This window comes from Rhizobium sp. ERR 942 (assembly GCF_007828395.1).
Taxonomy (GTDB): Bacteria; Pseudomonadota; Alphaproteobacteria; order Rhizobiales; family Rhizobiaceae; genus Rhizobium; species Rhizobium dioscoreae.
Genome location: NZ_VIUA01000008.1, coordinates 113,470 through 171,140, shown reverse-complemented (window position 1 = coordinate 171,140; position 57,671 = coordinate 113,470). Strand labels below are relative to the sequence as shown.

Below are 57,671 nucleotides of genomic sequence, written 5' to 3'. Positions count from 1 at the left end.
GGCCTCAACCTGATCTAGGTTCGAGGCCAAGGATGAGGGGAACGACAATCTTCCCTCTTCGCTTCGATTGATGACCGAGCTTATCAGGCCTTAACGTCGACTGTGCCCATCATGCCGAGATCTTCATGTTCGAGGATGTGACAATGATACATGCGCCGTCCCGGCAAATCCTGTCGTAGCAGGATGCGTACCGTCTCACCGGCGGCAACGTTCACAGTGTCTTTCCAGGCGTGGTAGGACGGCTTGGTGACCGCGCCATCTCTTTCGCGTTCGACAAGCTGGAACTGCGCCCCATGCACATGAAACGGATGGTCCATGTCCGCCTGATTGACGATTTCCCACAATTCGACCTGTCCAACCTTCGAGACTTCGTCAATGCGCTTCATATCGAAACTGGCGCCGTTGATAAGGAACTTCATCTCCATGCCTTCCATGGATTCCGTCAATACAAAGCGACGCGTGACTGCCGGCTCTGCGAGGCGGTCAATGGTGCGCAGCTTCGCGGGAAGCGGCGGCGCGACAGGCGCGGCTTCCTCCGAGACATTTGCCGTCAGCAAGGTCATGCCGGCCTCTTCGGGCTTGCCCGGCCCCATCCACCCACGCTCGTAGTCGAGCGTGACAAGCTTCGCCGCTCCAGGTCTGTCGAAGGAGATGATGAGCTCGACGCGCTCGGCGGGAGCGAGCAACAAATCGTCTATGCCGACGGGAGCGTCGATAAGGCCGCCATCCGTTCCAACGAGCACCATGGCGGCATTCTCGAACGTCAGCCGCAGGAACCGCGCATTTGTCACGTTGAAGAGGCGCAGGCGACGCTTTTCCCCTTTCGCGACGGCCAGGACCGGATTCCTCTGGCCATTGACTAGGATATGATCGCCCACCCGCCCATTCATCAGATCGATCATGTTGCTCGCCGGCATGCTTCCATCTTCGCCGATCCGGAGATCGGTGAACATCAGGATCGTATCGCCATATTCGGCGGGGATCGGGTCATCCTTGGGTTTGACCAGGAAGACGCCCGCGAGTCCGCGATAGACCTGCGCGGCGGTAAGGCCATGCGGATGGGGATGGAACCAATAGGATGCGGCGCTGCCTTGCGGCAGATCGAAAGCATAGAGGCGCTCGCTGCCCGAGGCGATGGATTCCATGGGATTGCCATCCTGATCCGCCGGCACCGGCATCCCATGCCAATGAACCGTCGTCGGCTCATCGGGAATGCCGTTCCTGAAACTGATCTCGACCCTGTCGCCCTCATGCGCCTCGATCACCGGATTTCCGCCGTTATAGAGGAGCGCGGACGTGTCGAGCCCCTCGGCGAAACGAACCGACCCCGGTTCGGCGGCAAGCCTTGCCTTGAACAGACCCGCTTTGCCAGCCTCGTTCATCAAGCGCGGCAACTCACGCAAGGGCCGCCCTTCCGGCAAGACAGGTTTGCCGCCGCTCATCGGCATGTCATGAGCGCCGTTTGCCCCGATATGTCGCATGTCATGCATCATCTGGGCCGCGGCCGGCCCGGAAATCGCCAGGCCCGTCAGCCCTGTTAGAAAACGACGTCGGTGCATCGATTGCTTCCTCTTACACACGGCAATGTCCCCATTAGGCCGCTCACCGCAGCCTCGCGCTCCTTGGTCCCTGAACCTAAGGCGCCTTCAACCGGCTCTGCGTCGATGGTGATCGTGGAGAGCTTTTCATGACCTTGGTTGCCCAGTTCGCGACCGCCTGCCAGCCCGCTTGTTCGACCGCGTATCCGGGTAGCGGTTGAATGGCGGTCGTCTCGACCTTGACCGTGGGCCCATCGAGAATTCTCATGGGTTTTGATCTCATGGTGCTCAAGGTGGAGGTTCCAACCGTGGTAAGGTCAAGTGCCCCCTGGCGAAAAATATGCTATTGACCTTCCCATGGTTGGAAGGGCCACCTGCCATCGGCGACAATCAGGCGGTGCCTGTCATTGGAGAAGCTTCATGAATATCGGACAAGCGGCAAAGGCATCCGGCGTTTCGGCCAAGATGATCCGCTACTACGAAGAAACCGGCCTCATTCCGGCCGCCGGCAGGACGGCATCGGGCTATCGCGACTATTCGGATAACGACGTGCACATGCTGCGCTTCATCCGCCGGGCACGCGATCTCGGCTTCGCCGTCGCTGAAATCAGCGAGCTTCTGGAACTCTGGCGAGACGAAACCCGGCAGAGCGCCGAGGTCAAGCGCCTGGCTCAGGGTCACATCGAAGCGCTGAAGAAAAAGATCGCCGACCTGCAGGATATGGAGCACACACTCACCATGCTCGTTAATTCCTGCCAGGGCGACCATCGTCCGCATTGCCCGATCCTGCAGCGGCTCGAGACCGATCAGGAGGACGAAAATCCGTCGATCCAGCCTCGAACCGGCGCGATACCCCGGCCCTTGCAGTGATCCCTGCCCGCCGACGTCTCGGTGGCGGGTTGCCGGCACAGGACATGGCCGGGATTAAATCCCCACCAAGGCCGCTCGGGCCTCCCCTTCAAGGAATTGCCTGAGGCGCGGCACGACGAAATCGAGGAAGACGCGCACGCGCTGCGGCATGCGCGCGCCGCCGAGAAAGACCGCATGGATCTGCTCCTCATCCGGCTCGACGACATCGGCGAGTACCTCGATGAGACGGCCGGCCGCGATGTCGGCGCGGACGTGATAGTCCCCCATGCGGGCAAGCCCCACACCCGCCAGCGTCATGCGCCGCACGGTTTCGCCATTGTTGGCGAGCAGCGAACTCGTCATGGCGCGATCGACGATGCGGCCGCTTTCCCTTACCGGCCAGACGGGCGCGAGACGGCGGAAATTGAACCCCAGACAATTGTGCCGCGACAGATCATCGACGGTCAGCGGTATTCCATGGCGATCGAGATAGCTGGGCGCGGCGACGATCTTGCGGCGGGCAATGCCGATGCGGCGCGCGATCATGCCTGAAGCCGGCAGGGCCCCGACCCGAAAAGCGACGTCGGTGCGGTCGAGATAAAGATCGACGATTTCATCGGACAGCGAGAGATCGACGACGACATTGGGATAACTCTGCCAGAATTCCGGCAAGAGCGGTTCAAGTCCGAGCACGCCCAAGGCAACGGAAATGTTGACCCGTACGGTGCCGCCCGTCGTCGTCGCGCCCTGCGCCAGTTCCTGCTCGACCTCGTCGAGATCATGCAGCAGAGCCTGGCTGCGCTCATAGTAGATCCGCCCCTCCAGGGTCAGCGATAGCCGTCGTGTCGAACGTTCGACAAGCCGCACGCCGAGCCTGGATTCGATGCGCGAGATCAGTTTGCTGACGGTGGACGGCGTCATGCGCAGCAGGCGCGCCGCTTCGGAAAAACTGCCTGCTTCCACCACGCGAAGAAATACCTGCATCTCCCCGACGCGATTGTCCATGGAGCACCTATTTTTGATTTGGTTTCACAAATAATGTGAAAAGCTGCCCAATTATCAAGCGCGGATGCTCTCTCTATTTCATAGGCCGAAGAAATCGCGCCTTCAAATCCGGCGCGGCATCCATTCAAGGCGGCCAAGGCCGTCGAGATTTTCAAAAAGGAGTTTTCGATGCTCACCATTACCGCCCACGGCGCTACAATTCCCGCGCTCGGCTTCGGCGTCTTCCGCATGTCGGACGCGGAAGTGGAGCGTGTCATCCCGGCCGCGCTCGAAGCCGGCTTCCGTCATTTCGATACGGCGCAGATCTATCAGAACGAGGCAGCGCTCGGCAGGGCCTTGCAAACGGCTGGCACAAGACGGGACGACCTCTTCCTGACCACCAAGGTCTGGGTCGACAATTACAGCAAGGAGAAGTTCGCCGCTTCGGTTGACGAGAGCCTCGACAAGCTGAAGACCGACCGTGTCGATCTCCTGCTGCTGCACTGGCCGGGCGACAAGGTGCCGGTCGCCGACCAGATCGAAATGCTGAACGCCGTCAAGGCCGCCGGCAAGACCCGCTTCGTCGGCGTCAGCAACCAGAATATCGCGCAGATGCGGGAATCGGCCAGACTTTCCAGCACGCCGATCGTGACCAATCAGGTCGAGATCCATCCCTATCTGCCTCAACAGGCCCTTATCGCGGCGGCGAAAGCGAACGATGTCGCGATCACCGCCTATTACGGCATGGCCGACGGCGCTGTGCCGAAGGAGCCAGTATTGCAGCGGATCGGCGCCAGATACGGCAAGAGCGCCGCGCAGGTCGGGCTCCGCTGGCTGATCCAGCAGGGCCACATCGCGCTGTCCAAGACCGCCAATCCCGAGCGCGTCAAGGAGAACATCGCGATCTTCGACTTCAATCTCGACGAGGCGGATATGATCGCCATCGCCGCTCTCGCCCGCCCGGATGGCCGCATTGTCAGCCCACCCGGCCTCGCGCCCCAATGGGACGCCTAAGGAGTTTCAACATGGACGCCAAGATTTCGACGGCCGAAAAGGCCCAAACACCCTCCCACGCCCGATGGGCTCTTCTCGCGCTTGCGATCGGCGCCTTCGGTATCGGCACGACCGAGTTTTCGCCGATGGGACTTCTCCCGGTCATCGCCAAGGGGGTCGATGTCTCGATCCCGACGGCAGGCCTCCTCATCAGTGCCTATGCGATCGGCGTCATGGTAGGCGCCCCCTTCATGACGCTCGCCTTCAGCCGCTTCGGCAAGCGCACGGCGTTGATGCTGCTGATGAGCATCTTCACGATCGGCAATCTCATGTCGGCGATGGCGCCGGGCTACTTCACGTTGCTGCTTGCCCGGCTCGTCACCAGCCTCAACCACGGCGCCTTCTTTGGCCTGGGTGCCGTCGTGGCGGCAAGCGTGGTGCCGAAGGAAAAACAGGCAAGCGCGGTCGCCGCCATGTTCATGGGGTTGACGATCGCCAATATCGGCGGCGTGCCGGCCGCGACTTGGGTCGGTCAGGCGATCGGCTGGCGCATGGCCTTCGCTGGAACCGCCTTGATCGGTGTCGCCGCTATCGCCGCGCTTTGCATCGCTCTTCCGAAAGGCGAGCGCGGTGCCATGCCTGATATCAGGCGGGAACTGGCCGTGCTCACCCATCCTACGGTTCTCATCGCCATGGCGACCACCGTCATGGGCGCGGGCGCGATGTTCTCGCTATACACCTATGTCGCTCCCACGCTTAACGAACTCACCGGCGCTTCCAATAGCTTCGTGACCCTCGGACTGGTGCTGATCGGCATCGGCTTCACGATCGGCAACTGGCTTGGCGGTCGGCTGGCCGACTGGTCGCTCGACGGCGCGACCAAGATCTTCCTGGCCTTGCTCGCGGCGATCATGTTCGCGCTGCCATTGGCAATGATCACCCACGCAGGAGCCGCCATCGGCCTGCTTCTCTGGGGTGGCGCGGCGTTCGCGATCGTTCCGCCCGTGCAGATGCGCGTCATGGAAGCGGCGGCGGAAGCGCCAGGCCTTGCCTCCTCCATCAATGTCGGAGCCTTCAATCTTGGTAACGCCCTTGGAGCCGCAACGGGTGCCGCCGTCATCAGCCTTGGTTTTGGCTATGCGGCGGTCTCGATCGCCGGAGGTCTGCTGGCCGCCGCCGGCCTGGCGCTGGTTTTGATCGGCACACGCAAGCCGTCGTCGCTGCCGGCAAATTGTGGCGCGTGATCAATCCACTGGTCCCCATATCGGGCGTCGAAATTTCTCGATGCCCTGCCTGCTAAAATCAAGCCGTCCACGGTCTTTTGCCGCGGACGGCCTAACTCAATTGAAACAGCCTTGCTCAGGGCAGTTTGATTTCGAGCGTGATCATGTAGTTGCTATAGTTCGGAGGAGCCGGCGGCGGATTGGGGTTGGTGGCCGAGAAGATCGAATAGTCGCTTATGCGCGGAGGCGTGGATGGCGGCTTCACGTCCGGCCTCCAGGAGGCCTTGATCGTTATCTTATCCGTGGCGCGATAGGAAAGATTGAGCTCGCGGTTCCTGCTTGTGCCATCCTGGGAATGCTTGCCCTCCAAGGACCATTTGTCCCATGATGCTTTCAGGCTCTCCGCTGTCTGGGTGCCTCTGCGTTCATAGCTGCCACTCAGGGACGAATTGTTACCCTTGGTCGACAGCTCGTAGAGTTGATCCTGAACCTTGCCGTTGAAATCGGTCGTGATCGTGGCGCTGCCTTCGGTCTTACCATCCGACGACCGTGCCTTGACGTCGAAGATGATCGTCTTGTTGCCGACATAGACGCCAACGTTCGGATTGAGCCCATTCGTCTTGAAGCCGATGTCGCTCTTCGCCTTTGAATCGAGAACGATGGGACGCTCGGGCGACTGGAAATATTTTCCAAGCAAATCCTGCTGGGGTCTGGTCGGCGCGACAGGCTTGCCCATGGGGTCGAAGGCACCCATGACCGTGCAGCGCTGCCCGCTCACCCAGCTGTTGACGGCAAAGATCAGATGTCCGTCATCGCCAATCGCCGCTACGCCCTGATGCAGACTGTTCCTCAGGTTATAGCGACCGCAGCAGGACAGGGCGCTGTCGCTTGCCGCTTCGAAGGACCGGCCGGAAAAAACGACGCCGGACGGCAGTCCCGATGCCGCACTGCTGCCTAGAATCGGGCAACTGGAGAGCGGTATCAGCCTGTAGCTGTTCAAATCCGTTTGCGACGTCTGGCCCGCCGGCCTGGTGAGCGGTGCTAATCCCATATCTGATCTGCCGTTTCCTGATCTGTTGACGAAGGATGAAAAATGAGAGCGATGCGATTTATGCGTGTCCCGCCGGCTGAGTTAGGTCGGCGAATTTTTTTGTCCAGTCGCGGGTTTTGTTTCTGATCGGTCGCGCGCACTTGCCGAATTAGCCCACGCTTCTAATTTGTCTGATGAATTGAGAGCCTTCGTATTGCCAGCGCAGGTTGCTTTCGGATAGACCCTTTCCATCTCTCGTGTTCAGATTTCCTGGAGCGCCGAAATGCGTCTTGAACCGCAGCAGCGAATTTATGTCTGCTTCTTCCTGTTCGCGGTCTCGATGGGCGCGATGCTTTCGCGCCTTCCCGATCTGCAGGATGCCTTGCGCATCGACAAATCCGAGCTCGGCCTGACACTGATCGGTGCGGCGATCGGCGCGCTCATATCACTCACCTTCGTCTCCCCGATCGTCGCACGCCTCGGCGCGCGCAAGACGGCATTCATCACCGTGCTCGGAACCTCCGCATCCCTCGCGCTCGTGCCGTGGATGGGCTGGGCTCCGCTGGTCTTCGCTGTCCTCTTCTGCGAGGGATTGCTGGCAGGTGCGCTGGAGATCAACCTCAACGTCGAGATCGATCGCATCGAGGCCCAGCTCGGCCGCGGCGTCATGAGTCGGGCGCACGGGTTCTGGAGCCTCGGTTTCTTTGTGACGGCACTCGTGTCGTCGGTGATCCGGCAGGAGGGCGTGCCGATGCACGTGCATCTCGGCCTGACATTTATCTTCGTCCTCATCGTCGGCTCGATTATCATTGCCGGCATGCGCAACGCGCCGGCCCGCCCGACCGAGGATCATGTCGAGACCCATCACATCGCGTTGCCGACGCTCGGCCTTTTGCCGCTCTGCGTCATCGGCATCGCGGCATTCCTGGTCGAGGGTGCCGGCATCGACTGGTCGGCGATCTACATGCGCGACGTCTTTCACGTCGAACCCTTCGTCGGCGGCCTCGGCCTGACGCTGTTCACCTTCTTCATGGCACTGACGCGATTGTTCGCCGACGGGTTCGTCGATCGCTACGGCTCCCGCTGCGTCGCGCTTTCCCTGATGCTCCTGGCGATAACCGGGCTTTGCGCCGTCTGGCTGGCACCTCACCCCAACGTCGCGCTTCTGGGATTTGCCTTCATGGGCGCCGGCTGCAGCGCGGTCTATCCGCTTGTGGTCTCGGCCGCCGCCCAGCGCACTGACCGCCCGGCCCATGTCAACGTCGCGGCCCTCGGGCAGATGTCCTTTGTCGTCTTCTTCCTGGCGCCGCCCTTGCTTGGATTCATTGCCGAACACGCGGGCATTCGCACGGCGTATCTGGTATGCATCCCGGTTATCCTGGCCGGCCTGATGGGTGTGGGTTCGCTTTCTGGACGCCGAAGCGCCTTTGCGTAAGGACTCAGCGATCTAGCGAGAATCGGCTGGATCAAATCAGCCAGCATCCGTTATCGGCTGGCGAGGGGGAAGGCTATGCGCTTCCCCCTCTTCCGCGGCCAAGCGTGGGGCATCGCTTGCCTGCGGGTGCCTTCACCACGTCAGACGCCTTGTCCGCTTAACGGAGTGAACGGAATGCCGCCCTGACTTCGTTGGTGAAGATCGCCGGCTGCTCCCAGGCCGCGAAGTGCCCGCCATTGTCAGCTTCGTTGAAGTAGATCAGGTTGCCATAGCAGCGCTCGGTCCAGGTCTTTGGTGCCTGGTAGATTTCGCCCGGGAAGACACTGACCGCGACCGGCAGGGTCGGAATCTGGATGGCATTGAAATTGTTGGAATGGTCTTCCCAATAGATCTGGGCCGCGGAGGTTCCGGTTTCCGTGAACCAGTAGAGGGAGATGTCATCCAGCATCTCGTCGCGGGTCAGGACCTTTTCCGGCTGCTTGTTGCTATAAGTCCAGGTGGCGAACTTGTCGTAGATCCAGGCCGCCAGGCCCACCGGCGAGTCGACGAGCGAATAACCGATGGTCTGCGGACGGGTGACCATCATGTTGGCATAGCCCGAGCTATCGCGGTAGAACTCCGCCAACTTGTCGAAGCAGGCACGCTCCTTATCCGTCAGATCGGCCGGAGCGGGATCGCCAGCAGCCAGAATAAGGGCAATCTCCTTGGGGACGATCCCAGGCATATTGAGATGGATACCGAGCAATCCCGGTACGTTCTGGAGCGCCATGCGCTGGGAGATGACGGAGCCGCAGTCGCCGCCCTGCGAGACGAAGCGCTCGTAGCCAAGACGATGCATCAGCGTGCCCCAAGCGCGGCCGATATGGTCCGAGCCCCACCCCCTCGCCGTCGGCTTACCGGAGAAGCCGAAACCGGGGATCGATGGCACAACGAGATGAAAGGCGTCTTCGGCGCTGCCACCATGCGCTGTCGGATTCGTCAAGGGATCGATCACCTTGAGCATTTCCAGGATCGAGCCAGGCCAGCCATGGGTCATGATCAGCGGCATCGCGTTTTCGTGCCGGGAGCGCACGTGAATGAAGTGGATATCCAGCCCGTCGATTTCGGTCACGAACATCGGCAGGGAATTGAGCTTCTGTTCCACCTTTCGCCAATCATAACCGTCGGCCCAATATCCGACGAGATCGCGCAGACGCTCGAGCTGCACGCCCTGGGAGTCGTCAGCGACATTTTCCTTGAGCGGCCAGCGGGCCGTCGCAAGCCTTTGCTTCAACTCGGCGATCGCGCTGTCGGGAACATGGACCTTGAACGGCTTCACACCATCAGGCAAGGCGTCCGATGCGGCAAAGGACATGGCAGGCTTCAGGAGCGACGCTGCTCCAGCGACGGCAGCGGCGGTCACAAAGGCACGTCTGTTCATTGAGAAGGATAAAGGCGACATCAGGATCTCCAAAAGTTTGGGAGGTTTGTTGAATGCCGCGAAGTTTTGCTTTCGGCGTGTATCCCGGTTGTGTCCTCAACCTAGCCAAATTGTATCCTTCCGTGTCCGGATCGACCGAGGCTACAATGGAATACAGAACTGCGCGCGTTGACTTTGCCACCGACAAAATGCAGGCCGGAATTCCGGAACCTGCCCAATTAGCCGGCGAAGAAGAATTTTGGAGACCTCTCCCGAGGCGGCACCATGGAGATTGCGCGGGTTTGTGAAAGTTGTCTTCCGTGAAGATGGAAGCGGTTCGATGGCTGCTTGCTCGGAGCAACGCTCGCCCATCGGCCAAATAGAGGCGGCTATCCCGGCGGGAGGAGAACCATGATAGCCGGCCGGCCGCCTATGATGAGATCAGGCCGGCAAATTCCACTTAATCGCGTTAGCGCACCTTACGGCGCATAGCGCGTGAAGACGTAATCGTGATCCCTGACGTTACCGACATGGCAGCTGAGACAAGTTTCATGTTGGGCGAGATCGACCGGCTTGCCATCGACGAAGCGCCCGAAGCCCCAACCGTGGCTGTCGGGATATTTCTTGGAATCCTTCACCATGACCTGAACCGTCGTCGGCGCTCCCGGCACCGTTGCCGGCGCGAACTCCTTCGATTGCTTGCGCTTGTAGGCCAGCTTGACGAGGATCGAGCCATCCGGGAAAGGCAGCGTGCCCTTCTTGTAGGCTTCAATGGCGATATCATTGCCCAGCACGGCGCGAAGTTCATCGAGCGGCGGAGCTTCCTGCGCGGGCGCGATGAATTTCCAGTCCCGATAGCCTTCCGGTATGGTCACGCCGTAAATCGGCGAGGCATTTTCCGGCGGCGTCGCGGAACCCGCCGATTGCGAAGCGGCGACGCCGACGGCAAGGCCTGAGATGGCAAATGCACCGAGGAACGCAAATTTCATTCTGGCCTCCTGCCTGATGGATGATCTCGCGGGAAGATCGTCTGGAATTGTATCCGCGAGATTTCAGGAAACGGCGCGATTGTATCGCAATGTAGCCGGCGAGGCCCATTCGTGTGAGCCGCTCATCGGAAATCGGGTGGCGGCAGCTCCGGTTCGGGCGCTAGGCTCCAGGTTATCGCGGCATTCGCAGGCCTCGAACGCCCTCGAAAGCCCGCCCAGACCGAGGATATGAACATGAACGTATCGATCTCTACTTTTGCTCCGGGTTCCTTGGAAAGCCCCATCGTGGCCCGGGTCGACGCCTATGATTGGCCGTCGCTGGCGGGAGAACTTGACGGCTTCGGCTGCGCCGTCCTTCCGAAGCTTCTCGCACCCGATGAATGCAACGCAATCTCCCGCCTTTATCCCGAGGAGCGTCATTTCCGCAGCCACGTCATCATGGCGCGCCACAGTTTCGGAAGAGGCGAATATCGCTATTTCAACTATCCGCTGCCAGGGCTTCTCGGTGGATTGCGCACCGCGCTCTATCCTCGTCTCGCCGATATCGCAAACCGGTGGAATGAACGCATGGGGGTTGAGGAACGCTATCCCGATGAGCATGCCGCCTTCCTGAGGCAATGCCACGAGGCCGGTCAGCGGCGTCCGACGCCGCTGCTGCTGCAATACGCGCCGGGAGACTTCAACTGCCTGCATCAGGACCTCTACGGCGAACTCGCTTTCCCAATCCAGGTGGCCATTCTGCTGTCCGAGCCGGGGCGGGATTTCACCGGTGGTGAGTTTGTCCTGACCGAACAGCGGCCGCGCATGCAAAGCCGCGTGGACGTCGTGCCGCTTCGACAAGGTGATGCCGTCGCCTTCGCAGTCCATAATCGGCCCGTGCGGGGAACCAAGGGGAACTACCGTGTCAATCTCAGGCACGGGGTAAGCCGGGTCCGCTCAGGAATGCGCCACACTGTCGGCATCATCTTTCACGACGCCCGCTAAGGGCGTCGCTAACCGACGAAGCCGGCGTAATTTTCTCCGGTAATTCTATGCATGATGGCTGAATATGCCTGGTGATTCTGATCGCCCGCCAGGACGCGCCCCAGCGACGGTTGCGCGAATGCCGCCATCGGCAGGAGGGCGAGCGGCGTCGAGACGGGTGTGAGATGCGAGCCCTGCCCGGCGCGCAATGTCGTCAGCAAGCCGAACATCTCGCCGGTGATACTGGGTCTCGACAATATCGCCATGCGATACTGCCCCGACGAATTCGTCACCAAATAGATATGCCCCGACAGGTGCGGCACCGACACCGAGCCCTGCTGTGAAAACGAGGCGTCGCTGCGCTCGCGTTCGCGGAAACTCAGGCAGGTCCGGTCTTCATCCCAGGCGATCTCGGTGCAATAGGCAAAAATCGCCTTCGCATCCCCGAAGGATGGACGGAGCGTCAGGTAGGTGCCTTCCAGCCAGGAAACCGAGGCGCGGGAATAGGCACCAAGTTCCTCGGGGGCATGGCCGGGCCTTTCCTTTACGATGGGGGCTTGCGTTCCAGCGGGTTCCCGCAGCACGACGCCCATCGCCTGCTCCAGCCGAATGAGAGTCGCCAGCGTGAAGGGCCGGTGGCCCGAAAGAGCCTTCTCCAAGGTCGAAAGGCTAATGCGCGCATCATTGGCGAGACGCTGCCTGGAAATGCGCCGTCGGGCGATCTCCTCGCGAACCCGCGCCGCCACGGCGCTGTTCTGGCTGTCGGACAAATAGGGGTCGCCCTGGACCATTCACTCGTTTCCTGATTGCGTAATTTTCTTCACAATTCCACACATGGCCGTAACCGGCAAGACCGTTTGCGGCAAGATGCGGACGAAAGAGGGCAAAGCTTACGCTGGCGAGAAAATAGCCTTTGTTCACAATGGCTTCAGTCATTCCACCAGCGATTAAGGAGCCTGTCATGTCAGCCTCGCCACACGTCTCGCGCTACCAGAAGCGGCAGAATTTCCTCATCGGATTCGGCCTGCTGCTCTGGTTCAGCAATGCCATCCTGCTGCCGGTACTCGCCGTCGTTTTCGCGCTCCTGCATCCCCTGGAATCGCGCGCGCAACCCGCAGCCTTCGTCACGCCAAACGAAATGGGCGCGGGCAGCCTTCTTCTTCAGACCAAGGAAGAGGGAAGATATATCGAGGCACCCCGGCTCGCGACCGATGTCGATCTCGACGTCAACGGACCGACGGCACGCGCGGTGCTCACGCAAGCATTCGAGAACACGACCGACAAATGGGTCGAAGCCCTCTACGTATTTCCACTTCCGGAAGACAGCGCCGTCTATTCCCTGAAGATGATCGTCGGCAACCGGGTCGTTGTCGCCGATATCAAGGAGAAGCAGGCCGCGCGTGCCATATACGAGAAAGCGCGCAAGGAAGGAAAGAAGGCGTCCCTGGTTGAACAGCAGCGCCCGAATGTCTTCACCAATGCGGTCGCGAATATTGGCCCGCATGAAAAGATCGTCGTACAGATCGAATATCAGCAGTCGGTCCGCCTGGCGGACGGTCGCTTCTCCCTGCGGGTGCCGCTCGTCGTCGCACCGCGCTACAGCCCGCAAGACGCATCGCCCATCACGCAGCAGGCAGATCTAAAGGCCGGCTGGGGTCAGTCCAAACAGCGCCCATCGCGTGAGGTCAGCGACAAATCCATCTCGACACCCCTGATGGCTCCTGGCGGCGATCGCACCAACCCCGTCACCCTCAAGGTCAATCTCAACGCCGGTTTCCCGCTCGATGACGTCCAAAGCCTCTATCACGCGGTCAAGATCGACAAGGTCAGCGACACCGAGCGCCGGATCGTCCTTGATGGCGATGCGGCCGCCGATCGCGACTTCGTGCTCGAATGGAGCGCCGTCGCGAGCAATATGCCAAGCGTCGGCCTCTTCCGCGAACGTGTCGGCCAGGATGACTATGTGCTTGCCTATGTAATGCCGCCGGCGGTGGCGACGCCGCGAAAGGCCGGCCGCGAAGTGGTCTTCGTCATCGACAATTCCGGCTCGATGGGCGGCACCTCGATCGAACAGGCACGAGCAAGCCTCGATTATGCCCTGTCCCGGCTCGAGCCGAATGATCGCTTCAACGTCATTCGCTTTGACAATACGATGACCAAATTCTTCTCCGATTCGGTGATGGCGACGGCCGAGAATATCGCCTCGGCCCGTCGCTTCGTCACCGGCCTGGAAGCCGCCGGCGGAACGGAAATGCTGCCGCCGCTTCAAGCAGCGCTCGACGACAGCCACCAGGCCAGCGGATTGCGCCAGGTCGTGTTCCTGACGGACGGCGAGGTCAGCAACGAGCAGCAGCTTCTCGATGCGATCGCAAAATCGCGGGGACGCTCTCGTATTTTCATGGTCGGCATCGGCTCGGCGCCGAACACCTACCTGATGAACCGCGCCGCCGAACTAGGCCAGGGCAGCTTCACCCACATCGGTTCGGTCGCCGAGGTGAACGAGCACATGCGCGCCCTCTTCGACAAGCTGGAGAACCCGGCTGTCACCGACGTCGCGGCCACCTTTTCGCAAAAGAACGTCAACCTGTCGCCCAATCTCCTGCCCGACATCTACCATGGCGAACCGCTGGTTCTGGCGGCCCGGATGGGAAAGGCAGCCGGAACCCTGACCGTCAGCGGCGAGATCAGCGACCGCGCGTGGACGATCTCCCTGCCGCTCGACCAGGCAAGCAATGCCAAGGGCATCTCGAAGATCTGGGCTCGCCGCCAGATCGATGACGCCGAGGTCAATCTCACGCTCGGCAAGATCACGCAGGCCGATGCCGACAAGCGTATCCTGCGATTGGCACTCGACCATCATCTGGTCACGCGCCTCACAAGTCTCGTCGCTGTCGATACGAAGCGTCTGCGCCCGGCAAACGCGCCGCTGACACAGGCCGACATTCCATTGCAGCTTCCCGCGGGCTGGGATTACGACAAGCTCCTCGGCATCGGTGCGGCGCGGGATGCGAAAGCCGACAACAAACATCAGCAGACAGCTGATAAGTCGCAGGGTGTGGATGACGATGCGGAGCTTGAACCCATCTCCGCGCCGGCTCCGGCCAGCGTTCCGCTGCCGCAGACCGCGACGCCCGGAATGCTTCTCATTCTCCAGGGATTGCTTGCCCTTCTGTGCGGAGCTTCGCTGCTGGTCCTCGCATCGCGAAGGAGCCGGGCATGATCGCGGCCACTCGCATCCAGACCATCGGGAGCGCGCCAGCGCGCTCCCTCCTAACTTTCGCGGCCGGCATTCTCATCGCCGCCGGTCTCTTCCTCGCCGCACAGGGAGGATGGATCTACGCCAAGGCGGCCTTGGCGCAGCTTCTCTTGGAGCGCGCATTCGCCGAGAGCGTGATATCAGGCGCAGCGGTCAAGCCCTGGAGCTGGGCCGACACCTGGCCGGTGGCGCGTATCGAAGTTCCACGCCTTGGCGTTTTAGCCATCGCGCTCAAGGGTGCGAGCGGACAGGCGCTTGCCTTCGGCCCCGGTCATCTCGACAATACCCCGCAAGCGGGCCAAGAGGGTACGGCCGTCTATGCGGCGCACCGCGATACCCATTTCACTTTCCTGAAAGATATCGGTGTGAACGACCATATCCGCATCACACGCAGCGATGGTCGGACCTTCACTTTCCGCGTGACCCGCATGGCCGTTGCCCGCTGGGATGAAGCAGAGATCGACCCCGACGCGCGCGGCGTCCATCTCGTGCTGGCGACCTGCTTTCCCTTCGACGCCGTGACCTCGGGACCGCTGCGCTATCTGGTCTATGCCGATCTCGAAGGAACGACGGGTAAATAAACGACGGCCAGGATATCGAAATCAACCCTGGCCGCCGGTGCGGGTAGACGCTTCCGAGTAACGCGCATCCATTGGGGCGAGACCGTTGGCGTTGGGTTGCGTCAGGATACCATAGAGCTCCGGACGCCGGCCTCTTATCCAGCGCTGGCCAGTGCACTTGTCGAGCAAGGCCAGATCGATTTCAGCGCTCACCCTCGCATCGGCGGCCGCCCAGGTTTCGGCTAGGATCCGACCATAGGGATCGAGGATCATGGCGTTGCCGGTGCGCACTTCGTCTTCATCCTGTCCGACGCCATTGCTGAAGACGAGGAACATTCCATTGTCGTGGGCGCGCGACGGCAGCCAGCGCATGAACCATTCCCGACCGTTTGGTCCTCGAAATTCGGCCTCGATCGCCTCCGGATCTTCGTGGCGATTGATCCATTTTTCGACCGGTATCCGCTTCAGCCCGTGCGGACTAACCGAATGCCCGCCGCCAGCCTGATGCGGCGCGATCAAGAGTTCGGCGCCAAGCAGCGCGGTCGCCCGCGCGTTCTCGATCAGATTATTGTCCCAGCAGATCAGGATGCCGGCCCGAATTCCCCAAGGTGTATCGAAGACCGTGAAGGCATCGCCGCTGGAAATGAGGCGATGCTCCCAGGCATGCAGCTTGCGATGGCAATGAATGGGGCCATCCGGCATGCAGACCGCGTAGCTGTTATAGAGCTTTCCGTCTTCACCCACCTCCAGGAAGCCCGCGCCGATCGCGATGCCCTTCTTACGCGCGAGCGCGGCTACCCGGCTGATCGAAGGACCGGAGAGCGGCTCCGCCAGCGCCCGCAGCGCAGAGCTATCGAGTTTCGGAACATGCCAATATCCGCAGATGCACATCTCGGGAAAGACGACAAGCTGATTGCCGGCCTGCACGGCTTCTTCCGTGAAATGCTCCACGCGAGAGAGATTAAAGGCCTTGTCATTGGCCCGATGCTGAAACTGTACGGATGAAATCTTGAGCGCCATGTCGATTGCTTCTTTCGCTATGAAGCAATTTGACCATGCGGCTTCTCTTTCGTAAAATGACTTTATTGATTGAAATTATTCCTGGACAGAATGGAAATAAAGCTCCTCCGATCCTTCGTTCAATTGATCGACACCGGCCACTACGGCAAGGCTTCGGCGAAACTGTTCGTCACCCAATCGACCTTGACCAAGCAGATTCAAGCCTTGGAAGCCGCGATCGGCGGAGCATTGTTCGAGCGTGGCCGCCATGGCGCCAAACTGACGCCTCTCGGAGAACTTCTGCGGCGTGAAGCACGCCCGCTTCTTCAATTGAACGACGATGTCGACCGGAAGATGCATCGCGCCATGGCCGGCCTTACCGGATACCTCGATATCGGATTTGGAATATCGACCCTTGTCGTGGCGCCGCGGCTGATCGCCGGCTTTCGTGCGACGACGCCCGATTGCAGCATCACGCTCAACGATCTGCCATCGCGGGAACAGCATCAGCGCCTGCTCGACGGCAGGCTTGATATCGGCTTCTGCCGGGCGCCGGAGGAGGATAGCGGCCTGGCCTTCATGCCCATTATCGAAGAGCACTTGGCCCTGGTGCTTCCAAGCGGGGTGACAATACCGGCCCAGGATCGGCTGGCGGAGTTGAACGAGCTTGGCTTCGTGGCGCTTTCGCCATCGCGCGGACCGGGACTGGATGATCAGATCAGGCGCTGGTGTTCGCTTGCCCGTTTCGAGCCTCGCATCGCCCAATATGCCGACGACATACTAACCGTGCACGCCATCGTTTCCGCCGGCCTGGGCGCAGCATTCCTGCCCTGGCGTGGCGTGCAGGCATTGGCAGGGTCCAGCCACAAACAGTCTCTCTCCGGACCGGAATCAAGATGGCCGGTTGGGATCTGCTGGCATCGCGAACATGCGAGCCCGCTGTTGGCCCGTTTCATCGATCATGTATCGAAGAATCTGGAATTCCACGGCTCGCAGGCCGATCGGTAATCGAGTTAAAGGCCTAACGCATGGGCATTGTGCGATGAAAGCGACCGCTCTCATCGCCAAAAGTGGGATTATGCATTCCAGCCCCATTGTCCGAAAGGCGCTAGACATGAACCTGCTCGGCGTCGTCCGCGGACGGTTCAAGCGCCTTGGTGGTCAAAACGAACCATGCAGCCAAAGCATCGTCGGAGTGCCGAGAATCGCCAAGGCGATCCCCACGGAAACCGCCATCTTGATCGCCTTGATGCGCCGGGTCCTGACGCCGCTCCAATCATAACTCAAAATCACTAACCCCCACAAATCATTGATGATTCGCAAAGTAGAGCCGACTCGGCCTTCGACAAGGGATGGCGATGATTCATCCACAACGGATATTCGCGCGATGTTTCTACGGAGGCGGTGTCGAAAGGTGGCGCCGTCTTAACCGTGCTTGAGACGCGATGGTAGTTTGCCCTGAATTTCACGCCTTGATCGGCGAACCGATTACCGCCAGGTATTGATGGCCTTGGAGCGAAACTGGCGATGATCCGCAGATCACATGTGCTTTTGTGAAGAACGCGTCACAGCCAAGCGGGCCTCGATCCAGAGGCGTTCCCGGCACACGGCCCGCGCTCGGCTTATCCGACCGAGGCGGCCGAACGAGGCATACCCCAACGGGAGGCGATGCAGCGGTCCCTGCATAAGTCAGTCAGTCGCGCAGGCCGCCAGCTATTACAACAATGCCGTGCGGAAGAACGGCCCGGCGGCTCGATTGATCGTCTAGGTCACGGTATCCGGCTTCGCTTGTAGCTCGACACGACGCTATCGGCGCCGCGCCGCCTTGCGAACCAAGCTGGAATATGCGGTTCTACGGGAGCACGGGGAGGATGGTTGCGATGAAGACAGGGATCGACGCGGTTATCGAAAAGGCGATCACGTCCGGCAAGATCGTCGGCACCGTCGTGATCGTCGTCAAAAACGGAGAGACCGTCTATAGCCGCGCTGCTGGTCATGCCGATCGAGAAACCCAAAAAGCCACGGATACGCGGACGATATTCCGTCTCGCTTCCGTGACCAAGCCGCTCGTGGCGGCGACGGCCCTGGCTCTTGTCGACAAGGGCAGGCTGGCGGTTGGCGACCTCGCCCGAGATTATCTCCCCTATTTCCGACCCCGGCAGCCAGATGGAGAGATCGCCGATATAACCATCCAGCACCTGCTCACTCACACGGCGGGTCTCGGTTATGGAGCGGATCCCAAAACCACGCCATCCGAGCGAATGTTCAACGCTGGCCTCGCCGATACGGATCTCGACTTCGAGGAGAACTTCAGTCGACTGTCGACCTTTCCGCTGCTGGCCGCACCGGGCAAACTTTGGTCTTACTCGATCGCCATTGACGTTCTTGGGGCGGTCATAGCACGGATCGAGGCTTGCAGCCTGGAAGAGGCGGTGCGTCGTCATGTAACGGGACCGCTGGGCATGAGCGACACCGGTTTTTCGGTGAGCGATCCGGAGCGACTTGCCACGCCCTACGCCGATGCCACTCCGACGGCCGTCAGAATGAGCGATCGCCATTTGGTTCCGGATGATAGCGGCAACCTGCTTACCTTTGCGCCGACGAGGCTATTCAATCCGAAGGCTTTCCAATCCGGCGGAGCGGGCATGGTGGGCACGGCGCCGGATCTAATCACCTTCCTCGAAGCCATTCGCGGCGGCGGCGCGCCCATCTTGAAGGCGGAGACCGCAAGGGCGGCGCTTCTCAACCAGATTGGCGACATCCCGCGCCCGGGCAAACCAGGAGAAGGATTCTCTTTTTTGGGTGCGGTGATCCGGGATCCCGTCTTGGCGAAGGTTCCAATGGCGAAGGGATCGGTAAGCTGGGGCGGCGTTTATGGACACAGTTGGTTCATCGATCCCTTGGAAGGCATTTCGGCGGCGATCATGTCCAACACGGCGGTTGAAGGCTGCATGGGAGCCTTTCCACGAGATATCGTTCGGGCGATTTATGGCGTTTAATGCTTCCGGCCCGAAAGCATCTATCGGTTCCAAGAGCTAGCGGCTCGACGGAAGCTTGATTGTTATGGTCTTGCCCTGGCAGCTGCTGAGCGAATTCTAGACCGAGCTTCGCCGCCATTCTGTGACGGTCTGGAATGAAACGTCGATGCCGCGCTCGGCCGGCAGGTCTTCAACATCGCGAAAAGCTAAACAGAAAACGGTGACAAAGCCACCCTGCATGGGCGATGATCTCGGCGGAAAAGGGCGGCGTCCGAAGTGAGCAGGCTGGGCTCCGGCCATGGGCAGCAAATACCGGCTCCTTCACAACAAAGTCGTCAAGCCGGCGCCAACGAGGGCGACTCACCCACGCGGGTAGAGTGATTCTCGTCGCTAATTTTAGCCGGATATGCGTCGGACGATCGACGGTGGCCGCACCTTGCTATCAAAAGGTGTGAGTCATCGCTGCGATCGTCTTCGGCGACTTACCGCGGAAAATTGAAGAAAAGCAGCGCATTAAATAGCAAAGACCCAGGTCCTGGCTGTCACATGTTAACCGGTCATTAACCGTTAATCTCTGGACGGCCTGACAGAATCGTGTTCTACCTTCTGGCGGGCAAAGGTCGGCAAACCGGCGACAGGCCGCCAAGAGGGACAAATGGCGATAGCGAACCGCACGGAGACTATAGCTCCTTCAAAGGAAAACGCAGGCAGCAAGATCGCGCGCCATGCGACTGTGCTGTCTGGTCAGCTCCAGCAGCTCAGAACGCGGATGTATCCGCCGAAATCCGAGAAGATGCTGCGCCAGTTCCTGACCAATGAAGTATCCAAGCTGACCTCGATTCCGGATTCGACCCTGAAGCTGATGTCGAGCGAGGGCCGAGGCCCCACCCCGAGCAGGTTGGAGAACAATCACCGCGTCTACACGCTTGCCCAGATCAACGAATTGCGGGAGCTGTTCGCCAAGCAGAAGCCGGCGGAAGCCCTTCGCTTCCTGCCTCGGCGCCGGCCAGGCGAACATCTGCAGGTGATGGCGATCGCCAACTTCAAGGGTGGCAGCGCCAAGACGACCACTTGCGTTCACCTCGCGCATTATCTCGCGCTGCATGGCTATCGCGTGCTGGCGCTCGATCTTGATCCGCAGGCCTCGCTTTCGGCCATGTTCGGCGCCCAGCCGGAAATCGATGTCGGCGCCAATGAAACCATCTATGCGGCGCTCAGATACGAGGCGACCGAGAGGCGCTCGATCCGCGAAATCATCCGCAAAACCTATTTTGACGGCATCGATCTCATTCCGGGCAACCTGGAAGTCATGGAGTACGAGCACGAGACGCCGCGGGTTCTCGCCCAAAGGTCCGGCTCCGGCGCCATCTTTTTCGAGCGCCTGAAGCTCGCGCTTGCCGAGGTCGAGGAGGATTACGACATCGTCATCCTCGACACGCCACCGTCGCTCGGATTTCTGACCCTTAGCGCCATCTACGCCGCCACGAGCATGATCATCACGGTGCATCCGGCCATGCTGGACGTGGCATCGATGAGCCAGTTCCTGCTCATGATGGGCGATCTGATCAGCGTGCTCGACGAAAGCGGCGCGCAGCTCGACCAGGATTTCATCCGCTATCTGATCACGCGCCACGACCCGAATGATGCGCCGCAATCGCAAGTCGTTGCGATGCTGCGTCATCTCTTCGGTACCGATGTTCTCTTGCCGACGGCGATCGAGAGCACCGCGGTCGAGGCCGCGGGGCTCGCCAAGCGTTCCCTCTACGAACTCGAGATGGGGCAGATCGGCCGAGACACGCACAAGCGCGCCCGCGAGGCCGTCGACGCCGTCAACGAAGCCATCGTTCATCTCATCAATGCAAGTTGGGGGCGTGAATGAGCAAGAGCCCGAGACGATCCATCGTCGCCAGTTTCGGCCTGCTTTCGGCCGAATTGGAAAGCGGCGAGAGCACGCCAGAACCGCCGCCTTCTAGCCCTGTCCCCGCGCAGCCTGGACGCGTCGGTGCCGGAGTGATCGGCGCGGCGCATCGCGCAATCGGCGATATCCGCGCGGAGCGCGATCGACTGCGTGCCATTGTCGAATCCGGCGAAGGCTGGATCCAGGATCTCGATCCACATGTGATCGATGCCTCACCCTATCCGGATCGCCTGCCCGACGACGATCCGGGTGACTTCGAGAGATTCAAGCGCTCCATCGAGGAGGAAGGCCAGAAGGTTCCGATCCAGGTTCGACGGCACCCCACCTCGAGCGATCGGTATCAGGTTGTCTATGGCCATCGCAGATGGCGGGCCGCCCTCGAGCTCGGCCGCGCCGTGCGTGCCATAGAGGTCGAGATATCCGATCTCGACCTGGTGCTGGCCCAGGGTATTGAAAACGCGAGTCGTCAAGATCTGACATGGATTGAACGCGCCTTGTTCGCCTCGCGCATGGACGATGCTGGCATTAAGGCACGCCATATCTACGCGGCTCTTTCCATCGAGGACGCGGAGCTCGCGCGAATGCGGAGCGTCTATCGCACGATCCCGGCGGATATCATCGAAGCGATTGGCAGGGCTCCGAAGGTTGGTCGACCGCGTTGGCTGGAGTTGGCCAAGACAATATCGGCGGCCCCCAATGCCCTTGAAGTCGTGCGCGCCGCTCTCTCCGACGTCAATGACGCCGATGAAACCTCGGACCAGCGATTTCAGGTGGCATTGAAGGCGATCAAGCCTTCGCCCGAAGGGCGCAACACCCAGATCGCGATTTCCGATGGATCGGGAGCCAGGCTTGGTGTGTTCATGACCTCGCCCCGGGAGGTTCGAATCTCCGCCGAGGGCAAATTGGGTACGGAATTCGTAAGATTTGTCGAGGAGGAGCTGCCCGACCTTGTCGAGCGTTTCACTCGTTCGAGAGACAAACGCAAACCCTGACAGCTGTCAGGGTTTTCTGATTGGAAAGGAAACCTAGCAAAAGAAAAAAGGCCCCCAAACGTTGCCGTCGTGGAAGCCTTCTCTTCAATGTAGCAACTGAAGAATCGCATTTCCTCGAATCCCAGTCAAGAGTCTTTGGCACCGTTTTTGGTGATCGTATTTCTTTTGCCTCTTGAAGGTGAGGAAAATGCAGAATGGAAGTGTAACGACGCCTTTTGGGCGGCGGCCAATGACGTTTGCCCTGCTTCGGCGACAGATCGCCGTGAACAGGATCGAACCCGGCAAGTCGGTCGATAAATGGAAAGTCTTTCGAGACGTATCCGAAGCGCGGCAAAAACTCGGATTGCAGGATCGCAGCCTTGCCGTGCTTGACGCCCTGTTGAGCTTCCATCCGGAAAGCGAGCTGCGCCAGGACGCCCAGCTTGTTGTCTTTCCATCCAACGCGCAGCTGACCTTGCGCGCTCACGGCATCGCGGGCGCCACGCTTCGCCGGCACCTCGCGCTTCTCGTCGAGGCTGGCCTGATCGTCAGAAAGGATAGCGCCAACGGTAAGCGCTATGCGAGAAAAGGCAGGACGGGCGAGATCGAAAACGCATTCGGCTTCGATGTCTCACCGCTGCTGGCGCGCGCGGAGGAACTCGCAATCATGGCCCAGCAGGTCGTGGCGGAACGCATGGCGCTACGCCGCGCCAAGGAAAGCCTGACGATCTGCCGGCGCGACGTCCGCAAATTGATCGCGGCGGCCTGCGGGGAAGGCATCGGTGGCGACTGGTCGCTGATCGAGGATAGCTACAACGCCATTGTCGCCCGCATTCCTCGTTCACCGACGATCCGCGAGATCGTCTGCATTCTCGAAGACATGGAGCTTCTTCGCCGCGAGATCATCAACCTTTTGGAAACGCAGCAAAAAATTGAAAATTATAGCACCAATGATGCCCAGGATGAGCAGCACATACAGAGTTCGAATCCCGAATCCCTTAATGAACTTGAACCAAGCTTTCGAGCAAAGCTGGAAACGAGGTCCATCGAAAGAGACAGGTCGCGGAAAGAACCGATGCGGATCTTTCCGTTAAGCCTCGTGCTGAAGGCATGCCCAGAAATAAGCTCTTATGGACCGACGGGCGGTATCAACAACTGGCGGGACCTGATGTCGGCGGCTGTTGTCGTGCGATCGATGCTGGGCGTCGGTGCTTCGGCCTATCAGGATGCTTGCGAGATAATGGGGCCAGAAAACGCCGCTGCGACGATGGCGTGCATCCTCGAGCGATCTGGGCATATCAATTCGGCTGGCGCGTATCTGCGAGATCTTACTTCCAAGGCGGCGCGGGGTGAATTTTCACTTGGTCCCGCGCTCATGGCATTGCTTCGAGCAAATATCGGCGACGGCGCTACCATATCGAGGGTTTCATGACGGATGGTTGCTCGGCTTCCAGCATATCCACGATTGTAATAGGCCCTTGAACCAGGGCTCGAGCGTAACCGAGTGGGCGGCATGATATGTCATTTTCAGCAAATGGTACGGCCAAAGCCAATCTTTCAGCCATGGCCGTTCCATTGACCGTCGGTGATTGCCGGCGGCTCGGATCCGGGCCGTGGATTACCGGCAGACGCGTTCCTTGCGAATGACCCAGTGGCCATGAACCTTATGCTTCACGGTTTTCACGAAGCAATCATGGTGATGACGATGGAATGGAGCTGCCTGAGAGGGAGCGCTGACGGCGACAACGGATGCTAGGGCGATCACGGAAGAGAGAAGCAGGCTTTTCATGTTAAACCTCGTAAGCATTGGGGGTTGATGCTGCGTGTTCACGCATGACCTTGATGACCGATCGAGACTTAACCGAAAATGAATAGCACCCTTACAATTTTGTAATGCGATCTGGAGATCCGCGCCGATCGAGGAGCCGTCCGCGGTGAACGCGAAAGGAGCGTGGTTTGAGGTACATTGGCCAAACTCGGTCCCGGCCGATCGCATTTATCGCCCGATCTCTCGCCGCTGGCCTACCACTCGCCGGCCGCAACTGGAGCCTTGGTAGCGAGCGAGCACGAACTCCCAGGAGATTTATCGGTCCGGGCTATCTGGTAATTGGCGAATCTGGGCGGAATTCATCCAAAAAGCTGACCGAAATGCCCTTCGGCGGGCTGTTTTACCCCGTCCCGGGAGCGGGATTGCCGCTTGCGGAACAACGCGTTTCCAGGCGTCAGAAACTTCAGTCGACACTGTATGGCTGATGGAAGCTAATACCGCGATAGCTTCTCGATGGAAAAATTCTCTTTGAAAATTAGATATTTAGGCGGTGCCGAATTTGGGCAGGAGAAGCGAAGCATTTCGTCCGCTTCGTGCAATATAGCACGCTAACCAGGCCGATTAGTCAAGGAAATTGTCGGTTAGCCAGACTCGATGGCCCGCAGGGGATACCCCATCGTCTCGCGCAGGAGAGCGATGGTCTTAGAAACGCTCGGTCCCTCGATCGGAGGCGCCCGCCGGCGTTCGCAGAACTCCCGCCAGACGAATAGGGTCAGTTCCGCCCCGTCCGTCCCGGTCTCCCCCTCGGCGAATTGTCCGAGGATCCGATATCGGCCATCTCGCCAGAACAGTTTCTCCACCCAATCGTAGATGGGGATGACATGGAAATGAAAGGGAAGTCCAGGAATGTGGCCATATCGGCCGATATAGACGCGTGGAGCGCCCAGCTCTCGTTTCAAGGTCGCTTGAGACAGCGCCAGCAGCGGGCCGATCTCGCGCAGCGCGCCATCGGGTAAATCGAAGAGGTCATTGGCCAATCCTTTGGACTCGACGATGAGATAGCCGGGGAGCGCCGAATTCGCCCGGTGGCTCACAAGCCATCCGTCGCTCTCGCCGATCACAAATCGTGAAGCAGTCGTCATGTCTTCTCCTTCGTGTCAGCTGTTGTTCGTCAGCTATTTATGCTTCTGGCCAGGCGTGAATAACATTGGCCAGAACCGGCAAGCTGAAGTTTTCCTGGCTTTTCGATGGCCGAAGCTGAGTGGCGAATATATAGGCCCCGCATTGATTGCGAAGGTTGCGTAGCTGCTGCCGGGCTGGCGGTCGAGGTGAAAGAGACCGCTCCGGCAAGACGATCGCGGATTCTCCCGTGCGCCCCAATAGATGTCCATCCCTGTCTGCAAGCAGCATCCTGCGGCGCCGAGCACGGCGGCGACGGCCGGAAAGGTCGTTGGAAGCGCCACGGGGCGCGCAATGATACTGCTTTCCGCCGTAAACGAGCTGCCGAAAGAAAGCTCCATGGAACAGCAAGATTCCCGGATTGGACGGGCGAATGAAAAAGTCGCGCGGAAAGTCGGATCGCGAGCGAATGAACGCCAGGCGAACAGGCCTCGATGGACCAGATGGGGCTGCCGCCCATCGTATCCATGCGAGGAACTCGGCTGCTAGAGCAGGCGCGCCGTTCATCCCGAGCACGTCGGTCGGCGCGGCTTGCGAACATTGCCGCGGCTGTTCCAGGGTGTCCGAGCTCGCGGCCACGGGTGATGGAATTCGCGGTAATCAACGCGGAATTGCGACCTGGCGGCAGGATGCGCCAGGATCGCCACGAGGAAAGCCGCGTATGCTCGATGGACGTGTTGGAACTTCGCTGAGCGCGAGTAGCGGTAATGGCGATATTCGCGGGTAATGATCGCGGCCGGTTGGAGGCGACCTTCAACTTTGAAGTTGGGAGTTCTCTCTCACTGGAGCGAGCGTGGTCTGGCTTTGGTGGACGCGCGAAAACCCTGACAGCTGTCAGGGTTTTTCAAACAGCGACTATCAGAAGGGCGGGCTTTGGTAGGTGCGCGTAGCCCGGCGACCGACACAAAGGCGATATACTTCGCGTCACCCCTCTGGCGAGCTTGGGCCAAAACCCTGACAGCTGTCAGGGTTTTGTTCCGGAAGACCGCCGATGCATCGCAATGGCCGGATGAACGGTTGCGCTCACAGTATGCGCGGCCGATTCGTCCCGGTCGGAACTTCCGTCGCCTCGAAAGCTCCGGCCGGGAGTGACGGCGCGTCAATGTCCCATGGATGCCTTCCTGCCGAGCGTCACGTCGCGCAGCGTCAAGGCAAGAGGGATGGCCGCGAGCGAGATCAACGTCAGGACCCAGAAAGCATCGACATAGGAAAGAAACGAAGCCTGGCTCTGAATTTGCTGATTGATCCAGGCGAGTGCCTGTTGATGGGAGGTGGAAAGTGAGCTTCCTTGCGCCATGAAATAGCTGCTCAACTGACCGTAGGTATCCTGGTAGGCGCTGTTCGACGGGATGATGTGTTCCACCAGGCGGCTTTGGTGGAACTGTTCGCGATGGGTGATAATGTTGGAAATTAACGACACGCCAATCGATCCGCCGGTATTGCGGGCGGCGTTCAGCAGCGCGGAGGCCTGGTCGGTCTTGCTAGCGGGAATTCCGTCGTAGGAAGCCGAGGTGATCGGCAGGAAGATGAATGGCAGGCCAATCCCCTGCAGCATGCGGGCCGCGGCGAGATACCAGAAACCCACGGAGCCATAGACGCTGGTTACCTGATACATCGACAGGGCGACGAAGCCGGCGCCGATCGCGATCAGATATTTCGGCTGTATTTTCGAGGAGAGGAAACCGACCACGAACATCATGACCATGGTGACTACGCCGCCGGGCGACAGCATCAGCCCCGCCCATGTGGCCGTGTAGCCGAGATTCTGCTGAACCAGCTGGGGCAGATATTGCGTCGTGGCGAGCAGCAGCGCGCCGGTTGCCATCATCACCAGAAAGCAGGTGCCGAACTGACGACCGACCAGCATCCTGATGTCGACGGCCGGATTTCGGTGCCGCAGTTCCCAGGGGATCATCAGCAGGAAGGCAAGCGCGCAGATCACAGCCGCCACGACGATGAAGCTGGAGCCGAACCAATCGTCCTCCAGTCCTCTGTCGAGCATCAGCTCCAGCATTCCAAGGAAGGTGGCGACTAGCCCGAAGCCGATCCAATCGAAGCCAGGCTCCCGCCTGCGTTTCTGGGCACGTTCTTGCTTGGCGCCCGCCGGCTCCTTGATCAGCATGGCAACGGCGGCGAGCGTCAAGACGCCGACGGGGCCGTTGATCAGGAAGCACCAGTGCCATGAGAAGTTATCCGAAAGCCACCCGCCCAATGTCGGCCCGACCACGGGGGCGACGACGACGGCTACGCCGAACAGGGCGAAGCCCTGCCCCCGCTTTTCAGGTGGAAAGCTGTCGGCCAGAATGGATTGCGCGACCGGCACCATGCCGCCGCCACCGATACCCTGCAGGATGCGGGCAAGCAGCAGGAATTGCAGATTGGGCGCGAAGCCGCACATAACGGAGCTGATGGTGAAGAGTGCGAGGCAGCCGAGAAAGAAAGTCCGGCGGCCGAGAATTCGCACGAGATAACTCGTGGCCGTCACGATCACGGCGTTGGAAACGAGGTAGGTGGTGACGACCCAGGACGCTTCGTCCTGGCTGACACCAAGGCCGCCGGAAATATAGTTCAGCGCGACATTGGCGATGGTTGTGTCAAGCACTTCCATGAAGCTGGCAAGCGCGACGACGATCGCGATGATCCAAGGGTTCGGCGCCGATCCGGCAGCAGCGTTCGTGCTCACAACACATTCCTCAGGCTTTCCCACAAAGAGGGGCTGGCATTGGTGCGCACCGTCGGGACGACGGACATGCCGGGGCCCAACGCGAGATCGCTCGGCACGTCATCAAGCTCGATCTTCACGGGAACGCGCTGGACGATCTTCACATAGTTGCCAGTGGCGTTTTCCGCGGGAAGCAATGAGAATGCCGTTCCCGATCCCGGCTGCACGCTCGCGACATGGCCATGGATCGTACGTCCCCCATAGGCGTCGATCGTCAGCGTTACCGGCTGGCCTGGACGCATATGATCGAGCTGAGTCTCCTTGAAGTTGGCCGTGACCCAGAGCTTGTCCGGCACGAACATCGCCAGATTCGTGCCCGCTTGCACATATTCGCCGTCGCCGGCCGACAACTGCACCACTCGACCAGGCTGAGCCGCCGCCATCGTCGTGTAGGATAAATTGAGCTTGGCCTGGTCGAGCTGGGCTTGATCCTGCTTGAGAGTGGCCTCAACGTTGGCGATCTGGAAGTCATAGGCATCCAGCTGACGCCGCGCGGCGGTCAGCGAAGCCTGATCGGTGTTGAGCGCGGCCTGCTGCTGGTGCAGTTGCGAGGTATATTGCTGCGCTTCCTGAAGAGTGCCGGAGCCGCTCTTCACCAATCCCTGATAGCGGTCGTTCTGCTGCTGGGCGAAGACGAGATTGGCCTCGGCCTGTGCGACCTGCGCCTCGGCTTCTTCCACATTCGCTTGCTGAACCCGCTTCTGCGCCTGTGTATTCTTGATATTGGCGTTCGCCGCTGCGACCTGCGCCTGGGCCTGCTCAAGAGCCGTCTGGTAGTCGCGATCATCGATGCGGGCGATTACCTCGCCACTCGCTACGTGCTGGTTGTCGGTGACCGGGACGGAAGAAATATAGCCGGCTACCCGAGAGGTGATGGCATATTGACGCGCGGCGATGAAGGCATCGTCGGTGCTCTCATAATGAGAGGCGTCGTCCCAGTAGAGAAAGGCCGCCATCGCCGCTGCGGCAAGTGCGCTTCCGCCGATCAGGAGCATCCGCCGGCGCCGGGAGGGGCTGCCAATCGCATCCTCACGACCGGGATCATCCGGCTCCGGCGTCTCGTTTTCGTCGAGGGATAGGGTTTTATCGCCGGGTCGTGGCGCTTCCGCTCTTTCCTGTTCGGCCGGCAGGCCGCCTTGCTCATGATTTACCTTGGTACCGGCGCTCTTCGGCTCCAGTACGATTAATTTTCCGAGGGTCTCATCCTGAGGCGTGCTCATCTTCTACCTCTTCCGTCACTAGGCTTAAATTGAAACGAAACGTTCAATTTAAATATTGACGTAGAACTGATCGGAGTGTTAGTCAAGAGCCGCGGAGGGTGCTAAACCGCGTCCGAGCCAATCAAAAAACAGTGAGGTCCGTCATGCCGCGAGAGATGGCAAAACCCCAGATTATACCGGGGAAGACAAATGCGACGCGACGTGGGCGCCCCCCGAGGGAGAGGGCGGGGGAAGTCGAGGACAGAATTTTGCAGGCCGCGCTCCACGTCTTCATCGCCCGAGGTTATGAGGGCGCCAGCATCGACGAGATCGCCGAGGTGGCGAGGGCCGGCAAGCCGAGCATCTATGCGCGCTTCATCAACAAGGAGACCTTGTTCAGGGAAGTCGTCATCCGTTGGGCGCAAAAATCCGGCGAGATGGTCGCCTCCGCCACATCGGGCAGCATTCTTGAACGCTTCCAATCCGCGGGGGTCCTGATCCTCCAGCGGGCCATAAGGTCGGAGACCATCGGGCTCATACGCAGCGTGATCGGTGAAGCGACCCGCCATCCGGATCTGGCGACGACGATCCACTACGCCATGCGAGCACACGGAACGGCTACCGCGATGAAACTCGTGGCGGAGTTGGCGGAGGCCGAGGAACTCAAGCCATTGCCCGCCTTCGCGCCGGCCAGCCTTGAAGCCACGACCCGATACTTCATCGATCTGGTGTTGCTGCCGATGATGATCTCTTCGCTATTTCATGCCGATCTGACGCCTGTGAAGTCGCAAATGGAAGATCATGCACGCGAGGCGGCCACTTTTTTCCTACGCGGCTGCGGCTACAGCGGCGTTTGACGGTCATGGCCTTCGCGAGATCGCGGCAACAGGCCTAGATATTCCGGCGCTGCCTGTAAATCGTTCCTCGCGGGGCCCGCCGCGCGGGTGAGCAGGGCGCGACAGCGGCGTCAAGGCAGCTCCCAGCGAAACGGAGTCCGCCGGTGAGCGTCAGTCAGGTCCGAGCGTGCCGGCCGAAGCGTCTCCGGTGCTGTCCAACCCGCTCCCGCAAGCGCTCGCGATAGCGCGACGACATGTCGATGGGCTGGCCGCGCGCTCGACAGCGGGGGTGCCTCCACGGACCGCGGCCCATGGCGGACGCTTGGAAGGCGGCTTGATGCTCTTCATGCCGGATGGGGCGTCAATGCCGGCCGCCGCTCTTGGTGGTGCCGGTTTCCTCGCCGGCTCGCGGGGTCACGTGGCCTTTCCGTGGTGGTGAGATCCAATTTCCCCCGAGATCGACCGATTCGGAGTGTTGGGTCTCCGCTTCCGGGAGTGCTTGGACTCGGTGACAAACGGTCTTGTGCGCTAAAGCGGTTTTCCTCCAAGCGACCAATCGCGCGGCAACTCCATGACTGCGAGTTTGCCCCGCGAGCGCGACCCTCGCCGGACGTCACGCGAGGGAATGCGCATGCCTTCATGTCAGTCTGGCGGTCCAGTTGAGCCGGACATGGCCATCTGTCCGAAATTTCCCCGTGCTGACCGCCAATGTCATATTCCCTTGCCAATTCGCCGCGGCTCCACATGCGGGCTCGATGGGGCAGGTCTGACCGGAGAACGGCTGCGCCTCGCTCATCTTCCCGCAACGGTGCCACGAGACTTTCATCCCCTTCCGGCTTCGCCGTCATTCCTCGCGAGACAAGAAAGTCTCTCCGCGCCGCCCTCCACCGTGTTCCGGCCCCACGGGGTGCGGTCTGATCGTCCCCGGCCTTTGTGACTGCCATCGAGCCGCAATGGAGCGGCTCGAAACAGCAAAAAGGAATAGGAAAATGGCTACCATCGGCACCTTCACTTCGACTGAAAGCGGCTTCGTCGGCTCAATCCGCACCCTCGCCCTCAACGTAAAGGCACGCATTACCCGCGTGGAAAGCCCCTCCGACAAGGGTCCGCACTTCCGCGTCTACGCCGGTCCGGTTGAGCTCGGCGCCGCCTGGCAGAAGCGCTCCAGCGAGAGCGACCGTGACTATCTCTCGGTCAAGCTGGACGATCCGAGCTTCCCCTCCCCGATCTACGCGATGCTCACGGAGGTCGAAGGCGAGGATGGCTACCAGCTCATCTGGTCCCGCCCGAACCGCGATTGAGATCCGAGGCCCCGCCAATCAGGCGGGGCCTTTTCTCAATTTGCTGGCCGAGGCGCATTCCGCGAAGGAGCGCGTTCGATGTCGATGGCACCCAACCGGTTCTTCCGCCGATAACGGTCGTTTATCGAACGCAGCGCTGACGCATCCGTTCATGAGGCCCGTGCCGGGCCGCTTCAATTTGCTCGCCCCTGACATCGCCGCCCAGGCCGGTCAAGCGGCCCGTGAAGCCGGTTCATCTTCCGCGCCAGTCCGCAAGCGGACCCGTGAAGATACCCCGGCTTCCGCGCCACGCCGCTTGACAGTCCCGTTCGCCGCCGTGGGGCGGGCTTTCGCCCTCCCCTCTCTGTCCCGGGGAATGTCAGAGGCCATTCCCCAGGTAAGACCGGGGAGGCTTCGCCCGAGGGGCTTGCCCTTCGGATGGCAACCGTAACCAATGGAGACTGACAATGAGCATCTATACCGAGACCGCGCGTTTCGACACTGGCCGCGCGCTGACTGAAGCCGAAATGCGCCGCATTGCCCCTTCCATTTTCGCGGTGACCGCCCATGAAAGCCGGTCGGAACGCTTCCAGCCTATTCCCACCATCGAGATTCTGCGGGGTCTCGTCCGGGAAGGCTTCATGCCGGTCGGGGCGAAGCAGTCGCACAGTCGCATTGAGGGAAAAGCCGACTTCACCAAGCATCTGATCCGCTTGCGCCGCATCGACGACGGCAAGGTTTACAATGTCGGCGATACCGTTTGCGAAATCCTCCTCAAGAATGCCAATGACGGCACCAGCGCCTATGAATTGATGGCGGGACTGTTTCGGGTTCGTTGCCTCAATTCCCTGGTGACGCGGACCGGTACCATCGATGCCATCAAGGTTCGCCATTCCGGCGATGTCCAGCACAAGGTTATCGAGGGGACCTATCGCGTGCTTGGCGAGGCCGAACGCACGCTTGTCGCTCCACAGGATTGGTCAACCCTGCGATTGAACCGTGATGAGAGGGATATTCTCGCGGACGCCGCCCATGTCCTGCGCTTTGGAGACAAGGATGGCGAGACCACGACGCCGATCAAGGCCGAACAGTTGCTTATCGCCCGCCGTCATGACGACCGCGCCGACGATCTTTGGACAGTCTGGAACGTCGTGCAGGAAAACGCCATCAAGGGCGGGTTGCGTGGTGTTGGCCGCGACGATCTTGGCAGGCGCCGTCGCGTGAAATCCCGCGCCGTGAACGGTATCGATCAGGACATCAAGCTCAACAAGGCGCTTTGGCTGCTCGGGGAAAGGATGGCGGCCTTGAAAAGCGCGCGGTGATCGCGGGAGCGCCGCCGCCCTGGCGGCGCTTCACATTCATGTCCATTCTATCGGAGAAAATACCAATGAACACTGTTCATCCCATCTCCAATTCGCGGGAGATCAACGGGCATGTTCGTCCCATGGCATTGGCCAACGCAATTCACGGGCGCGTTCCCTCGTCGTGGGGTGGCGCGTCCTTCGTCACCTTGAACGATATTCGCGACTGCATCGAAGCGGGTGACCGATGGTTTGAGGAGGAGATCCCGGAAGGGTTTCGCGTTTCGACCGATAGCGGCTTTTCCTGCATCGTGCGCGATCGCCTCGCGTTTTGTTCGGCCCCTCGCCCGATCCTCGAGCTCGTTACACTCTCCAAGGAGGCAGACGAGGCCCTGACGGTCGCGACATCGAAGAAAAACGACCAGGGCTAAATCGCCTCTTTCCGCCGATTAGCATCGAAGGCGAGCAGCGGCGAAGATCGCGCTAGCGCCCTTGGCGACATTGATGAGGCTAGATTGGTTTGTCGGCGGCTTGCCTGTCCCGAGCCGCTCTCCAAGCCGAGCGCGACAGGTCGAGGGGTGCCCCTCGCGCCCCACCCCTCGATGCTCCCCGCCCGCCCCTGAAAAAGCGGAGCGCGAGGAGCGGGGCAGTCGGTCCCGCTTTCCCTTCGGGCCACGATGTTGAAGCTCCCACGGCTGCCCTTTGTCCGCTCCTCGCGCGTCGAGAATTCCCGAAATCCCGGCCGGCGGCCGGCGCTCTGCTGATTTCTCCGATGCTCTTCATTTTTTTGGGGATCGGCCTTGCTTCTTGGACCGCGCGTCGGTTCGATCAGTCAGGTCTTTCGAACGTCTTCCCGTCGCGATGAAACCTGTTCGCGCCGACGCGGGCCTTCATGTCATCCCGCCGGAACCAAATCGCACGGCCGCACCGAAGTGGCGCGTTCCCGGCCGTGAACACAATCTGCTCGTCCGCTCGCATGCGAAGAACCTCATGCGCCTGGATCAGCGGCCGGGCGGCCAGCTGCTTCGAACGCGTTCGCGATGAACCCTTCGCTTGGGAACCGCGGCTGACCTGATCGATCTCGACCGTGGTCATGCCGCAGCGTTTCGAGATATAGTCGGCGGTCTCGGGATCATTGATCGCCGCGAAGGAGATCCAGCTCGCGCTTTCGAACCACTTGCTCGCGGCGTCGCGGCCGCCATAGGTTTCGCGCATCTGCCCGATCGACTGGTAGATCATCGTCAGCGTGATGCCATACTTGCGGCCGGCATCGCGAGCGGTCTCCAGGATTCGCATGTAGCCGAGGCGGGCAACCTCATCGAGGAGAAAGAGCGCCCTGCCCTCCAGCGCGCCGTCGCGATTGTAGATCGCGTTGAGGAACGATCCGATGATCACCCTCGCAAGGCCGGCATGCGTCTCGAGCGTCTTCAGATCAATGTTGATGAACACATCGGTCTTGCCATCCGCGAGCGCGTCGGTCGAGAAAGTCGAACCCGACACGAGCGCGGCATAGTTGGCGTAGGACAGCCAGTGCGTTTCCTTGACCGCGTTGGCATAGACGCCAGAAAAGGTTTCCGCGGTCATGTTGACGAAGGCGGCGACATTCTCCCTGACGAAATCCGAGTTGGAATTCTCGTAAATGGATTGCAGTCGCTCGCGCAGTTTCGGCTCCGGTTCCGCCAGATTCGAACGAACCTGGCGCAAGGTCTGGTTCGCCGTGTCGGTATGACCGGATAGGCAGACGTCCGCGATCAGCGCGGTCAACAGCTGAAGCGCCGATGCGCGGAAGAAGTCGTCGCGGACGCCGCGCGGGCCGCCGCTGTCGCTCATGATCCACGATGCGACCGAGGCGATATCCTCTTCCTTGGTTCCGCCATGCCGACCGATCCAGTCGAGCGCGTTGAACCCGGTTTCGGGTTCCTTCGGATCGAGAAGGCGGATGAAGCGCGCGGCGCCTTCTCGATGCCCACGCACCATTGGCGCGACCTCGTTCGAAGGGTCCAGCACGACAAGGCCGCCGGCCCATTTAAGGGCCGTCGGGATTGTCACGGACGTTGTCTTGAAACCGCCCGAACCGGCGAACACGATACCGTGCGATGATCCGAACGAACCGTCGAAACACAACAGCGATGCCTTGCCGCCGCCGCCCCAGCTCTCGGCGTCGCCCGCGCGGAAGGGACGCGCCGCGGTGCTATCCTTGTCGACGCGGTAGCGTTCGCCGATGACGATGCCGCCGGTGTCGGGAAAAAGCCTCGCCGCGTCCCGCATGTTCATCCAGTCTGCCTCGCCATGCAGCGCCCTGCGCCCTCGGATACGCCTCGGCTCGGCGCGGGCGAAGGCGGCGTTGCCGATGAGCATCACCCGCAGCGCGAAACTTCCCACCATCAATGCGGCCACCGCGCCGATCATCGTTGCGGGGTCGAGATACGCGGCGATGGACCCACCCGCCGGAACCTGACCGACGAATGACATGAGACGTGTCGTCTCGCGTATCGCCGCGATCAGGATCGTCACCATGCTCCCGGCGGCGACGCCCCAACCCGCGAACTTGATGCCGGTCGCGCCCGTGCTCGCGAACAGGAAGGTCAGGCCGATGGCCGAAGCGGTGACATAGGGCGCCGCGATGCCCACGCGGCCCAATGCCAACCTCGCGGCCTCCGTCCTTCCAAAGGCCGATAGCCAATGCTCGATACCGGCCGTGCCGAGGACGGCGAGCATCATCAGCACGACCGGCGCGGCGAGGAGAGCAAGTTTATTCGCCGTCATCGCTGAACGCTTTTACACCGATCGCGATCAACCGCGCCCGCTCGCCTTCGTCCGATCTCAGCCGGGCGTTCAGTTCGAGCAACGCTCCAAGCAGAAGCGCGCGTTTCTCATATCGCAAGCCAGCCTTGACGATCAGGCCGCCGAGTTCGATTTTCTCGCGTGTGTCCTTCTTGCGGGCATCGGATGTCGTCGTTCTCGCCATCCGATCAAGCCTCGCGACCGCCGCCCTGAGCGGCGCCAGGCGGGACCATCGCGGTCGGCGTACCCGTGGTGCCTTTTCCATCGCCTTTTTCGCCGCCGGTCGTGGCCCCATTCCCGCCATCTTGGCCTGCGCGAAAACGTTGCGCGATATTCTCGAAGGCCGCCTGTAGCTCCGCTTCATCGATCTCGGTTTCTCCAAGACCAGCCTTGAGGGCAATTCGGCCGATCCGCTCGGCTTCGCGGGTTTCCGCGGCCTTGAGCTGTTCCTGGAGTCTGGCGATTTCGTCGCGGATTTTCGAGGAAGGTCTCTTCATTTGCGATCGTCTCCTGGCTGAGAAAGCGTGTCTTTCAAGGCCAGTTTCCGGAACTCGAGTAGCGAAGGCACTACTGTGAATCCTACAATCGCCAAGGGCGATGCTTTGGTGAATGATCCCTGCCGTTCCGAAGGAGCGGGTTCCAAGGGCGCAATTATACGTCGCTGTCGCGACGCTTAGCTTTTCGCCCCGGCGAGGCCCGCTCCCGACGCAAGCATTGGTTTTGTCCGCAACCGGGAGCCCAGACCGTCGTGGCCGTGCCTCATTTCTCCGTCAGCGTCGTCGCCCGCGGCTCCGGCCGCAGCGCGGTGCTGTCGGCGGCCTATCGCCACTGCGCGAAAATGGAATACGAGCGGGAAGCGCGGACGATCGACTATACCCGCAAGCAGGGCCTCCTGCATGAGGAGTTCGTCATTCCAACCGACGCACCGGAATGGTTGCGGTCGATGATCGCCGATCGCTCGGTGTCGGGCGCGTCGGAAGCCTTCTGGAACAAGGTCGAGGATTTCGAGAAACGTTCCGATGCCCAGCTCGCCAAGGATGTCACGATCGCGCTGCCGATCGAACTCACGGCCGAGCGCAATATCGCGCTTGTTCGCGATTTCGTCGAACGGCACATCACCGCCAAGGGAATGGTGGCGGATTGGGTCTATCATGATGCGCCGGGCAATCCGCACGTACATCTTATGACGACGTTGAGGCCGCTGACCGAAGACGGGTTCGGTGCCAAGAAGGTCGCGGTTCTCGGGCCAGACGGCAATCCGATCCGCAACGACTCTGGCAAGATCGTCTACGAACTCTGGGCCGGAAGCCTCGATGACTTCAATTCCTTTCGCGACGGATGGTTCGCCTGCCAGAACCGGCATCTGGCGATGGCCGGCCTCGACATTCGCGTCGATGGCCGTTCCTTCGAAAAACAGGGTGTCGAAGTGGAGCCGACTATCCATGTCGGCGTCGGCGCGACGGCCATTGACCGGAAGGCGGAGCGGGCGAAAGCACAATCATCGCCAAGGTCGCCAAAGCTCGAACGGATCGAGCTGCAGGAGGTGCGGCGAAGTGAGAACGCAAGACGCATCCAGCGCCGACCGGAGATCGTCCTCGAGCTGATAACCCGGGAAAAGAGCGTCTTCGATAGCCAGGATGTCGCGAAGATCCTGCATCGCTATATCGATGATGCCGTTCTGTTCCAGACTCTGATGGTTCGTGTCCTGCAGAGCCCCGAAGCGCTCTGTCTCGAAGGTGAGCGGATCGCGTTTGCGACCGGCGCCCGGGTGCCGGCCAAATACACGACGCGCGAACTGATCCGGCTGGAAGCCGAGATGGCCAGCCGTGCCATGTGGCTGTCGGCACGATCCTCGCATGGTGTTCGGGAAGCCGTGTTGGCGGCGACGTTCAAGGACCATTCCCGACTGTCGCAGGAGCAGAGGACGGCGATCGAGCATGTCGCTGGATCCGAGGGGATCACAGCCGTCATCGGCCGTGCTGGCGCCGGCAAGACGACGATGATGAAGGCGGCGCGCGAGGCGTGGGAAGCCGCCGGCTATCGTGTCGTCGGTGGCGCGCTTGCCGGCAAGGCCGCCGAAGGGCTGGAGAAGGAAGCTGGGATTGCCTCGCGCACGCTTTCGTCCTGGGAGCTTCGCTGGAGCCAAGGCCGAAAGCAGCTCGACGCAAGGACGGTTTTCGTTCTCGACGAGGCCGGCATGGTGTCGTCGCGGCAGATGGCGCAGCTGGTCGAGACGGTGACGAAGGCCGGCGCCAAGCTTGTCCTGGTCGGCGATCCCGAACAGCTTCAGCCAATCGAAGCGGGAGCCGCGTTTCGCGCGATCGCCGACCGTATCGGTTATGCGGAGCTCGAGACCATCTACCGCCAGCGCGAGCAATGGATGCGCGATGCGTCGCTCAATCTCGCTCGCGGCAATATCCGCAAGGCTATCGCTGCCTATACCGCTCATGATCGAATGATCGGTTTGACGCTGAAGGACGAGGCAGCCGATAGGCTTATCGCCGATTGGAGTCGGGACTTTGACCCGACGAAGACGACATTGATCCTCGCCCACCTCCGGCGTGATGTGCGAAAACTGAACGGCATGGCACGGGCCGAGCTCGTCAAGCGTGGCATCCTTGGCGAAGGTTTTGCATTCCGGACGGAGGATGGGCACCGCAACTTCGCGAGCGGCGACCAGATCGTCTTCCTGAAGAATGAAGGATCGCTCGGTGTCAAGAACGGCATGCTCGGCAAGGTTGTCGAAGCCGCTCAAAACCGCATTGTCGCCGAGATCGGCGAAGGTGAGCATCGCCGGCGGATTACCGTCGAACAGCGCTTCTACAGCAATCTCGACCATGGCTATGCCACGACGATTCATAAGAGCCAGGGCGCTACCGTCGACCGAGTGAAGGTGCTCGCGTCACTCTCCCTCGATCGGCATCTGACCTATGTAGCAATGACGCGTCATCGCGAGGATCTCCGCATTTATTACGGCACCCGGTCCTTCGCATTCGCCGGCGGCCTCGTCGAGATCCTATCACGCAGACAAGCCAAGGAAGCCACGCTCGATTACGAGAAGGGCAGCCTCTATCGCCAAGCACTGCGTTTTGCCGAAGGACGCGGCCTGCATATCGTCAACGTCGCCAGAACGGTTGTTCGCGACCGGCTCGAATGGACGATCCGCCAGAAACAGAAACTGGCCGATCTTGCCCACCGGCTCCTCACCGTCGGCGCCAAACTCGGCGTTGGTGCCAGCACCAAACCGACCCACTCCCAAAGCAGCAAGGAGGCCAGCCCTATGGTTGCCGGCATCGCGACATCCACGAAAACCGTCGAGCAGGCGATTGCCGAAAAGGTCGAAGCCGATCCCGGCTTGAAGAAGCAATGGGATGACGTGTCGACCCGCTTCCATCTGGTCTACGCGCAGCCGGAAGCCGCATTCAGATCAGTCAATGTGGACGCCTTGCTGAAGGATGAAGCGATCGCAAAAACGACGCTTGCGAAGATCGCCAACCAACCGGATAGTTTTGGCCCCCTCAACGGGAAATTGGGCTTGCTCGCCAGCCGCGCCGACAAGCAGGACCGTGAGCGGGCTGAGCGCAATGTGCCAGCCCTGGCGCAGAGTCTCAGCGATTACATGCGTCAGCGCAGCCACGCAGAACAGCGCTATCAGGCGGATGAAATGGCGGCTCGTCGCAAGGTCTCGATCGACATTCCGGCGCTGTCGCCAAGTGCGCGCCAGACGCTCGAACGGGCGCGCGACGCCATTGATCGAAACGATCTTCCGTCGGCGCTCGAGTTCGCGCTTGCCGACAAAATGGTGAAGGCGGAACTGGAGGGATTTGCCAAGGCGGTCACGGAGCGCTTCGGCGAACGGACCTTCCTGCCCTTGGCCGCCAAGGATACGAACGGGGAAACCTTCAAGACGGTCACTGGGGGCATGAACTCTGCTCAGAAGGAGGAAGTCCAATCTGCCTGGAGCCTGATGCGCGCGGCGCAGCAACTCAGCGCCCATGAGCGGACGGTCGAAGCACTCAAACAGGCCGAGACGCTTCGCCAGAGCAAGACCCAGGGGATGTCGCTGACATGATCATGCCCGTCTTGAAGATGGCGCCAGCAAGGCGATACAACAAACTCATCCAACTTGGCTTGGCCATGATCCCAATGGCCTTGCTGGGAACGACCTTGGTCGCCTGGTCTGGCAACTATCGGATCAATCTCACGCCGAGCGAACCACTCGGTCTCTGGCGTATCATCAAGCTCGATCGTGCGGCCGCCGTCGGCGATCTCGTGTTCATCTGCCCGCCTCGAACGCCAGCCATGCAGGAGGCGCGCAGTCGCGGCTATCTGCGCTCCGGCTTGTGCCCAGGCGGCGTGGCACCGCTCATCAAGATGGTTATGGCCGTTGCGGGACAACGGGTCGATATCGGCGCCAGTGTGACTGTGGATGGCCGTCCGGTTCCCTTCTCCACCATTGTCCAGCGAGATGGCGAGGGACGGCCGCTGATGCCTTTCGTCGGAGGCATCGTGCCAGCGAGCTGCGTCTTCCTTCATTCGGCTTTCGCTGGATCATTTGATTCGCGCTATTTCGGTCCCGTTCCCGCTGCCGGCATCCTGGGTCTTGCGCAACAGGTTCTGACCTATGCGCCGTGATCATTTCGAACCAACGCTGCTGATCATTGGAGCGATCGTCGCGGGGACAATCGGATGGAGTGGTCATGTCTTGCTGCTCCCGACCGCACTGGCGTTCCCGATTCTTTGGGCGCGGGCGCAAACAAGATTGGTGGCGGCGCTTGTTTCAGCCGGGTATTTCCTGGCAGCATCACGTGGTCTGCCACAGGGTGTCGCCGCCTTCTATTCATCGGACATCTGGCCCGGCCTGTTGCTATGGCTGTGTGCGTCGGGGAGTTTTGTTGGCGTGCATGCGGTGCTCTGGACGAAGCGCTCTGGTCCTCGCCCGTTGCGCTATCTGGTGGCGACTGCCCTATTGGCGATCCCACCTTGCGGCATTGCCGGTTGGGCAAATCCTATGACATCCGCCGGGGTTCTGTTTCCCGGTTGGGGATGGGCGGGTTTGCTTGCAATCACAGCCGGTCTCATGGGCCTCGTAACCCGCATGTGGCCGGCTGTCGCAATCGCCTTCGCAGGCTTCTGGTTGTGGTCCGCCGCTACCTGGACCGAGCCGCATCTACCCGATGGTTGGCAAGGCGTCGATCTCGAAATGGGACCTTCGCTCGGCCGTGACATTAGCATTCAACGCCACCGTGATCTGATTGCGACGGTGAAGGGTCGTGGAGCTGATGACCGCCCGACGATCGTGCTCCCAGAGAGCGCCTTGGGTTTCTGGACGCCGACGGTCGAACGGCTCTGGGTCAATGCTCTTCAGGATACGGACATTACCGTCGTCGCTGGCGCGGCCACGGTGGACGCGGCTGGCTACGACAACGTCCTCATTGCCGTCTCCGCAACTGGCGGCAGGCTCCTCTATCGCGAACGGATGCCGGTGCCGGGCTCGATGTGGCAGCCTTGGCAGTCATGGTTCGGTGGGAGCGGCGGAGCTAGAGCGCACTTCTTCGCAAATCCCGTTGTCGATCTTGGGAATGCGCGAGGCGCTCCCCTGATCTGCTACGAGCAACTGGTCGTCTGGCCGGTGCTGCAATCGATGCTGGATGACCCCGACCTGATCATCGCCGTCGGAAACGGATGGTGGACCAAAGGCACGTCGATCGTCGCAATCCAACGGGCAAGCACGATCGCCTGGGCAAGGCTCTTCGCCAAGCCGCTTGTTTTTTCCTTCAACACCTGAGGCCCGAGGAGACGTCATGTTGGATGCTGCGTTTATCAAGGAATGCGCCGATCCCTCACTCAGGCCCGCTGTCGTCGAGCAGTTCGTGGCGGCCGCCGGCTCGACGGATCCCCTCGCCGTGACGATCAAATCCGAGCGCCGGTTGATCCTCGTTCCGAAGGCGAAGTCGGCCGACGAGGCGATGGCGATCGTGAGGCAATATGTCGGCCAGGCGGTGGTTCGCGTCGGCTTGACGCAATTTCCCGCTGGCCTCGGCATCAAGGATGCAGCCGACTTGCAACCGGACCTCGTGGAGCCTTGCGAAAACCTTCGCAAGGGAACTGCGATGTTTGCCAAGGTTCTGAGGATCGTTGCCAAGTGGTACGGCAATCCTAAGAGCGACGAGGTTTTCCCGCAGATATTCGAGGACGCGGTCTATGCCTGGAAGACGGGCGAATTTGAGGGAGAGAGCGTCTTTCAGGCCGAGGATCCGGGCGGCGTGGCAGCAGAGCAGCCCACTCGTGCCAGCCAGCGAGAAGCGACGATGGCCGATCAACCTGTCGAGCCGGCAGCTTCTCAATCGAACCTGAAGGACGCTGGTATTCGGATCGACCTTTCGCGGATCGATGGGCAGCGTTAGCGCTCGGCGAGGGGACGATTATTCAAGTCGGGCAGAAAATTTGTGTGATCCAAACGCATTAACTTGGTGTCGTCCCTTGATGTCCCTGCGCGACGAACCCCCTATAATTTGAGAGGCGCCATCTACGGAGATTGGCCGAGGCTATGAATCAGCCGTGCTTTAAATTAAAATCGGTCAGACATACGCTTTAAATTAGCCGACCGATCGTCGAAATGGCGCTGGCTGACACGTGTGTTGTGCTAATTGCCGGCCCGCGGCAAGCCGGAAAGACGACTCTCGCACGACAGGTCTCTGGCTCAGATCGTCCATTTATCACCCTCGACGACGTTGGTACGCTGAATGCAGCAAAGACCGACCCGATCGGCTTTATCCGAGGCATCAAACGGGCTGTCGTCGATGAGGTGCAACGGGCGCCCGAACTGATACTGGCTATCAAAGAAAGTGTTGACCGCGATGACGAACCCGGACGGTTCTTGCTTACAGGCTCGCCAACCTTGCCACCGTTCCGGCGATTGCAGACTCGCTCGCCGGCCGTATGGCCGTTGTCCCACCGTTGCCATTTGCCCAATCTGAGATCCGGTCCACCCCGGGTCGTCTGCTGGATCGGCTGTTCGCCGGCGAGGACACGGTGGTTGGTGACGACCTGATGGCGATAGTGCTGCAGGGCGGTTACCCAGAAGCTTTGCGTCGGCTGACGGCCGACCGGCGAACCGCTTGGCTGGAATTTTATGTGAAACTGATCCTCGACCGCGACGTACGTGAGATCGCCAACATCGATCAGTTGGACCGGTTGCCGCGGTTGCCCGAAGTTCTAGCGGAGCATGCTGGACAATTGGTCAATCACAGCAGTTTCGGTGCGGCGCTTGGATTGTCGAGCATCACCGCACAGAAATACGTCGTGATCCTCGAGTGTCTCTTTCTAATCACTTGTCCCATGGTCCAACAACCGCTTGAGCCGGCTCGTCAAGACACCAAAGCTTCATTTTCTGGACACAGGCTTGCTTGCGACTTTGCGAGAAGACGACGCGGATGCGTTACGTGACAACAAGGGTCGATTTGGCGCTCTGCTTGAAAGCTTCGTGGTTTCAGAACTGCTGAAGCTGGCGTCATGGTCAGGCCGGCGTTTTTCCTTCTCCCACTACCGGACGAGAGACCAAGATGAAGTCGATATCATCATTGAGGATCGGCGCGGCCGGGTTGTTGGGATAGAAGTTAAGGCGTCAGCAACGGTGAAATCTGACGATTTTCGCGGGTTGCGCCAGTTACAAGAGGCGGTTGGTGATCGTTTCGTGCGAGGGCTCGTCCTACACGACCACGACCGAGTGACGCCATTTGGAGAAAAGCTCCAGGCAGCACCGCTATCTCTCCTATGGACAATGTGAGCCGCGAGCAAGCGGCGTCTCTCCCCGAGACGCTGCCGCGGGCATTCCTTCCTTCTCAGCAGATGTCTATCGTAAAGTCCCGCGAGATTTTCGTCAGTCAAGATCGCGGGTTCACTTCTCCTCCGGCAACCGTTTCAGCAGATCGGACGCCTCTGTTTCCAAGACCCTCGCCAAGCGATCCACCACGACGATACTGGCCTTGTATACGCCGCGTTCCAGGGAGCTGATATAGGTTCGGTCGATTCCTGCTCGATGCGCGAGTTCTTCTTGCGACAGGCCCTTGGCCAGACGCGCAGCTTTCAGATTTCGTGCGAACACCTCTCGAATCTCCATGATCGAGAGAGCAACCGCTTGTGGAGTATTTCACCACGGAGTATACTCTACAAAGCGGTTCCACATGTGGAATCAAGGCCCTGCGCGGCGCCAAATGGTGCTTATGTTCGGCGGTGAACGACAGAAAAATCAATTTCCCTCGACTGTCAGAAAATTGGTAATCGATCGCAAGCATGCATGATGCCACTAAGCCTCGGTTCCTGGCGACCGCGAAAATGAAGCAGGAGGAAACAAGGATGATTGAGGCTGGCTCATCCGAGGCAGGCGAACAGGCCGCCCGTGAATCTCGCTACCGGTCGATGCAAGAATCGGAGCTGGAAGCATTGGCCGTTTCCGCGATCCTTGAACACCGTCGCCTTCTTGTCGCGGACGAGGCTGTTTACGAAGAATGGACCCGTGCGTCGGCGGACCCGTCGGTCTCCGCCGATGTCCTTGCCAGTCTGCAAGACGAATATCTCGCGCGTCAGAAGAAAGCCGAGGCACAGCAGCGAGAGCTTTCGGAAATCATCGACGTTCTGGGTTATGTTCCCGAGGTTCCGCTCGACGAGGAGACGTGACGGTTACACCAATCCGTGATCCTTCGCGATCGCGACGAGTTGTGGAACAGTCGCGGCCCCGAGCTTGCGACGAGCGTTATCAAGATAATTCTGGACCGTTCTCGCCTTGATCCCCGTCAGCCTCGCGGTTTCTGGAGCGGTTTTGCCTTTCGCGGCCCACATCATGCACATGGCTTCCCGGGGAGCAAGCAATCGCTTTGGTGCAAGAATGGTAGAGGCGGCGATGATTTTCAGGCCGTAGTGGACCGCGAGCACCGCATGAACCGCCTTTCGCGGATCCCGGAGTTTCGAAATGTCGGCCGATTGTGCCGAGGACGCGAAGGTCAGCATCATCGTGGAGCCGAAGCTTCCTTCGACGGGTATCGTCACGCCGCTGCGAATGCCGTGTTTGATTGCCTGGTCTCGAAAGCGCCTGAGTTCAGAGGATCCACGCGCCGGCCAATCATCTGCCCTCCAGCTAAACATGTCCATGCGGCGTTTGGCTTCGATGATGACGGGATCGATTAACGAATACCGGCTTTTGAAATAAACGCCCTGCCATTCCTCCGAATACGAATTGCATGTTCGGATTTGCAGGCCCTCTTTCCGCAGAAACGCGAAGCGCTCGAAGCCACATGAATGGGCAAATGTCTTCAGGGCGCTCTTGATCATGCGTTCGTCGTGGGCGATCTCAGTCATGTCGATGAGAGAGCGAAGATCACTATCCATGAAGTTGTCTCCAGTCCGATTGCGTCAGTCCTCCCTTTTGTCTGTTCGCACGGCGCCGGGTACCGCAACGCCAGATCATCGCGGCGACCACGGCCTCCCGCCGTGCTCGCATCACCCGGTGTTTGTGAACGTTTTATGATAACGTCATTCGCGCTTAACGGGTAGTGATTTTTTCGTTTCAAGTTCGGGGGTGTCCTGAACCAAACTTCGGCCCCCACGGTAGAACACGGAAAGCGGTTCGCTCGTGGCTCGGCTCCTTGCATGGTCCCAAGCAACACGAAGCCCGACGCTTGCGCCACCTGCGGCAGCTGTCCGTCGTCCTTGGAGGGGACTTGGTGAATCCTCATATTGCCCACGCTCCGTTGGGCGGCGATCTTGGCGATCAGGCATTCCGTCGGACTTGGATGAGGCTCATTCAGGGCCCTCGGCACGTCCGATCGCCGGATTCGAGAAGATCTGGATCGTGACAAGGAAGATCATTGGTAAGCGACAAGCCATTGGAAAGCGACGAGCTGAGAAGGGGCTTCGTCAAACGCCGCGCCGCCCGAGCCATGGACCGATGACGGGGTCGGGCGCGGAGGAAACATCTTTCGGTCGAGGCCGGTTGCCGTCGACACTGAAAACACTGAAGCGTGTGCGGCACGGTGACGAGTTGGACTTGGTCCTCGCGGAAATCCGCCAGGCCTATGGCTTCGCGCATGCGACATTCCTTGTCGTCCGTGCCGGGATTTCTCCCCTTTGCTATCCGTACTTTCGCACGACCTATCCGCCCGAATGGACGGACACCTATTTGCGAGAAAACCATTTCGAGATCGATCCTGTCATTGCGATCAGCCGTACCGGCCTTCTTCCGGTCGACTGGCATGCCCTGCGCGTGCCGTCCGAAAAAAGTAAGGCGTTCTTGAGGGACGCGAGAGCGTTTGGCGTCGGCAGACATGGCCTCTCCGTGCCCGTGAGAGGGTCACGCGGAGAGCGTTCCCTCTTTTCGGTAACGTCAAATGCGAGCCGGTCGGACTGGCGGAGACTTCGCGATTCGAGCATCCACGAATTGCAAATCCTGTCCCATTATCTGCATGACAAGGCTTTACCTGTCTCCGGCCTTCGCGCCTTTCGCGAGCACGACATACTATCCCGCCGCGAGCGCGAGTGCCTGCGGCTTGTCGCGCTCGGTGAGCTTCCCAAGCGCATTGCCGCCACGCTGGGGATTTCCGAAGGCACGGTACGACTTTATCTGCGCCTGGCCAGGCGCAAGCTCGGCGCCAGGACGCTCTATCAGGCGGTCGCCAGGGCCAGTTTCCTGGAGATGATCGATGTATGAGCCAAATGCCACTCGGCGCCAATCCGACAGCCTTCGCTTGCTCGTCAATCTAACAAAATCGGCCGATTGCTCCGCCATCCCACCTCGATGACATCTGTGCATCACGGAGCCGCCGTTTCAGCCTGCTGACGACGACCCAGTCCAAAGCCGTGATCGCATCGTGACGCGGCTGCTCCTTTCGACCCGACGGGAAGGATTTGAAACATGGTTGATAGGCAAACGATCGAGGCTTGGCGAAAGGCGCCCCGCCTGAACGCGTTCGCGCCGTTTTTTGAGCGAACCGCTCGAGGTCTTGGCGGAATGCCTGACCTCGCCACTCCCGAACCCGACTTATCGCTCCTGGAATTCGATCTTGACTGCATGGCGTTCTGGGACACGCACCGCCGCCTTTGGGGGAATTTCGACAACCATTATTTCGCGAGCATTCCCTATCGCCTGGAAGAGGAGTGCCGATTGGGCGCCGCGATGCTCGTCCTTGCCCTGCACGCATGGGGACGCAGGCGGCAAGCCGCTGCCGTTTATACGCTCGGGGCCGGAGCTGGCACGCTTTCGAGATCGCTGGCAAGGCTCGGCGACGGGAGGCTGAAAACGCTCTGCTGCAGTCCCACGGACGGAAATCGCATCAGTTTCTTCGCGCGGCGCGGAAGCGAGCATGCCCATTTCCATCACGGTCCGTTCTTCGAGCTCGACGACGAACGATATGCGACCGATGAAAATCTCCAGCCATTCCGGGACGGCTATGATCTACTTTTCGAAGATACGACCTTTCAAATGTACGGTCGTGACCGGAAGGAGCAACTCGCCGTCATCGCGCCTCGGATCAGACCCGGCGGCCTGCTTATACAGGTGCAAAAGATCGCGCATCCGGACGTCGATGCCTATCTGGAACGCGAGCGCCAGAAGGACGAACAATTCAAGTCGCGCTATTTCTCGAAAACCGAGATCGTGGCCAAGAAGCACGAGGTTCTCGACACCATGACGAAGTTCCAGGTGGACCTGGAGACGTCGATCACCGCGCTGGGATCCTATTTCAGCTATTCCGTCGTCACATGGAATAGCGGCAATTTCTACACGATCGTTTCGTCCAATTCGGCCGCGTCACTGCGAGAGTTCGTCACCTCGATGGTGAAGCCGGCGATTCCAGAGGAATTTTGCTATGAGCAGCTGCCTCTTATTTTTGCGCACGAGACAGCGCCGCCGCTCGATGAGCGGTGGGCGTGGCGGACTGCTCGCGCTGCGGTGGATTCTGACAGTGCCATATGAGGGGTCAAGACAAGGAACCGGACACGCATGGATGCGAGCGGCGACGGCCATTTGACCCCGGCGGACCTGAAGAGGACCTTGTCACATGTGATGCCAGGCCTTGACCAGTTCTGGAGCCGCGAGCTTAACGATTACGCAAGAGCTGTTTACGAGGTCGAGCGCCACCGCGCCGGTTGCGCTATCCGCGACGATGCCATGATCCGGCTGAAAGCGTGTGTCGAACGGGCGGCACTGAGGTCAGGTGCCGATCGCGCGCGGGCGCGAGAGGCTGCGGATCAATTGGCCGCGGCTCCTGTCATGCAAACCGGACCACATTGCCATCTGCTGATAGAGCCCGATAGCTTTTACACACATCTGTTCAGCCTGCTTGGTCTTAGCGCCCATCGGCTTCGATGGCATATCTGGTATGGCGCCTCCACCGTCAAATTCATCGAGAAGGCGAAGAAGGGGCCCGGCTGGCTCAATCTTGAGAACGAAACGATCAATGTGTTCGGCCTGCCGCGAAGCCGAATGGACGCCTACAGCCTATGTGGATCGAATGGCGCCTACAATTTCCTGTTGTCGGGAATCGAAAGGAGCGAAGCGGCCAATCCGTCTGCGGCGAGGTTGAAAGCGATCCTGCCGAGCGAAGGCTTCGCATCGGCCGCCGAGGCGATTAAAGCCGGGAATCAGGCACTATGGACGCGGTTTTTTCCGGAGCCGATTCAGTTGCTTCAGATTGACGACATCGATGTCGCGGATCTCGTGGCAGATCACCTTGAAGATACGGGCTCATGGCTTTCGAAGTGTATCGGTGGAGATGGCGCATGGGCTTCCGCCATCCTGGAGGCGATCGATGAACTTGACACCGGGCCATGGACAGGATGGATTCGCAGAACGACAGACCTGTTCTGGGGATTGGCAGAAGGCAAGATCTATCCCTTGCAGTTGAAAAATGGCGATCTGTCGGACATTACGGGATCCCGCTCCGACGTGCCATTCCAGCCCAGCTGTATCGCGGAAGCGCTTCGGGAACGCAGAATCGTGCCCAGCCTGTTTGTCGCGTTTCTGGTGATCTCAATCCTGCCAGGAACACGCGTTCTCGGTGGATGTCGTCAGGTCGTCTACTATCCCCTCATGCGCCATGTTCTTGCGACAGCGCTCGGGAAGACAGGTGAAACTGATCTGTTGAACTCCCTCCGCGCCGACGCCTGTCCAGGAGTATGGGGACATCGCGTGCTGAAACCACATAACGGTTCTCCCTTTGCGGCCTTGGAGAACGAGACCGTGATGGGTCTGCTGGAGATCTATGGTAAACTGTCGCTTACCGACGCATGCGGTGATCTCGCGAGTTTTACCGGCGATCCGATTTGGGCGGAACTGACAGAGCGCGCGAGAAACAGGGGGCTTCATGCTCCGCCGCCGGAGTGGCAGTGGGCACGGTGGTCGTAACAAACCGCCTCGGAGAAACTGAAACATACGGCCCCCTCACCCGTTATAACTGGCCCTACTCTACCGGAGATGGATATGTCGTCGAACGCACGGAGGCTAATGATCAGGCGCCTAACAATCGACGATGTCGAAGTCTTCCGCCGCATTCGCCTGGAGGCACTTTCCTGCGAACCGTCCGCATTTGCGAGCGTGCACGAAGATTGGGTAGATCTTTCGGACGAGGAGTGGCGCAACCGGTTGAACGAGCCGGCTTTCGTCGCTTTCATCAAAGAGGAGCCGGTTGGGATGATGGGCCTCTCACGTCATCGTCCGAGGAAATTGGCGCATCGCGCAACCCTCGTGAGTGTTTATGTGCGAAAGAGTGCGCGCGGATCCGGCGCCGCGGCCGATCTTCTGACCACGGTTTCAGATTATGCAAGAAGTCTTGGAATTCTGCAGTTGGAACTCGCGGTCAACGCCGAGAATACGGTCGCGGCGCGATTCTATCGGCGCCATGGTTTTGTCGAGGTTGGTCGAATTCCCGGCGGAGTGCTCGACGACGGCAGGGCAATCGACGACATCATCATGGTGTGGCGACTGGGCGGATGAGCACCCCTCAGGCCACCCTCGACCAGCTGGCTGGCAGGCCCGCGGCAAATCTTCTCACGTAAGATGGACTTCGAAGCTCACGTGATGGAGCAAATGCTGGTCTAGCCTTAAAGAAACGGGGCAAAGGTCAGGGGCCAATATTTTTCGCGCCGAGCCATTTTTCATCAAATACCTCGCGCGAAATCGGAACGTCGTCGTGGGATGCTAGGCAACCGACCAGTTGAATGCCGCTATTGAAGATCAGAGATCTCCTGCCACCATCAGGTCTCATCGCGGCGATTACGCGCGTCGGGCTTCCCCGTTGAGAGAAGCAGCCTTTTATATACTTGCCAGTAGTGCGAATTTTAATCAGAACTTTCGACTGGCGCGATCTCTCCACCCACTCGCGGCATATAGTCCAGATCCGGCACCTTAAAGGCCGGTGATGCAGGATCCCATTCCAGTCGTCTCGTAGTGCGCGAGAGATCGGGAGCGCTGACCACAAAGCGCTCATCATAGCGAGCATACAGAGTGTCGAAGAAGCCGCTCAATCGAAGCGGGCTATCGGGACCAGGAAAACTATCGAGCAGGCTGTTTCGTCTAGTCCCGTGCATTTCGACCAGACCGAAGCCTATCGCCTCGTAACGGCTTACATCGTCGCGAATGCCGCGCCGGCCGACGAGTTCGCGCAGCGCATTATGAAAGCGGACGATACCGGCAACCGGTTCGCCACCTTCCGTCATAGCGACGTCGTTGGCGGCAAGCGTCTTGGCACCTTCGCTTGCCTGCTCCGCATCTGCGGCGACTTCGGCGGCATCGTCAAGTGCAGTTTCAATCATTCGGTTTGCACGTAGCAGGACGAGGTAGCCTAGAACCAGTGCCGGATACGTGATGTGCAGATTGGTACACTCACCGATCGTCTCTTCCATGCGGTTCGTCAGGTTTCGGAATGCACCGGTCACTCCCTTGCATGAAACGGCCAGAACCGGGCCAATACCCTCGCGCGTCACCACGACGTCGACGTTCTTGGTCTTCAAGCCGCCAAGGACGGTCCGCTCGCCACCTCCTGCCGAAGCCGGTTCGTATTCGAGAAGAGGGGGCTTTCCGGAACGGCGCTTTATACGAAATGGTGGGCGGGGTACGATATCGTCTGGATCAAAGCCGCCTTCGATGACCAATCGACAGGCTACATACCAATGCAGCGGCTTGATGTGGCTGGCGCTCTGGGTCTTGCCAGTGAACTCGGCAAAAGCCGCCAAGGCATCAGACTGATTGGTCCATTGGCAGGTCTTCGCCTCCAGATTACTCGGCATAATGCCTCCAACGATGAAGCGTGTTGATCGCATCTTCCAATGCGTCGTTGTGGGCTTCAGCGGCTCTGGCCTCCGCTGGAAAGAGAATGCGCGAAGCTTCCCGGGGCTCCAGCTTCAACATTCCGCCGCCGAGCGCGTGCCCTTCAAGCTCGCAACTCAGCCGCACGAATGGGGTTGTCCATTGCGGCAGCAACTTGGCTGCAAGCGCACGATCACGGACACGCACCGAGTGAACGCTGTTGGTGCAGGTCACACCGGCGAGGTTTTGCACGAGGTTCGCGGATCGACCCGACATGTAGCTCAGGACGAAGTCCGGTATCTGCACATCCGGCACGGCATACCACGGCGCGCGATTGCGGCACTTGTAGCCGAGGCGGGCTTCACGGCCGGCACTGCTGTTCAGATAGCGCTGCACGCTCGACGGCAGTTCCTGTCCGCGCGTCAGTCGAAGGAGAAGAACCTTATCATCACTTTTGGTCCAAGCTTCGACAGTTGCCTCGGTAATCTGGCTGCTCGGCATCGCCCGGCCGTTGCGCAGGCTGGGATGAAGAAATGCAGCCGGAATTCCCAGTCGCTTGGCCTCCGATGGCCGCAGATGGAAAAAGTCATTGTCTCCGCTCACATACCCGATACCAATGGAGGCTATATCGCCGAACCGTTTGCTTGTCGGATCCTGGATGACCGTCGCATAGATGTCGCGAACATTCTTCGACAAGAGGTACGGTCTCAGGCGACGCGACCAGGTCGTGCGCCATTCATCGACGTCGACGAAGATATCAGGCTTCGGCCTGTGTTTGTCGGGCTTGAATGTCTCGCACACTGTCAGGCCAATGCGGGACGTTGAACCGCCGTGGCCTTCGGCATAAAGCAGCCAGCAATCTTCCGAAAGCGATGGAAATAGCTTTCGCCGGATAGCGATGATGTGAACCTCAGCAAAGGAGCCGACAAGGTATTCCACGAGAGGGGCGGCATATGGCGCATGCCCGATTTCTGCTGGCACCACGAAAGCCATCCGTCCGTCCGGCTTCAGCAGCGAGGCGGTTGCCACCAGGAACGGCGCCCAGGACGATGTCAGGCCGGAGAAGTGCGCGCCATATTGCGAACACAGATCCAGTGCGCGGCGTCGGACGTCGCCCTTGAAACTTTGATAGCGAATAAATGGAGGATTGCCCGCTGCGCATTCGAAGCGCTCGCGCGTTTCGGCAGCCCAAGCGAAGAAATCGCCTTTATGAACCAGCGCCCAGGGTGCGGCCGCAATGGCAGCTTGAGCGGAAAGCGGGTTTTGCTCGATGCCGACGGATTTATGGTGGACGGAAATGAATTGGCCGTCGCCGCATGACGGATCTATCAGCCGGTCGGACGGCCGACGAAGCACCCAACTCACGAGAGCCTGCGCGACATCGCTTGGCGTGAAATACGCGCCAGATTGTTTCTGGCTAAAAATAGCCGACTCACCCTTTATCATCGCCCTACCTTTTCCCACCCCATCCGCTGTTTCAACTGACCACGTCGCCAGCGATGGGCAGAACATACAAAGAACGCTTAAGAGATGCAAACGCTGCTGATGGCGAGCCCGCGAGCTCAACCGATCTTCCTTCCAGACAGATCATTGCTTCAGGCAGAGATATGTGGAGAGGAGGCCCAAGGTTGGGGAAACCGGTATAATCCTTCTGCAGGTTGGCAAGCACATCTGCCGGTGTGTGGTACCCGGTGTTGTATGGTTCGGAGGCAGCCGCGCCGCTTGCTCGTGTGCCGAGCGCCAAAAGTGAGCCGCGGCAATCGTAAGGGCGACGGGCTGCAGCGGTGTGTTCGGCCGATTGTATTTTAGCGGTCTACACCCCCGGCTTCCTGAAGCGAACACCAACTCCACCACCGTTCTCTGGGATAAATTCTATTCCGGCCGCCTGAAATGCGGCGATGATGCTGCCGATATTATTGTTGATAGGCATATGAGCGCCGCGTTCAAAATCAGCGATCGTTTGCCGAGACACGTTCGCTGCTTTTGCAAGCTCCGCTTGGCTCCAGCCCAACATAGCTCGTGCCCCGCGGCATTGCTCAGTTGTAAGAAGAAAATTATTCAAGGCACACTTTCTGATTGACTTCTATCATTTTGTAGGAGAGGTTACGGTCAGCGATCGAACAAGTGCGGCAACACCTGTTCGATCTGACCACAACCTAAGCTGTCAGGAGCTCGGATCATGGCTGATTCCGACAATAGCAGAACTTTGTCTATGGTCACGCAGGGAGACCTCCATTCCTTCGTGTCTGCGTCTTTTCCCACACATCCTGGGCTTGCAGCCCGGCTTATGGGGCCGTTGGATATCCAAAATGACGATCTCGCCTTTGCCATTTGGGAGCAATGGTGCGCGGCACGGCACCGGTTGATCGAATCATGCGTGCGGCAGCAGGGTCTCGAAAAGAGACTATTCGAGATGGTTGGCACGCTATCAGACGCCTCCGAGGCCTGGAAGGCGGCCGACCAGGAGATCGGATATAGCGCGGCGGTTCGGGAAGAGGAACGCGCGGCGGCGATGGAAGACGAAATGGCCGAAAGGCTGTGGGATACGCCCGCGGAATCAATCGTCGGCGCGAGCCTCAAGCTCGATGCCATGCTCGCCAGATGGCAACCATCTGCTTCAAGCGATGAGTATCCCTGGCCACAGCTCCGTTCTGTCATCGCCGACTTGCTGAAGATCGACGCCGAAATGTCGTCCCGCGGTAGCGTTCGTCGTCAGGTCACGGCCGCGATGCAGGGAGCGACTCTCGGTGTCTAGCACCCCGCGTCCGCCGCAGGTCGGGTTCGCCGTTTCGGTTCCTCTCTAGGAATTTATTGGTTTTCGTTCGCCTCCGCTGACGCGGAGACGCCTCTGCCTCGTGTAATCGGAGGATTCCGCTTCGGGGTTGCTCATCGGAGGGCCGGCCGGGCCAGACGGTGCGAGCCGGATCCCTGAGGAAATCATCTCAATAGACATGTGTGGTGGGATCGCTTCCACCGCGGCGGCCTCGGCCGCGCCAAAATTAAAAAAAGGGAACTTCATGATGAAACTCGGAAATCCATTGCGTCGGCTCATCCTGTCCGCGCCGCTGATCCTGTTTACGGCCTGGAGCGTGCTGGCTGCCCCTGCACAGGCGCTGCGGATCGCCACCTCCTACAAACTGATGACGCTCGATCCGCATTACGCGAACCTCAACGAGAACACATCACTACTGTCCCATATCTATGAGCGGCTGGTCTATCAGGATGAGCATCTTGACCTCAGGCCCGAGCTCGCGGTTTCCTGGCGCGCCGTTTCCGACACGCAGTGGGAATTCAAGCTTCGCGACAATGTCCGCTTTCATGATGGCTCGCCCTTCACGGCGGACGATGTCGTCTATACGATCGAGCGAATTCGCGATGTCCTGAAGCCACCGAGCGGGGGCTTTCGGTCCTATCTAACCGGAATCAAGTCAGTTTCGGCAAGAGATCCCCTTACCGTTGTCATCGACACGGACGGCAATCTCCCGAACCTGCCTTTGTCCCTCTCCTCGATCTTCGTGATGCGTCGGCCGGCGCAGGGGTTCCAGACCACCGAGGAACTCAATAGCGGCCGTCCAGTCGGCACGGGACCCTACAAGTTCGAGAGCTGGAGTTCCGGCGAGACGCTGAAGCTTTCCAGGAATGATGGCTACTGGGGTGGAAAGCCCGCCTGGTTCGCGGTGACGTTTCGGGTCATTGAAAGCCCCGCCGCACGCGTGGCGGCGCTGGCCACCGGCGATGTCGACGTGGCGGACGCCATTCCCGCGCGCGATGTGGCCTCCCTAAAAAATCGCGGCGTCCGGATCGCCAGCATTGGCGCCGCGCGCGTTAATTTCCTGCAGTTCGACGTTGGCAGAGATACGCTCCCAGGCGTCACCGGAAAGTCCGGCGAACCCATTCCCAACCCCTTCAAGGACCCATCCGTCCGCCGGGCGCTCGCCATGGCGATCGATCGCGGTATCCTGGTCGAGAAGATCCTCTCGGGCTACGGCACGGCCGCCGCGCAAGTCTTTCCGGCGGGCCTGCCGGGCACATCCGCGACCCTGAAGCCCGAGGCGCCGAATTATGACGACGCGAAAGCGCTTCTAGCGAAGGCAGGCTTTCCGAACGGCTTCAACGTCGTTCTGGCCGGACCCGCCGGCCGCTATCCCGGCGACGCCGAGAGCCTTCAGGCCATCGCCCAGAGCTGGGCTCGCATCGGCGTCAGCGTCCGGCCGGTCGCCTCTCCGTTCTCGGTGTTCAATACCCAGAGGGCGGCGGGCGATTATGCCCTGTGGTATGGCGGCAGCTCGGGCGAGACGGTGGATGTCATCCTCGATGCGCTGCTTGCCTCCCCAAATCCCGGCCGTGGAACCGGAGCCCTGAACTTTGGGCTTTATCGTAACGAGACCTTCGACGCGATGCTCGCCAAGGCGGAAAGCATGCAGGATGGGCCGGAGCGGAACAAGGCACTTGCCGCCGCGACGGAGTTCGTCATGGCCGACCAGCCGATCATTCCGCTCTACCACTTCCATCACATCGTCGGTTACGGGCCGCGTATCGCCTCCTATGTGATGCATCCCCGTGGCTGGACGACCGCGATGCAGGCGCTCGCGGCGACGGAGTAAGCATCATGGCCTTGGTTTCAGTCGCATTCGGCAGGCTTTCTCAAGCCCTCCTTCTCCTCCTCGCCATGTCGCTGATCGGTTTCATCGGGCTTCACAGCGTCGGCAACCCGGTGTTCAGCATCGTCAACATGGAAACCGCCACGCCCGAGGATATCCGGCGCGCGACCATCGCGCTCGGGCTGGATCAACCGATCTGGCGTCAGTATCTCCTGTTTCTGGACAATGTCGTGCATGGAAACTTCGGCACGTCCTACATCTATCACCTGCCGGCCTTCGCGCTGGTCATAGCCAAGCTTCCCGCGACGCTCGAACTCGCCTGCGTGGCGATGCTCATCGCGGCTCCGGTCGGCGTAGGAGTGGGGCTCCTTGCCGGCCGGAAGAAGGGTACGTCGCTCGATAAGGCTATCTTGAGATCAAGCGTGTTCGCGCTCAGCGTTCCATCATTCTGGCTGAGCATGATGCTGATCCTAGTCGGCGCCATCCTGACGGGCTGGTTCCCGTCCGGCGGCCGGGGTTCGACCGTGGTCGTCCTCGGCGAGGACTGGAGCGTGTTCACCGCGAACGGCCTGTGGCATCTCGCCCTCCCCGCCCTGGCGCTCGCCATCCCGAATATCGCGCTGATCGCCAGGCTGTCGCGAGCAGGCACGATCGAAGTCGAAAACCTGGACTTCACCCGGTTCTGTCGCGCCAAGGGCCTTTCCCCGCGACGGGTACTGCTTCGCCACACGCTTCCCAACATCAGCGTGCCGATCGTGACCATCATCGGCCTGCAGTTCGGCGGCATGCTTGCCTTCGCGGTGGTGGTGGAATCCATCTTCGCGTGGCCGGGCGTCGGCAAGCTGCTGATCGATTCCATCCAACTCCTCGACCGGCCGGTCGTGATGGCCACTCTGACCTTCATCGCCGTCGCCTTCGTCGTTCTGAACGCCCTTGTCGACCTGTTCCAGGCCGTGCTCGACCCGCGCGTGCGCTTATCTTCATAAGGTGATCCATCGTGAGAACTGAAATCCTAAACGCGCTGAAGAGGCGTCCGCGCCTCCAATTCCTGACCGCCGCCAATATCGTGCTCGCTGGCTACATCCTCGTCGCGGTCGCCGCGCCGGCGATCGCGCCGCAAAACCCTTATGATCCGCTGCAGATCTACGGCTGGGAGGCATCCTCTCCGCCGGGCACACCGGGCAGTGGCGGCTATCTTTACCTGCTCGGCACGGACGGGCTCGGCAGGGATATCGTCAGCTGCATCCTCTACGGATTGCGCATCAGCCTCGTCGTATCGGTAACCAGCGCCGCTATCGCCGCGTTGATCGGGCTCACCGCTGGCGTTAGTGCTGCCTTTTTCGGCAAGTGGGTTGACATCGCGATCATGCGGCTGGTCGACCTGCAGCTTAGCCTTCCGACGATCCTCATCGCCCTGATCGCCATCGTCACGCTCGGACCTGGAATGGACCGGATCATCCTGGCCCTGATCATCGCGCAGTGGGCGACCTATGCGCGGCTCGCGCGCGGCATCGCCTTGAGCGAGACGGGCAAGCCTTACATGGATGCCGCGCGCTTGCTGCGAATGCCGACGTCGCGGATCATCTTTCGCCACCTGCTGCCGAACAGCATCGCGCCCGCAGTGACCCTGATACCGATCGAGATCGGTCACGCCGTGGCGCTCGAGGCGACCTTGTCCTTTCTGGGCCTTGGGGTGCCGCTCGACAAGCCATCCCTTGGTTCCACCGTCGCGAATGGCTTTCAGTATCTCCTGACCGGCCAATACTGGATCAGCCTTTTCCCCGGCCTCGCCCTATTCGGGCTGATCGCCAGCATCAATCTGGTCGGCGAGGATATTCGCCGCCGTCTTGACCCGAGGAGCCGCGCGGCATGAGCGAAGAAAATATGAAGACTCCCCTGCTTCGGGTGCGCAATCTTGGCCTTCGTTACCGCTCGGCGTCCGGGCCGGTCACAATCCTGACCGATGTGAGTTTCGAACTCGATCGTGGCGAGATCCTCGGCATTATCGGCGAGTCGGGAGCGGGAAAATCCACGCTGGGTAATGCCGTGCTCGGCCTGCTCACACCGGAATTCCAGCATTCGGCCGGAACGATCGAATTCGATGGCAAGTCCATCGGCGCCATGACAATGAGTGAGCGAGATGCCATTCGCGGACGGCGGATATCGGCGATTTTTCAGGATCATACATCCTCGCTCGATCCGCTAATGAGCGTCGGGACGCAGATCCAGGAGACGATCCTGGCGATCGACCCCTCTCTTTTTCGGCGCCAGGCCCGCGCGCGTGCGATCGATCTGCTGGGCCGAGTTGGAATTCCCGACCCGGAGCGGCGATATGGCGATTACCCGCATCAGTTTTCGGGTGGCCAAAGACAGCGGATTGTCATCGCCATCGCGATTGCCGGCTCTCCGGACATCATCATCGCCGACGAGCCGACATCGGCGCTGGATGCCACCGTCCAGAAGCAGATTCTCGGATTGCTTCGAACCCTCGTCGATGAAACCGGCGTCTCGGTCGTCCTCGTCACGCATGACATGGGCGTGGTTTCCGAGATCACCGACCGAGTCCTTGTCATGAGAAAGGGCCAAGTGGTCGAGCAGGATCGTACCACGGCTATCCT

General features: G+C 60.2%; 49 protein-coding genes and 3 pseudogenes (1 of these 52 running past the window's edge). 33 read left to right on the top strand and 19 right to left on the bottom strand.

Features of this window, described 5'->3' with window-relative positions:
• Window positions 1-83: 83 nt before the first annotated feature.
• Window positions 84-1,559: a multicopper oxidase family protein gene (locus FBZ97_RS28470; RefSeq protein WP_145323613.1), complete on the bottom strand. Its 1,476-nt coding sequence runs from the start codon at window positions 1,557-1,559 to the stop codon at window positions 84-86.
• Window positions 1,560-1,958: 399 nt separating this feature from the next.
• Between FBZ97_RS28470 and cueR the strand changes: the two genes are divergently transcribed.
• Window positions 1,959-2,408, top strand: coding sequence for a Cu(I)-responsive transcriptional regulator (gene cueR, locus FBZ97_RS28465; RefSeq protein WP_145323615.1), 450 nt, complete (start codon window positions 1,959-1,961; stop codon window positions 2,406-2,408).
• A 54-nt stretch (window positions 2,409-2,462) separates the two neighbouring features.
• On the opposite strand, the gene FBZ97_RS28460 is transcribed toward cueR, so the two are convergent.
• A complete protein-coding gene (locus FBZ97_RS28460) occupies window positions 2,463-3,392 on the bottom strand; it encodes a LysR family transcriptional regulator (protein ID WP_145323617.1) in 930 nt (309 codons plus the stop codon).
• A gap of 168 nt (window positions 3,393-3,560) precedes the next feature.
• On the opposite strand from FBZ97_RS28460, the gene FBZ97_RS28455 reads away from it, so the two are divergent.
• Both FBZ97_RS28455 and FBZ97_RS28450 read left to right on the top strand, forming a co-directional pair.
• A complete protein-coding gene (locus tag FBZ97_RS28455; RefSeq protein WP_145323619.1) occupies window positions 3,561-4,385 on the top strand; it encodes an aldo/keto reductase in 825 nt (274 codons plus the stop codon).
• Window positions 4,386-4,396: 11 nt separating this feature from the next.
• A complete protein-coding gene (locus FBZ97_RS28450; protein WP_145323621.1) occupies window positions 4,397-5,608 on the top strand; it encodes an MFS transporter in 1,212 nt (403 codons plus the stop codon).
• 115 nt (window positions 5,609-5,723) lie between these two features.
• Here the strand turns inward: FBZ97_RS28450 and FBZ97_RS28445 are convergent, their stop codons facing one another.
• The gene (locus FBZ97_RS28445) at window positions 5,724-6,638 is read right to left on the bottom strand and encodes a hypothetical protein (RefSeq protein WP_145323623.1); all 915 of its coding nucleotides are present in this window, start codon (window positions 6,636-6,638) and stop codon (window positions 5,724-5,726) included.
• Between the two features lie 262 nt (window positions 6,639-6,900).
• Here FBZ97_RS28445 and FBZ97_RS28440 point away from each other — a divergent pair, with 262 nt between their 5' ends.
• A complete protein-coding gene (locus FBZ97_RS28440; RefSeq protein WP_145323625.1) occupies window positions 6,901-8,052 on the top strand; it encodes an MFS transporter in 1,152 nt (383 codons plus the stop codon).
• A 157-nt stretch (window positions 8,053-8,209) separates the two neighbouring features.
• Here FBZ97_RS28440 and FBZ97_RS28435 read toward each other — a convergent pair whose 3' ends face one another.
• Entirely contained in the window at window positions 8,210-9,493 is a 1,284-nt protein-coding gene (locus FBZ97_RS28435) for an epoxide hydrolase (RefSeq protein ID WP_145323627.1), read from the bottom strand.
• Between the two features lie 437 nt (window positions 9,494-9,930).
• Complete coding sequence (locus FBZ97_RS28430) at window positions 9,931-10,440, bottom strand: cytochrome P460 family protein (RefSeq protein WP_145323629.1); 510 nt, start codon at window positions 10,438-10,440, stop codon at window positions 9,931-9,933.
• 228 nt (window positions 10,441-10,668) lie between these two features.
• On the opposite strand from FBZ97_RS28430, the gene FBZ97_RS28425 reads away from it, so the two are divergent.
• On the top strand, window positions 10,669-11,424 hold the full coding sequence (locus FBZ97_RS28425; protein WP_145323631.1) for a 2OG-Fe(II) oxygenase: 756 nt from the start codon (window positions 10,669-10,671) through the stop codon (window positions 11,422-11,424).
• Window positions 11,425-11,432: 8 nt separating this feature from the next.
• On the opposite strand, the gene FBZ97_RS28420 is transcribed toward FBZ97_RS28425, so the two are convergent.
• Window positions 11,433-12,194: a helix-turn-helix transcriptional regulator gene (locus FBZ97_RS28420; RefSeq protein WP_145323633.1), complete on the bottom strand. Its 762-nt coding sequence runs from the start codon at window positions 12,192-12,194 to the stop codon at window positions 11,433-11,435.
• Between the two features lie 170 nt (window positions 12,195-12,364).
• On the opposite strand from FBZ97_RS28420, the gene FBZ97_RS28415 reads away from it, so the two are divergent.
• Together FBZ97_RS28415 and FBZ97_RS28410 are read left to right on the top strand one after the other, a co-directional pair.
• A complete protein-coding gene (locus tag FBZ97_RS28415) occupies window positions 12,365-14,623 on the top strand; it encodes a marine proteobacterial sortase target protein (protein ID WP_145323634.1) in 2,259 nt (752 codons plus the stop codon).
• Window positions 14,620-15,240: a class GN sortase gene (locus FBZ97_RS28410; RefSeq protein ID WP_186449563.1), complete on the top strand. Its 621-nt coding sequence runs from the start codon at window positions 14,620-14,622 to the stop codon at window positions 15,238-15,240. Before FBZ97_RS28415 ends, FBZ97_RS28410 begins: the two co-directional genes overlap by 4 nt.
• A gap of 21 nt (window positions 15,241-15,261) precedes the next feature.
• Here FBZ97_RS28410 and FBZ97_RS28405 read toward each other — a convergent pair whose 3' ends face one another.
• Window positions 15,262-16,239, bottom strand: coding sequence for a nitrilase family protein (locus FBZ97_RS28405; protein ID WP_145323636.1), 978 nt, complete (start codon window positions 16,237-16,239; stop codon window positions 15,262-15,264).
• 90 nt (window positions 16,240-16,329) lie between these two features.
• On the opposite strand from FBZ97_RS28405, the gene FBZ97_RS28400 reads away from it, so the two are divergent.
• The 4 genes and pseudogenes from FBZ97_RS28400 to FBZ97_RS28385 all read left to right on the top strand — a co-directional run bounded on the left by FBZ97_RS28400 (window position 16,330) and on the right by FBZ97_RS28385 (window position 19,217).
• Window positions 16,330-17,226 carry a LysR family transcriptional regulator gene (locus tag FBZ97_RS28400; RefSeq protein WP_145323638.1) on the top strand — a complete coding sequence of 299 codons (897 nt, stop codon included), beginning with the start codon at window positions 16,330-16,332 and terminating at the stop codon, window positions 17,224-17,226.
• 106 nt (window positions 17,227-17,332) lie between these two features.
• Window positions 17,333-17,500 (top strand): hypothetical protein, encoded by a 168-nt coding sequence (locus FBZ97_RS34550; protein ID WP_156090777.1) that lies wholly within the window; start codon window positions 17,333-17,335, stop codon window positions 17,498-17,500.
• Between the two features lie 236 nt (window positions 17,501-17,736).
• Window positions 17,737-17,986: pseudogene (locus FBZ97_RS34875) on the top strand (integrase); the annotation flags it as partial.
• A gap of 112 nt (window positions 17,987-18,098) precedes the next feature.
• Entirely contained in the window at window positions 18,099-19,217 is a 1,119-nt protein-coding gene (locus tag FBZ97_RS28385) for a serine hydrolase domain-containing protein (protein ID WP_145323640.1), read from the top strand.
• 79 nt (window positions 19,218-19,296) lie between these two features.
• Here the strand turns inward: FBZ97_RS28385 and FBZ97_RS34870 are convergent.
• A pseudogene (locus FBZ97_RS34870) lies at window positions 19,297-19,446 on the bottom strand (IS6 family transposase); the annotation flags it as partial.
• A 405-nt stretch (window positions 19,447-19,851) separates the two neighbouring features.
• Between FBZ97_RS34870 and repA the strand changes: the two are divergent.
• From repA to repC, 3 genes are all read left to right on the top strand, one after another.
• On the top strand, window positions 19,852-21,075 hold the full coding sequence (repA, locus tag FBZ97_RS28380; protein WP_069614999.1) for a plasmid partitioning protein RepA: 1,224 nt from the start codon (window positions 19,852-19,854) through the stop codon (window positions 21,073-21,075).
• Window positions 21,072-22,106, top strand: a complete 1,035-nt coding sequence (gene repB / locus FBZ97_RS28375; RefSeq protein WP_145323642.1) for a plasmid partitioning protein RepB — start codon at window positions 21,072-21,074, stop codon at window positions 22,104-22,106. The genes repA and repB overlap by 4 nt, the downstream gene beginning before the upstream one ends.
• Before the next feature lie 187 nt (window positions 22,107-22,293).
• Complete coding sequence (gene repC, locus FBZ97_RS28370) at window positions 22,294-23,517, top strand: plasmid replication protein RepC (protein WP_145323644.1); 1,224 nt, start codon at window positions 22,294-22,296, stop codon at window positions 23,515-23,517.
• Window positions 23,518-24,494: 977 nt separating this feature from the next.
• Here the strand turns inward: repC and FBZ97_RS28365 are convergent.
• The 3 genes from FBZ97_RS28365 to FBZ97_RS28355 form a co-directional block, all read right to left on the bottom strand.
• Complete coding sequence (locus FBZ97_RS28365) at window positions 24,495-24,995, bottom strand: HIT family protein (RefSeq protein WP_145323646.1); 501 nt, start codon at window positions 24,993-24,995, stop codon at window positions 24,495-24,497.
• Window positions 24,996-26,131: 1,136 nt separating this feature from the next.
• Window positions 26,132-27,715, bottom strand: coding sequence for a DHA2 family efflux MFS transporter permease subunit (locus FBZ97_RS28360; protein WP_246661885.1), 1,584 nt, complete (start codon window positions 27,713-27,715; stop codon window positions 26,132-26,134).
• Window positions 27,712-28,974, bottom strand: coding sequence for an HlyD family secretion protein (locus FBZ97_RS28355; protein WP_145323647.1), 1,263 nt, complete (start codon window positions 28,972-28,974; stop codon window positions 27,712-27,714). The genes FBZ97_RS28360 and FBZ97_RS28355 overlap by 4 nt, the downstream gene beginning before the upstream one ends.
• A 248-nt stretch (window positions 28,975-29,222) precedes the next feature.
• Here FBZ97_RS28355 and FBZ97_RS28350 point away from each other — a divergent pair, with 248 nt between their 5' ends.
• From FBZ97_RS28350 to FBZ97_RS28330, 4 genes are all read left to right on the top strand, one after another.
• Complete coding sequence (locus tag FBZ97_RS28350; protein WP_186449562.1) at window positions 29,223-29,810, top strand: TetR/AcrR family transcriptional regulator; 588 nt, start codon at window positions 29,223-29,225, stop codon at window positions 29,808-29,810.
• A 968-nt stretch (window positions 29,811-30,778) separates the two neighbouring features.
• Window positions 30,779-31,090, top strand: coding sequence for a DUF736 domain-containing protein (locus FBZ97_RS28340; RefSeq protein WP_113421296.1), 312 nt, complete (start codon window positions 30,779-30,781; stop codon window positions 31,088-31,090).
• A 446-nt stretch (window positions 31,091-31,536) separates the two neighbouring features.
• A complete protein-coding gene (locus tag FBZ97_RS28335) occupies window positions 31,537-32,391 on the top strand; it encodes a DUF932 domain-containing protein (protein WP_145323651.1) in 855 nt (284 codons plus the stop codon).
• 65 nt (window positions 32,392-32,456) lie between these two features.
• Entirely contained in the window at window positions 32,457-32,801 is a 345-nt protein-coding gene (locus FBZ97_RS28330) for a hypothetical protein (protein ID WP_145323653.1), read from the top strand.
• Window positions 32,802-33,198: 397 nt separating this feature from the next.
• Here the strand turns inward: FBZ97_RS28330 and traG are convergent, their stop codons facing one another.
• From traG to traC, 3 genes are read right to left on the bottom strand one after another with little or no spacing between them, the layout of a single operon-like run.
• Window positions 33,199-35,136 (bottom strand): Ti-type conjugative transfer system protein TraG, encoded by a 1,938-nt coding sequence (traG, locus tag FBZ97_RS28325; RefSeq protein ID WP_186449561.1) that lies wholly within the window; start codon window positions 35,134-35,136, stop codon window positions 33,199-33,201.
• Window positions 35,123-35,338 carry a type IV conjugative transfer system coupling protein TraD gene (gene traD, locus FBZ97_RS28320; protein ID WP_069610808.1) on the bottom strand — a complete coding sequence of 72 codons (216 nt, stop codon included), beginning with the start codon at window positions 35,336-35,338 and terminating at the stop codon, window positions 35,123-35,125. The genes traG and traD overlap by 14 nt, the downstream gene beginning before the upstream one ends.
• Window positions 35,339-35,342: 4 nt before the next feature.
• Entirely contained in the window at window positions 35,343-35,651 is a 309-nt protein-coding gene (traC, locus tag FBZ97_RS28315) for a conjugal transfer protein TraC (protein WP_113354738.1), read from the bottom strand.
• A 251-nt stretch (window positions 35,652-35,902) separates the two neighbouring features.
• Here traC and traA point away from each other — a divergent pair, with 251 nt between their 5' ends.
• The 5 genes and pseudogenes from traA to FBZ97_RS28290 all read left to right on the top strand — a co-directional run bounded on the left by traA (window position 35,903) and on the right by FBZ97_RS28290 (window position 42,943).
• The gene (gene traA / locus FBZ97_RS28310; protein WP_145323655.1) at window positions 35,903-39,226 is read left to right on the top strand and encodes a Ti-type conjugative transfer relaxase TraA; all 3,324 of its coding nucleotides are present in this window, start codon (window positions 35,903-35,905) and stop codon (window positions 39,224-39,226) included.
• Window positions 39,223-39,789, top strand: a complete 567-nt coding sequence (traF, locus tag FBZ97_RS28305) for a conjugative transfer signal peptidase TraF (RefSeq protein ID WP_145323657.1) — start codon at window positions 39,223-39,225, stop codon at window positions 39,787-39,789. Before traA ends, traF begins: the two co-directional genes overlap by 4 nt.
• Window positions 39,779-40,942: a conjugal transfer protein TraB gene (locus FBZ97_RS28300; protein WP_145323659.1), complete on the top strand. Its 1,164-nt coding sequence runs from the start codon at window positions 39,779-39,781 to the stop codon at window positions 40,940-40,942. Before traF ends, FBZ97_RS28300 begins: the two co-directional genes overlap by 11 nt.
• A 16-nt stretch (window positions 40,943-40,958) precedes the next feature.
• On the top strand, window positions 40,959-41,561 hold the full coding sequence (locus tag FBZ97_RS28295; protein ID WP_145323661.1) for a TraH family protein: 603 nt from the start codon (window positions 40,959-40,961) through the stop codon (window positions 41,559-41,561).
• A 212-nt stretch (window positions 41,562-41,773) separates the two neighbouring features.
• A pseudogene (locus tag FBZ97_RS28290) lies at window positions 41,774-42,943 on the top strand (ATP-binding protein).
• Window positions 42,944-43,054: 111 nt separating this feature from the next.
• Here FBZ97_RS28290 and FBZ97_RS28285 read toward each other — a convergent pair.
• The gene (locus tag FBZ97_RS28285) at window positions 43,055-43,276 is read right to left on the bottom strand and encodes a helix-turn-helix transcriptional regulator (protein ID WP_069610815.1); all 222 of its coding nucleotides are present in this window, start codon (window positions 43,274-43,276) and stop codon (window positions 43,055-43,057) included.
• 236 nt (window positions 43,277-43,512) lie between these two features.
• Here FBZ97_RS28285 and FBZ97_RS28280 point away from each other — a divergent pair, with 236 nt between their 5' ends.
• Window positions 43,513-43,833: a transcriptional repressor TraM gene (locus tag FBZ97_RS28280; RefSeq protein ID WP_145323663.1), complete on the top strand. Its 321-nt coding sequence runs from the start codon at window positions 43,513-43,515 to the stop codon at window positions 43,831-43,833.
• A gap of 3 nt (window positions 43,834-43,836) precedes the next feature.
• Here the strand turns inward: FBZ97_RS28280 and FBZ97_RS28275 are convergent, their stop codons facing one another.
• A complete protein-coding gene (locus FBZ97_RS28275) occupies window positions 43,837-44,541 on the bottom strand; it encodes an autoinducer binding domain-containing protein (RefSeq protein WP_113354743.1) in 705 nt (234 codons plus the stop codon).
• A 658-nt stretch (window positions 44,542-45,199) separates the two neighbouring features.
• Here FBZ97_RS28275 and FBZ97_RS28270 point away from each other — a divergent pair.
• The 4 genes from FBZ97_RS28270 to FBZ97_RS28255 all read left to right on the top strand — a co-directional run bounded on the left by FBZ97_RS28270 (window position 45,200) and on the right by FBZ97_RS28255 (window position 49,141).
• Window positions 45,200-45,859: a LuxR family transcriptional regulator gene (locus FBZ97_RS28270; protein WP_246661884.1), complete on the top strand. Its 660-nt coding sequence runs from the start codon at window positions 45,200-45,202 to the stop codon at window positions 45,857-45,859.
• A 204-nt stretch (window positions 45,860-46,063) separates the two neighbouring features.
• Window positions 46,064-47,122, top strand: coding sequence for a class I SAM-dependent methyltransferase (locus FBZ97_RS28265; RefSeq protein ID WP_246661883.1), 1,059 nt, complete (start codon window positions 46,064-46,066; stop codon window positions 47,120-47,122).
• A gap of 27 nt (window positions 47,123-47,149) precedes the next feature.
• Entirely contained in the window at window positions 47,150-48,553 is a 1,404-nt protein-coding gene (locus FBZ97_RS28260; RefSeq protein WP_145323667.1) for a hypothetical protein, read from the top strand.
• Between the two features lie 99 nt (window positions 48,554-48,652).
• On the top strand, window positions 48,653-49,141 hold the full coding sequence (locus FBZ97_RS28255) for a GNAT family N-acetyltransferase (RefSeq protein ID WP_145323669.1): 489 nt from the start codon (window positions 48,653-48,655) through the stop codon (window positions 49,139-49,141).
• Window positions 49,142-49,485: 344 nt separating this feature from the next.
• On the opposite strand, the gene FBZ97_RS28250 is transcribed toward FBZ97_RS28255, so the two are convergent.
• The 3 genes from FBZ97_RS28250 to FBZ97_RS28235 all read right to left on the bottom strand — a co-directional run bounded on the left by FBZ97_RS28250 (window position 49,486) and on the right by FBZ97_RS28235 (window position 52,466).
• A complete protein-coding gene (locus FBZ97_RS28250; protein ID WP_145323671.1) occupies window positions 49,486-50,433 on the bottom strand; it encodes a hypothetical protein in 948 nt (315 codons plus the stop codon).
• A complete protein-coding gene (locus FBZ97_RS28245; RefSeq protein ID WP_145323673.1) occupies window positions 50,423-51,898 on the bottom strand; it encodes an N-6 DNA methylase in 1,476 nt (491 codons plus the stop codon). Before FBZ97_RS28245 ends, FBZ97_RS28250 begins: the two co-directional genes overlap by 11 nt.
• Window positions 51,899-52,265: 367 nt before the next feature.
• Window positions 52,266-52,466, bottom strand: coding sequence for a helix-turn-helix transcriptional regulator (locus tag FBZ97_RS28235; protein ID WP_145651048.1), 201 nt, complete (start codon window positions 52,464-52,466; stop codon window positions 52,266-52,268).
• Between the two features lie 165 nt (window positions 52,467-52,631).
• On the opposite strand from FBZ97_RS28235, the gene FBZ97_RS28230 reads away from it, so the two are divergent.
• From FBZ97_RS28230 to FBZ97_RS28210, 5 genes are all read left to right on the top strand, one after another.
• Window positions 52,632-53,207 (top strand): hypothetical protein, encoded by a 576-nt coding sequence (locus tag FBZ97_RS28230; RefSeq protein ID WP_113389884.1) that lies wholly within the window; start codon window positions 52,632-52,634, stop codon window positions 53,205-53,207.
• Between the two features lie 265 nt (window positions 53,208-53,472).
• Window positions 53,473-55,056 (top strand): ABC transporter substrate-binding protein, encoded by a 1,584-nt coding sequence (locus FBZ97_RS28225; RefSeq protein WP_145323725.1) that lies wholly within the window; start codon window positions 53,473-53,475, stop codon window positions 55,054-55,056.
• A 5-nt stretch (window positions 55,057-55,061) separates the two neighbouring features.
• Window positions 55,062-56,039, top strand: coding sequence for an ABC transporter permease (locus FBZ97_RS28220; RefSeq protein WP_145323677.1), 978 nt, complete (start codon window positions 55,062-55,064; stop codon window positions 56,037-56,039).
• An 11-nt stretch (window positions 56,040-56,050) separates the two neighbouring features.
• Entirely contained in the window at window positions 56,051-56,926 is an 876-nt protein-coding gene (locus tag FBZ97_RS28215; RefSeq protein ID WP_145323679.1) for an ABC transporter permease, read from the top strand.
• Window positions 56,923-57,671, top strand: the start of a protein-coding gene (locus FBZ97_RS28210) for an ABC transporter ATP-binding protein (RefSeq protein ID WP_145323681.1). The gene runs 925 nt beyond the window's last position; only the first 749 of its 1,674 coding nucleotides appear in the window; its start codon is at window positions 56,923-56,925; its stop codon lies off the right edge, out of view. Before FBZ97_RS28215 ends, FBZ97_RS28210 begins: the two co-directional genes overlap by 4 nt.

Coding starts and splice junctions, on each gene's coding strand:
- FBZ97_RS28470 (WP_145323613.1), bottom strand. CDS start 1,559: ATGCACCGACGTCGTTTTCTAACAGGGCTGACGGGCCTGGCGATTTCC.
- cueR (WP_145323615.1), top strand. CDS start 1,959: ATGAATATCGGACAAGCGGCAAAGGCATCCGGCGTTTCGGCCAAGATG.
- FBZ97_RS28460 (WP_145323617.1), bottom strand. CDS start 3,392: ATGGACAATCGCGTCGGGGAGATGCAGGTATTTCTTCGCGTGGTGGAA.
- FBZ97_RS28455 (WP_145323619.1), top strand. CDS start 3,561: ATGCTCACCATTACCGCCCACGGCGCTACAATTCCCGCGCTCGGCTTC.
- FBZ97_RS28450 (WP_145323621.1), top strand. CDS start 4,397: ATGGACGCCAAGATTTCGACGGCCGAAAAGGCCCAAACACCCTCCCAC.
- FBZ97_RS28445 (WP_145323623.1), bottom strand. CDS start 6,638: ATGGGATTAGCACCGCTCACCAGGCCGGCGGGCCAGACGTCGCAAACG.
- FBZ97_RS28440 (WP_145323625.1), top strand. CDS start 6,901: ATGCGTCTTGAACCGCAGCAGCGAATTTATGTCTGCTTCTTCCTGTTC.
- FBZ97_RS28435 (WP_145323627.1), bottom strand. CDS start 9,493: ATGTCGCCTTTATCCTTCTCAATGAACAGACGTGCCTTTGTGACCGCC.
- FBZ97_RS28430 (WP_145323629.1), bottom strand. CDS start 10,440: ATGAAATTTGCGTTCCTCGGTGCATTTGCCATCTCAGGCCTTGCCGTC.
- FBZ97_RS28425 (WP_145323631.1), top strand. CDS start 10,669: ATGAACATGAACGTATCGATCTCTACTTTTGCTCCGGGTTCCTTGGAA.
- FBZ97_RS28420 (WP_145323633.1), bottom strand. CDS start 12,194: ATGGTCCAGGGCGACCCCTATTTGTCCGACAGCCAGAACAGCGCCGTG.
- FBZ97_RS28415 (WP_145323634.1), top strand. CDS start 12,365: ATGTCAGCCTCGCCACACGTCTCGCGCTACCAGAAGCGGCAGAATTTC.
- FBZ97_RS28410 (WP_186449563.1), top strand. CDS start 14,620: ATGATCGCGGCCACTCGCATCCAGACCATCGGGAGCGCGCCAGCGCGC.
- FBZ97_RS28405 (WP_145323636.1), bottom strand. CDS start 16,239: ATGGCGCTCAAGATTTCATCCGTACAGTTTCAGCATCGGGCCAATGAC.
- FBZ97_RS28400 (WP_145323638.1), top strand. CDS start 16,330: ATGGAAATAAAGCTCCTCCGATCCTTCGTTCAATTGATCGACACCGGC.
- FBZ97_RS34550 (WP_156090777.1), top strand. CDS start 17,333: ATGAACCTGCTCGGCGTCGTCCGCGGACGGTTCAAGCGCCTTGGTGGT.
- FBZ97_RS28385 (WP_145323640.1), top strand. CDS start 18,099: ATGAAGACAGGGATCGACGCGGTTATCGAAAAGGCGATCACGTCCGGC.
- repA (WP_069614999.1), top strand. CDS start 19,852: ATGGCGATAGCGAACCGCACGGAGACTATAGCTCCTTCAAAGGAAAAC.
- repB (WP_145323642.1), top strand. CDS start 21,072: ATGAGCAAGAGCCCGAGACGATCCATCGTCGCCAGTTTCGGCCTGCTT.
- repC (WP_145323644.1), top strand. CDS start 22,294: ATGCAGAATGGAAGTGTAACGACGCCTTTTGGGCGGCGGCCAATGACG.
- FBZ97_RS28365 (WP_145323646.1), bottom strand. CDS start 24,995: ATGACGACTGCTTCACGATTTGTGATCGGCGAGAGCGACGGATGGCTT.
- FBZ97_RS28355 (WP_145323647.1), bottom strand. CDS start 28,974: ATGAGCACGCCTCAGGATGAGACCCTCGGAAAATTAATCGTACTGGAG.
- FBZ97_RS28340 (WP_113421296.1), top strand. CDS start 30,779: ATGGCTACCATCGGCACCTTCACTTCGACTGAAAGCGGCTTCGTCGGC.
- FBZ97_RS28335 (WP_145323651.1), top strand. CDS start 31,537: ATGAGCATCTATACCGAGACCGCGCGTTTCGACACTGGCCGCGCGCTG.
- FBZ97_RS28330 (WP_145323653.1), top strand. CDS start 32,457: ATGAACACTGTTCATCCCATCTCCAATTCGCGGGAGATCAACGGGCAT.
- traG (WP_186449561.1), bottom strand. CDS start 35,136: ATGACGGCGAATAAACTTGCTCTCCTCGCCGCGCCGGTCGTGCTGATG.
- traD (WP_069610808.1), bottom strand. CDS start 35,338: ATGGCGAGAACGACGACATCCGATGCCCGCAAGAAGGACACACGCGAG.
- traC (WP_113354738.1), bottom strand. CDS start 35,651: ATGAAGAGACCTTCCTCGAAAATCCGCGACGAAATCGCCAGACTCCAG.
- traF (WP_145323657.1), top strand. CDS start 39,223: ATGATCATGCCCGTCTTGAAGATGGCGCCAGCAAGGCGATACAACAAA.
- FBZ97_RS28300 (WP_145323659.1), top strand. CDS start 39,779: ATGCGCCGTGATCATTTCGAACCAACGCTGCTGATCATTGGAGCGATC.
- FBZ97_RS28295 (WP_145323661.1), top strand. CDS start 40,959: ATGTTGGATGCTGCGTTTATCAAGGAATGCGCCGATCCCTCACTCAGG.
- FBZ97_RS28285 (WP_069610815.1), bottom strand. CDS start 43,276: ATGGAGATTCGAGAGGTGTTCGCACGAAATCTGAAAGCTGCGCGTCTG.
- FBZ97_RS28280 (WP_145323663.1), top strand. CDS start 43,513: ATGATTGAGGCTGGCTCATCCGAGGCAGGCGAACAGGCCGCCCGTGAA.
- FBZ97_RS28275 (WP_113354743.1), bottom strand. CDS start 44,541: ATGGATAGTGATCTTCGCTCTCTCATCGACATGACTGAGATCGCCCAC.
- FBZ97_RS28265 (WP_246661883.1), top strand. CDS start 46,064: ATGGTTGATAGGCAAACGATCGAGGCTTGGCGAAAGGCGCCCCGCCTG.
- FBZ97_RS28260 (WP_145323667.1), top strand. CDS start 47,150: ATGGATGCGAGCGGCGACGGCCATTTGACCCCGGCGGACCTGAAGAGG.
- FBZ97_RS28255 (WP_145323669.1), top strand. CDS start 48,653: ATGATCAGGCGCCTAACAATCGACGATGTCGAAGTCTTCCGCCGCATT.
- FBZ97_RS28250 (WP_145323671.1), bottom strand. CDS start 50,433: ATGCCGAGTAATCTGGAGGCGAAGACCTGCCAATGGACCAATCAGTCT.
- FBZ97_RS28245 (WP_145323673.1), bottom strand. CDS start 51,898: ATGATAAAGGGTGAGTCGGCTATTTTTAGCCAGAAACAATCTGGCGCG.
- FBZ97_RS28235 (WP_145651048.1), bottom strand. CDS start 52,466: ATGTTGGGCTGGAGCCAAGCGGAGCTTGCAAAAGCAGCGAACGTGTCT.
- FBZ97_RS28230 (WP_113389884.1), top strand. CDS start 52,632: ATGGCTGATTCCGACAATAGCAGAACTTTGTCTATGGTCACGCAGGGA.
- FBZ97_RS28225 (WP_145323725.1), top strand. CDS start 53,473: ATGAAACTCGGAAATCCATTGCGTCGGCTCATCCTGTCCGCGCCGCTG.
- FBZ97_RS28220 (WP_145323677.1), top strand. CDS start 55,062: ATGGCCTTGGTTTCAGTCGCATTCGGCAGGCTTTCTCAAGCCCTCCTT.